The following is a 57,671-nucleotide window of genomic DNA, read 5'->3' as shown; positions in this document are numbered from 1 at the left end:
CGCTCAAGTGGCCAAGGGCGGCGCTGCGGAAACCACCCAGGCCATTGCAGCGGCCGAGCGTGCGCTTCCTGCATGGCGGAAACTCACGGCGAAAGAGCGCGGTGCCCGCGTCAGGCGATGGGGTGAGTTGATGCTCGAACACCGCGAGGCACTGGCCGAACTGCTGACGCTCGAGCAAGGCAAGCCGCTCGCGGAGGCGCGCGGCGAAGTTGGCTACGCCGCGAGTTTCTTCGAATGGTTCGCGGAGGAGGCAAAGCGCAGTTACGGCGACGTGATTCCGAGTCCGAATCCCAACGCGAAAATCATCGTGACGCGCGAACCCGTGGGCGTGGTCGCGGCGATTACGCCGTGGAATTTCCCGCTCGCCATGATTACGCGCAAGGCCGGACCGGCACTCGCGGCGGGCTGCACTATGGTGCTCAAACCGTCCGAGGAGACGCCGTTGTCGGCGTTCGCGCTGGCGGTGCTCGCTGAGAAGGCTGGGATTCCGGCCGGGGTGTTCAACATCGTGTCCGGCGATGCGATCGAAATCGGCGGCGTGCTGACGGCGTCCGAGGTGGTGCGCAAATTGTCGTTCACCGGTTCGACACGCGTCGGCAAACTGCTGGCGAAGCAATCGGCCGATACGCTGAAGAAGCTGTCGCTGGAGTTGGGTGGCAACGCGCCGTTCATCGTATTCGACGATGCTGACCTCGACGCGGCCGTGCAAGGCGCGATGGCATCGAAATTCCGGAATACCGGGCAAACCTGTGTCTGCGTGAATCGCTTTTACGTGCAAGACGGCATTTACGACGCATTCACGCAGGCGTTGACCGCGGCGGTGCGCAAGATGCGCGTCGGCAATGCGTTACAGGGCGATGTCGAGCAAGGTCCGCTGATCAATCAGGCGGCGCTGCGCAAGGTGGAAGCGCACGTTGCCGACGCGCTGCAGAAAGGCGCGACGGTGCTGACCGGCGGCAAGCCGCATGAGCTCGGCGGCACGTTCTACGAACCGACGGTATTGGCGGACGCATCCGGCTCGATGCTGATCGCGTCGGAAGAAACCTTTGGGCCGGTCGCGGCGTGTTTCCGTTTCCACACCGAAGAAGAGGCGATCGCGGCTGCGAACGACACGCCGTTCGGCCTCTCCGCCTATTTCTACACACGTGATCTGGCGCGTGCATGGCGGGTCGGCGAGGCGTTGGAAAGCGGCATGGTCGGCATCAACGAAGGCATCTTATCGACCGAAGTTGCGCCGTTCGGCGGCGTCAAGCAATCGGGCCTCGGGCGGGAAGGGTCGAAGTACGGTCTCGACGAATACACCGAACTGAAGTACATGATGATGGGCGGCCTGCGCGGCTAGCCCCGACTCAGGTGCTCATGTGTCCGCCGCGCGTGGCGCAGCCTGTGCGACGGACATGCGCGGCCATTGCGGGTGAATGATGCCATGTCGCCCGCGTAATGGCCGTCAACATAACGAAGGAGACACTGTGAGTAATCAGGATTCCCAGGTGGCCGCCATCGGTCTCGTTGCCACCCCGCCGCGCGCCGCGATGCTCTCGGCGCACGCAGCTATTCCTCTCGACGACGTTCCGTTGAACGCGTTCCATATCAAGATCGCGGGTTTGACCTTTGGCGCGCATTTCACCGAAGGCTTTGCGCTGGGGACGATCGGCTATGCGCTCGCGTCGCTGAACCGGCAGATGCCGCTCGACGCTTTCTGGATGGGCATGATCGGCAGTTCCGCGCTAATGGGCATTTTTCTCGGCAGCCTTGTGTTTGGCTGGCTGTCGGATCGTCTCGGACGACAGAAAATCTTTCTGCTGAGCTTCCTGATCATCACCTTGGCGGCTTTCGCGCAGTTTTACGTACGCTCGCCTCTGGAGTTGTGTTTGCTGCGTGTGTTGATCGGTTTCGGGATGGGCGGCGACTTTGCCGTTGGACACGCGATCCTCGCTGAATTTTCGCCACGCAAGCATCGCGGCACCCTGCTGGGGTCATTCAGCGTGGTGTGGACGATTGGCTACGTAGCGGCCAACGTGCTGGGCATGCATTACGCGGATGCCTCTCCGGACGCATGGCGCTGGCTGCTCGCGTCGGCTGGCTTCCCGGCGTTGCTGGTACTGATTCTGCGCATGGGCACCCCGGAGTCGCCGCGCTGGCTGCACGGCAAGGGACGCGTCGAGGAAGCCAAGGCGATCGTGTTGAAGCATTTCGGTGCGAATGTAACGCTCGACGGCGCGCACGACGACCACGCGCAAATGCCTGGCGGCTTTATGCGTCTGTTCAAAAAGGACCTGATTCGCCGGACGATTTTCAATTGCGCGTTCTTTGTCTGCCTTGTGATTCCGTATTTCGCGATCTACACGTTTCTGCCGACCATCCTCAAGGCAATTCATTTGAATAATGACTCGGGCGCGGATTTCCTGCTGAACGGCTTTCTCGTGCTGGGCGCACTGATCGGCATCTGGTTGACGATCAAGTTGCCGCGACGCGTGTTTCTGATCGGCTCATTCGCGGTGACGTGTTTGTCACTGATTGCGTTGAGTGTGCTGCCGGAATCGGCGACGCTTGGCGTGATCGTGGCGTTTGCGTTGTTCACGCTCACGATGTCTGCATTCTCTAATCTGGTGGGCGTGTTTCCGCCGGAGTGCTTTCCGACCGAAGTGCGCGCATGTGGGGTCGGGCTGGCCATTGCATGCAGTCGGCTCGGATCCGCGGTCGGCACGTTCCTGCTGCCGCTCGGTATCGTGCAGCTTGGTTTTCACGCCACCATGATGGCGCTGGCATTTGTTTTGTTCGTCGGGATGATGGTGTCGATTGCATGGGCGCCGGAGACCAAGCATTTGACTTTGAATGAGGCAGCGCGCGGATAGCGCGGCACTGCATTACCCCGGTTCCAGGAGAGCCCGAAGCGTCTGAATGACGCTTCGGGCTTTTTTCATTCGTGCCCAGCGAATTGCACTGCTTCGCGCCGTCTCATAAATAGGAACGTGTCAGATAAACCCGAAAAGTTCGGAAGAACAATCTTAAAAATTAAGAATGCTCTGAGATACACCTGTAAGGCAAAACCCTAACATTCAATTACGCCCTGAACATGATTTCAATGGCGCGCAACTGAAGGACAGCCATGACTGGCGGTGCCAAAAGACATTGAAACGGCGAAGGCGAGCGACGAATGAGTGATGAGCACAGATTCGTCGTCGAATTTGACCACGACCTTTTAACCAAGTGGAGCAGTAACAATGAAAAAGTCTTTCCTCCCTACGCTCGTCGTCGCAGGCAGCCTGTTGGGTCTCGCATCGATTGGCGCTCACGCAGCTGACGGCACGATCACGATTACCGGCACGGTGTCGGATAGCACCTGCTCGGTCAACGGCGCAGCGGCCGGTACGGCTGCCGACAAGGCCATCGTACTGCCGACGGTTTCGGCCAACTCGCTGGCTGCTGCAGGTGCTGTGGGCGGCACGTCGAGCCCGACCGACCTGGCCTTCAGCCTGAGCGGCTGTACGGGTACCGCGACCAAGGCGGTTGCACGTTTTGAAAACGGTCCGAACGTCGATCAAACCTCCGGCTATCTGAACAACCAGGCGGCAGGCGGTGCAACCAACGTGCAAGTGCGTTTGCTGAACGCGAACATGCTGCCGATCAATATCACCACGGGCGCGAACAACGACCTCACCAACAACGGTGCGACGATCGCCAGCGGTAGCGCGGCGCTGAAGTACTTCGCTCAGTACTACTCGAAGGGCGGCGCCACCGCAGGTGCCGTGAACACGTCGGTGCAGTACACGATGCAGTACCAGTAATACGGCGAACGGAGGCGTTCGCATATGCGAGCGCCTCTTTTTTGCGGCTCTATTTCGAGATTGATTAAAAAAGGTGAATGACATGAAAGTGCTCGGTCGAATGGCGATAGGACTCGGTTTTGCCTGTGCGTTGCTGGCAGGCAGCGCAGACGCAAGCGTGACGATCGGCGGAACGCGTGTGGTGTATCCGCTCGACCAGCGCGAAGTGACAGTCAAGCTGGATAACGACAGCCGCGAGCCGTCGCTGGTCCAGGTGTGGATGGACGAAGGCAATGCCGATGCAAAGCCGGGCGATATTCACGTGCCTTTTGTCATCACGCCGCCGATTTTCCGGATGGACCCGCGGAAGTCGCAAACACTTCGCGTGATGTACAGCGGAGAAGCATTGCCGACGGATCGCGAATCGGTGTTCTGGCTCAACGTGCTGGACATTCCGCCGAAGGCGGCCAACAGCGGCGAACAGAACGTGCTGCAACTGGCATTCCGCACCCGTATCAAGGTTTTCGTGCGCCCGTCGAAGCTGCCGGGCAAGCCGGAAGAGGCACCCGCACAGTTGAGCTGGAAGGTCGTGCCGTCCGCGGATGGCAAGGGACAGGCGGTCAGCGTTTCGAATCCGACGGCGTATCACGTGTCGTTTAGCGAGATCGACGTCGTCAGCAGCGGCCACACGTTCAAGAACGAAACGGGCGGCATGGTTGCTCCGCATGCCACCGAGGTATTTCCAATCGCGAAGATGAATGCGGTTGGTGCAGGCTCGACTGTTCACTTCACCGCGATTAGCGACTACGGCGGCGCGATGCCGGGCGAGGCGCAACTCGGTCAGTAAGACGAAGGCCTGACGCGAGGCGGCACCCAGCCGCCGCTTTTTCCCAACAGGTTTCACAGACAGCGCAAGTTGCTCCGGCAACTGGCAAGGGGCGACTCACGCCTGCTGTTTGCCAAATTGAAGTCAATCGAATCATGAAACTCTCACCTCACCATCAGTCACATGTTCGCGCCGGCTCCCAGCATGGCCCGTTTGGGCTGAACCCGGTCACGGCCGTCGTTTTGATGGCTTTCGGGGTGGTGGGAGCGTTTCAATCGGTAACTGCGAAGGCAGCCGAACCGGACCAACCCAGCACGGGTGTCATGTTCGACACGACGTTCCTGAGAACCGATGCGTCCCAACCCGTCGACGTCGCGCGCTTCGCGCATGGCAACAATGTATCGCCGGGCGTTTACATGGTCGACGTGTGGCTCAACGGCACGCGCGTGGCGCGCGAGGAAGTGCGCTTTGTAGCGCAGCCCAATGGCGATGGCGCGCGCGCGTGTCTCAGCCGCAAGCTGCTGCGCAACCTCGGCGTGGACTTCGCGAAGGTCGCGGCGGATACCGGTGCAAAGACTGGCGACGCCGCCGACGTTCATGAAGGCAAGAGCGACGGCGAATCAAAGCGCGAAGCCGACTCGACCGCTACCATCGGTTCAGACGCCGCCAGCGAAAATGAATGCGTCGATCTGACTGCCGTTGTGCCCGAATCGTCGCTCGACTTCGATTTCTCGGAGCAGAAGCTGACGCTCTCGGTGCCGCAAAAGTACATGAGCAATGCGGCGCGGGGCTATGTGCCGCCGGAAATGTGGCAGCAAGGCGTCAATGCCGGTTTTGTTAGCTACAACGCGAATACTTATCGTACGGATGGATCGGGCGCACATTCGACACAGAGCTATCTGGGCCTGAACGCGGGCGTGAATATCGGCACCTGGCATCTACGCCATCAGTCGTCGTTGTCCGCAGGAACGGGGCAGGGCACGCAATTTGACAACATCGCGACCTACCTGCAGCACGACGTGACGAAGCTGCGTTCGCAGGTCACGCTGGGTGACAGCAATACGACCGGCGACGTGTTCGACAGCGTCGCGTTCCGCGGCGCGCAGATTGCCACAGACGACCGTATGTTGCCCGAATCGCTGCGCGGCTATGCGCCGGTGGTGAGAGGCGTGGCGGAGTCGAACGCTCGTGTGACCGTGCGTCAGAATGGACAAGTGATCTACGAAACCAGCGTTTCGCCTGGTCCGTTCGAGATCAAGGATCTGTACGCGACCGGTTACGGCGGTAACCTCGACGTGACCGTGACCGAGGCGGACGGCCGTACCAAGAGTTTCAGCGTGCCGTACGCGTCGGTTGCACAGTCGCTGCGTGCGGGCACCACGCGTTTCTCGGTGACGGCCGGCCAGCTGCGCAATCAGTTTCTCGAGACGAAGCCGAACTTTGCGCAGTTCACGTTGCAACGTGGCCTCACGAACCTCGTTACCGTCTATGGCGGCGGTATCGCGGCGAACGGCTATATGGCGGGCAATGCGGGCGCGGCACTCAACACGAAGTTCGGCGCATTTTCGGCCGACATAACCGGCGCGCAGACTCAGGTGCCGCAGCAAGGTTCGCAGCAGGGTACGAGTCTGCGCATCGGTTACAGCAAGTTTATTGACCCGACCAACACCAACATTGCGGTCGCCGCGTACCGTTTTTCGACTTCCGGTTACCTGAACCTCGCTGACGCTGCGTCGGTGCGCGACCTGGCTTCGCATGGCGGCGATATCAACACGGTGTTTCGTGAACGCAATCGCCTGCAACTCACGGTCAACCAGAATTTCAAGGACAAGGGCACGGTGTTCCTGTCTGCGTCGTCGCGTCAATACTGGAACCGCAACGGCAACGACACGTTCTATCAAGCCGGCTATACGAACAGTTTCAAGTACGGCACGTACAGCATCACGGCGGGACGTACACGCTCGTCGAACGGCGCACTGTCGAACGAGTATTTCGTCAGCACGACGATTCCGCTGGGCCATAGCCAGCATGCGCCATTGCTGTCGACCAATCTGTCGAACAGCTCGGGTGGCAGCACCAACATGCAAGCGAACCTGAGCGGTTCGCTGGGCGACAACAACGAGTACTCGTACAACGCGTACGGCACGTATGGCCGTAGCGGTGGCAGCAACACCGGTAACGCCGGCGTGAGTGCCGTCTACCGTGCGCCGTATGCGCAGATCACGGGTTCTGCGAGCACCGGTTCGGGTTCGAGCCAGGTTTCGGCTGGCGTGAGCGGCACCGTGGTCGCGCATCCGGGCGGCGTGACCTTGTCGCAGACGGTGGGCGATACGTTCGGTATCGTGTCCGCACCGGGCGCGGCCGGCGCGGCTGTTTCGAGCGCAGCGGGCGTGAAGCTCGACAGCCGCGGCTATGCGGTCGTGCCGTACCTGACGCCGTATGCGGTAAATACCGTCGACATCGACCCGAAGGGCACCTCGACGGACGTCGAATTCGAATCGACCTCGGAGCAAGCCGTGCCGCGACTGGGTTCGGTGGTGATGCTGAAGTACAAGACCGTGAACGGCCGCGCGGCGCTGGTTCGTGCGCCGATGCTGGGCGGCAAGGCGTTGCCGTTTGGCGCTGACGTCACCGACGACGCCGGTCACACCGTGGGTGTGGTCGCACAGGACAGCCGGATTTTCGCGCGTGGTCTGCAGGATCAAGGAGCGTTGTTTGTGAAGTGGGGCGCAGCGGCGTCGGAGCAGTGCCGGATTGATTATGTGTTGCCGAAGTCGAGTGGTAAGGCGGGGGCGGCTTATATGTCGGTGGAAGGGCATTGTGTGGGTGGGACGGATGGAACCAAACATCTCGAAGCGGGAACGCAGCAAGTTGGCGTCGCCTACTAATAACTGGAAGATTCATCGAAAACCATGCATTTCAAACCTTGTCCGGATGTCGTACACCTGCTGCGTGCCGGGTTTTCACAGGCACGCACCTATTGGTCTAGATTGCTTCGATCGAAACGGACGCTCGGCCTGTTGACGGCATTACTGGTGATGCAATGCGCTGCTACTTGCGCACACGCAGTGACATGCGGCGCCTATAGCAGCAGTGGGAACGTGGTTAATGCGGGGCGTCTTTCGATCGCAGCGTCAGCCTCGCCAGGCACCACGGCGGCAACCATCAGTCCCTCGCCGCTCGCTTACGCTACCAACCAATGTACCGGTAGCGTTGGGGAAGGCTTTACAAGCTACGTTAACACCGCTGCACCACTTGTGCGAGGATACAACGACGTGTATGAGACGAACATATCGGGGCTGGGGGTTCGATACCGAATAAGTGCGCGATGTACTAGCGTCGCGGTTTGGTCGACGCTGGTAAACAACGCAGCGCAGCAGGCGTGCGCGCTATCCGGCGGTAATAACATCGGTGGATGGGACGTCCGGGCGATTCTGGTGGTGACCGGGCCGATTGCAGCCGGCGTGTCCACGCTAACGACGGTGCCAGCGCTAACGATTGGTTGGAGTCCGGTCGGTGGCGCGGAACAAGGCATGGTCAATTTTCTGAGTGGGGGCGCGACGGGCACCATTGTTGCGCCTTCCTGTACGGTGAATGCTTCGTCGGTCGCGGTTTCCATGCCCACTGCGATGGTCAGCGGATTTGCGGCGGGTGTCGGTGCTACGGCCGGTGGACAGGCTTTTTCGCTGAGCTTTAGTTGCGCACCGGGTGCCAAGGTCTATATGACGCTGACCGACAGTGTCAATGTTGCCAATCGGACCAACACCTTGACCCTCAGCAGCGACTCCTCCGCGCGTGGTGTAGGTATCCAGGTTCTGGACGCAACGGGCGCGCCAGTTACCTTTGGTGCGGACTCCGATGCGGCCGCCAACCCGGGACAATGGCTGATTGGCACTTCGCCTAGCGGTACGCTACAGGTGCCGCTGACTGCGCGTTACATTCGCACTGGCGCGGTTGTACCCGGTTCGGTAAAGGGCCTGGCCACGTTCACGATGTCGTATCAGTAGCCGTGGCCACAAAATTGTCGCGAGTCTCGCGCATACCCGTGAACGCTTTTTGTCAGGCCATTTGATTCGGCCCTAAAAGACCGTTTCCATACCTCTGGCGCCATGACGTGTATCATTCGCACCTTGCGCTGTTCTGCGCTGGCGACTCCCGTTTTGTCGAACGCTCGTTCATGACCTGTTTCTGACCCGGTCGAGTTACCTTGTGACGCGGGTCCCTGACCCAGTTCCCGCAGTTCGACGCCACCGCGCCAAGCGTGGCAGACCGGTAGCCCCAGGCTACCGGGAAGCGCCCGAACCCCTATCCGTGACCGCCAGACCCGATGTCAGTCTCCGAACTCAAACGCCGCCGCACGTTCGCGGTCATTTCCCACCCGGACGCGGGTAAAACCACGCTTACGGAAAAGCTGCTGCTTTTCTCGGGCGCGATTCAGATCGCCGGTACCGTGAAGGGCCGCAAGAGCAACCGCTACGCGACGTCCGACTGGATGGAGATCGAAAAGCAGCGCGGCATTTCCGTCGCCAGTTCGGTGATGCAGTTCGAGTACGGCGATGCCGTCATCAACCTGCTCGACACCCCGGGTCACGAAGACTTCTCCGAAGATACCTACCGCGTGCTGACGGCAGTTGACGCCGCCGTGATGGTGATCGACGGCGCCAACGGCGTCGAAGCGCAGACGCTGAAACTGCTCGAAGTCTGCCGTAGCCGCAAGACGCCGATCGTCACCTTCATCAATAAGCTCGATCGCGAAGTGCGCGAGCCGCTCGAACTGCTCGACGAGATCGAACAGCATCTGGGCGTCGCCGCCGTGCCGTTCACGTGGCCGATCGGTATGGGTAAAGACTTCCAGGGCGTCTACGACATCCAGCGCGACCAGGTGCGCCTGTTCCGCGCCGGGCAGGATAAAGCAGGCGGCGAAGTCGAAACGCTGCACGCGCTCAGCGACGAAGAAGGCGAACGGCGCTTCGGTCATGCCTGGGTGAAGGCCAAAGAAGAGATCGACCTGATTACCGGGGCGTCGCCTGATTTCGATCGCGAGCAGTTTCTATCGGGTCAGCAATCGCCGGTGCTGTTCGGCTCGGCAATCAATAACTTCGGCGTGAAGGAAATTCTCGACGCGCTGGTCGATCTGGCGCCGCCGCCATCGATGCGTATGACGGTGCAGCGTCCGGTGATGCCGGACGAGCCGAAGTTCACCGGCGTCGTCTTCAAGGTGCAGGCGAACATGGACCTGGCACACCGCGACCGCGTCGCGTTCATCCGCGTGTGTTCGGGGCATTTCGAACGCGGCATGGCGGTGAAGGTCACGCGCACGAACAAGACCTTCCGCGCCAACAACGTGGTGACGTTCCTGTCGCAGCGCCGTGAGACGGTGAGTGAGGCATATCCGGGCGACATCATCGGTATCCCGAATCACGGCACGCTGAGTCTCGGCGATACGCTGACTGAAGGTGAGCAACTGCAATTCGTTGGCTTGCCGTTTTTTGCGCCGGAAATTTTCCAGACTGTTGAAGTGGTCGATCCGATGCGCGCCAAGCAACTCGGCGAGGCGCTGAAGCAACTCGGTGAGGAAGGTGCTATTCAGGTGTTCCGGCCGGAAGTAGGCGGCTTGATGATTCTCGGTGCGGTTGGGCAGCTTCAGTTCGAAGTGGTGTCGCACCGGTTGTCGACGGAATACAAAGTCGACGTGCGGATGGCGCCTGCGCGTTACCGGATGTCGCGTTGGGTGACTTGCGACGATGCGGCGGAATTGCGCCGTTTCACCGATTCGTATGCCGCGCGGATTGCTTTGGATGCATCGGATGCGCCGACGTATCTGGCGTCGCATGTGTCGGAGATCGAGGTCGCACAGAAGGCGTGGCCGAAGATTGTGTTCAACGAATTGCGCGAACATTCGGGCGCGCCATTCAAGAAGGCGATGTAGGCAGGATATGTCCGCGCTTTCACGCGGACGCTGATAGATCATGCAAGGCCCCGTCGAGTGACGGGGCCTATTTCGTTTACGCCTGTTTCACTGATACGACATGGTGAATGTCGCCGTACCTTTAACAATGCCTGGAACCAATGTTCCCGGCGTCCGGATGTACTGGACGGTCAGTGGTACGTTCATGGCGCCGCCCGCAGCGGTACCGGCTGACCATTGATTGACGTTGGCCGCATTGGACGAGTCGGGCCCGTATGCAACTGGTGTCGATCCGTTCAGGATTTGCATGCCGACGCCAGTCGCCGATGAGCCTGGCGCAAGCCCCAGCGTGGTCGAACGGTTGGACACGTCTGATGCGTCAGTTAAGGTCACCTTGACATTGGTTCCTTGTGAGCAACTGAGACCGATTTTCATCGGCGTCGCTCCTGAGGTCGCACCTGTGGTGCTCAAGTCCTTGGCGAAGACTTTCGGTAAGGTTACGTCAACCGAGGAAGTGGTCACGGTACAGGAACGCACGGTGACGGTTCCGTTTACCGCAATACCTGAAAGCGACAATTGATTTATACCGTCCGTCATTGTGAACCAAGAGGCAGCGCTATAAGACAGGGCATTACCACTGCTGACGTTGATCGGACCGGTTGCCACCAGGTCGATGCGCATTTGGAGATAGCCCGTTCCGTATGCACCAGCGCTCGGAAGCGTATAACTCCATGACACCGGCGCCAGGGTAGCCGTAGTCGGTGTGTTGTAGTAGGTCGTACTGGACCATACGTAGACGCGCACGCCGATGCCGGGAATATTCGTTGGATATATGCCGGCATTTCCGCTCCCCGACATGACGATAGACGAGGTTTGCGTGCGGCTGATATCGCAGTTAGCAGCTTGGTGCGCAATGAGCGTGTCATACGGGGCCGTCTTCGTGGCAAGGACGGTGCCAACAGCCACATTTGCAGGCACGGCGATGCTGCCCATGGCAATGTTGGCTGACGCGTAGCTGCTGCCTTGGAAAGAACAGGCCGCGCTGGCTGAGAGGCTCGTACCGATGCCCAGCAGACATGTGGCCATTGCCACGATGTACCGTGCCCGTCGCCGAGGGTTCAAGCTTGTTTTCGCGGGAAAGATACTGAAAAGCGTATTCATAATGGAATCACTTTGGATTGAGTCTTGCTGAAAGGCAATGCGCTGGATGTCGTGTGTGTGAAGTGCCTTAGTTGCTTCTTTCGGCACATAACCGCTCTGCTCTTCAAGCAAATTGAGAACGGTGACTGGGATTAAAAATTCCCTGGCCCGATCAGGTAATTCCGATATTGAACCGGCGACATCTCAATAAACATCGGAATATTCTCAATTTGTAGGAATATTCCGATCCTATCGTCCCGAAACCCAAGACGCCTCACCCCGTCTTCAAAACCTCTTCCCGCATCCACGCCGCAAACGCCTGCACATACTCCAACCCGGCATGCTCTTGCGCCACGTCGAGCCAATACCCAAACGGCCCCGTCACCTCGATATCGGAAAACTGCGCGAGACTTCCATCGGCCAGTTCTTCGACGATCGTGTTGCGATCGACGATCGCCAGCCCCGCGCCTTTGCGCGCGGCGCGAATCGCCTGCTCCAGCGTTGAAAACTCGATGCCGTTATCCGCGTAACGCGCGGGCATGCCGGCCTTCGCGAGCCAGTTGGGCCACAACTCGAGTCGCGTATCGTTATGCAGGACATGAAGCGCCGGCATGTGTTCGAGCAGGATGTCGAGCGGTTGACCGAGCAAGCTTGGTGCACCGACCAGTACGTGGCGCTCGATCATCAACAGTTCGGAATGCGTATCGGGGAGCGCGTCGCGTCCGAAGCGGATGTTGCAATGGCAGTCCGAGGTGGGCGCGGTGCGTACAGAAAGTTCGACGTCAGGCATTTCGTCCGCCAGCGATCCAAGCCGCGGCGAGAACCACTGCGTCGCAAATGTGGGCGGGACCGCCAGCACGAGGCGGCGTTTGCCTTTCGCTGCGGTGATCTGACGGAAACCGCGCTCGATCGTATCGAAGGCGTCGGAAAGGCAGGGCAGCAGTTGCAGGCCCGTCGGCGTCAGACGAATACCTTTGTGATCGCGCTCAAACAGTTTTTCGCCCAGCGATTCCTCGAGCAGCTTGATCTGCCGGCTCACCGCGCCTTGTGTCACGCAAAGGGCAACCGCCGCGCGATTGAAACTCATGTGACGCGCCGTTTCTTCAAAGAAGCGCAACGCGATCAGCGATGGCAAGCGCCGCATAACTCACCTTCTATTTCTTGTGGTCATCCGCGCAAACGCCGTGGATTCAGAGGCAAATCTCAGACCCAGGCGTGGGCGGAATCAGGTTGTGCTGCATCGCCGGCGGCGCGTTGTCTCCGACGCGCTGCCTAGTTCACCGCGTCACGGTGAACCGGCGATTTTCAAGGCAAGCCGCTTTCATAGCGGCCTCAGAATTGTCGCATCGAAGGTCGCCGCTTTGCCTAATCGCGATAAAAAACTCCAATGTAGGTTGATGCTGGTCGGATAGAGGGGGCCGCGTCGTCAAGAAGCCTCCGCGCAAAGGTCCGACTTCGCCTATCCTGACGAAGACGCGCGCCGTCCCGTCGGCGCCCAATGCCAATCAGCGGAGCACCCGTGACTGTTCGCAATCTCGACGCCTTGTTCCGACCCAAATCCGTTGCCGTGATCGGTGCCTCCGAGCGGCCGGGCAGCACTGGCGCGATGGTGTGGTCGCGCGTGCTCGAAGGAGGCTTCGACGGCCCACTCTGGCCCGTCAATCCGAAGTACGAGATGCTCGGCGGTCATCGCGTGATTGACGACGTCGGCGATCTACCGGAGGCGCCCACCGTTGCGGTGATCTGCACGCCGCCGGATACGTGGCCTGGCATCGTTCATAAGCTCGGCGGGATGGGCACGCGCGCGGCGATCATCGTCGGCGAAGCGCGGGGTGACGGCGATCGCCTGCAGCTCCGGCATGCGCTCTCGGCGGCGCGGCCGCATCTGCTGCGGATCGTCGGGCCGGGCAGCCTCGGCGTGGTGTCGCCGGCGCTGCGCGCGCATCTCGGCGCGCCGTCGTGCACGGTGAAGGCGGGTGGGGTCGCGTGGGTCTCGCAGTCGAATGCGCTGACCAATGCTGTGCTCGGCTGGGCGCATGCGCGCGGCCTCGGGTTCTCGCACGCGGTGGCGCTGGGTGGCGAAGCCGACGTGGATGCCGGCGATGTCCTCGACTACCTCGCGAGCGATCCCGGCACGCGCGCCATCCTGCTCGAACTGGATACGGTGCGCGCGGCGCGCAAGTTCATGTCGGCTGCACGGGCGGCAGCGCGCAACAAGCCGGTGCTGGCGTTGCGCTCGGGCCGTGCCGATCCTGCCGACGGGCTCTACACCGCCGCCTTTCGCCGCGCGGGCATGGTGCGGGTGGACTCGCTCGACGATCTGCTCGACGAAATCGAAACGTTGGGCGTCGGCCGCGTCGCGGCGGGCGCCACGGCCACGCTGATCACCAGCGATAGCGGCCTTGCCACGCTCGCCTGCGACGCCTTTGCCGCAGCCGGCGATACGCTCGCACCGTGGCCCGCTGAAGCCGACGCGGCGTTAACCGAGGCGTTGCCATACGCGGTGGCGGGCAACCCGCTGCAACTCGGCGACGACGCCCGTCCGGAGCACTTCGGCACGGCGCTCAGACTGCTCGCCGAGCATCGCAGCAGCGGCACGGCATTCGTGGTGCACGCGTCGACGCATGGCGCACCGGTCGGCGAGGTTGCGCAGGCGTTGATCGAGAACCAGCGTTTCGCGTATCGCGGGCTGCTGGCGTGCTTTTTCGGCGGCGTAGATGCGGCGACGCGCGACGCGCTGCATGCACAGGGAATTCCGGTCCACACGACACCGCAACGGCTCGCTCGCGCCTTCGCGCGTCTGGTCGACTACCGGATGGGCCGCGAATTGCTGATGCAAACGCCGGAGGGTTTGCCGGCACAAATTCCCGAGGCGATCGACGCCGCTCAGGCGCAAGCACGCGCCGCACTCGCCGCGGGTGAGCACCAACTAACCGGCGAAGCGGCGGCGCGCCTTCTTGGGCGTTTTGGACTGCGGGTCGAGGCGCAGGCCGCCAAACCGGTCGTCGACATCGCCGTCGAGCTTCATGACGACGACAACTTCGGCCCGGTCTTCCGCTTCACCGCGCCATCGGTGGATGGTGTGTCGGAGCCGATGAGCGTCTACGGTCTGCCACCGTTCAATCCGATGCTGGCGCGCGATATGGTCACGCACTCCCGCTACGCGCGCCTGATCGATCCCGAGCCGGCACTGAGCGCCTTGACGGCGCTTTCGCAAGCGGTCTGCGACGTCAAGGAGATCGTCGGCCTCACGCTGACGCTGCGGGTCTTCAAGGACTACGTGGTGGTCGTCGAGCCGACCCTGAGTCTCGCGCCGAAGCGCAGCCGGCTCGCGATCGTGCCCTATCCGCGCCGCTTCGAAGAGACGCTCGATTGGCAAGGCATGCGGGTAACGGTGCGGCCGATCCGCCCGGAAGACGAAGCGGCGCATCGCGATTTCGTGGAAGCGATGACGCCCGAAGATTTACGCCTGCGGTTTTTCGGGGCGGTCGGCAGTTTCGACCATTCGCAACTCGCCCGCATGACGCAGATCGACTACGACCGCGAAATGGCGCTGATTGCCACAGTGACGAACGAAGACGGTTCGACGCGCACGCTTGGCGTCGTGCGTGCCGTAGCCGATCCCGACAACGAGACAGCGGAATTCGCCGTTGCGGTGCGCTCCGACCAAAAGGGGCGGCACCTCGGGCAATTGCTGATGGATCGGATCATCAAATACGCGCGGGCGCGCGGCACGCATTGGCTGGTCGGCGAGGCGTTGCGGGAGAATACGCCGATGATCGCGCTGGCCAGAGCGTGTGGCTTCACCATCACGCCGACAGAGGATCCGGGCGTGGTCGGCTTCAGGATGGCGCTGGATGAACCCGCGCAGGGCTGAACGGCGGCTCGGTGCCGCGTTCAGCCCCCGTGGGTAACGAACTTCAAGCCGGCAGCTTCGCCGCGGCTTCGTCCACCTGCGTGCGGGTTACCGACAACTCTTCGAGCAACGCGTCGGCGTAAACCGCGCCGGTTTCGCGTTCCAGACGCGCGATCGTCGCCGCGCAACGGTTCGTGTCCTTCAGCGTCGCGATGAACGACTTCACCGACTCGCCCGCCTTGAAGGCGTCGAACAGCGGAATGCGAATGTCGTCCGGCAGCGGACGCGCGGTCCATTGATAAGGCTTGCCGTTATAGGTAAACGACGGCGGCAGCACGCGCTCTTTCTTTGCAGCCGGAATCAGGCCGAAAGTACGCGCGGCTTCGCCGATCTGTTCGGCCGAAAACAGCTCGTCCGGGCTGATGTCGAATTGCTGGATGAAAGTCTCGATGCTTTGCATCGCCGCGGCACGATCGTCGCGGCGTTTTTGCGCGTGAGCGACGATGTCGCGCAGTTCGTCGGCTTCTTCAGGCGTGATCGTGAAGCTCGACTGCTTCTGCTGAAGTTCGGAAAAACGCTGGAATTCGGAATCGGTCAGAAGTTTCGCCATTGCTTGATCGAGGGCGCGCATGAGGGGACCCATGCGGCGTCATTTTTGAGAGGGTCGCCATTCTAAACCATGTGCGCAAGCGGACGATTTTGCGGCGGCTCGCTAGAGTGCTTCTTCCCGAAACATCGATAACGCCTGCACGGTCTCGCGCAGCAAGGCCGTGGCCGCTTCCAGTGTGGGTGCGACGTATTCGTCGATGCGCCGCAAGTACGGACAGGTCAGCGCCGCGATGGCCTGGCCGGACGGCCCCTGGACCGGAAATGTGACGTCGGTCACGCCGAACGTCTGCTGGCTGTCCTTCTGCGAAAAACCCGCCGCGCGAATCCGCTCGCAGGCCAGTTCCAGCGCATCGCGATCGATCGTGACTTCGCCCTTCACCTTGGTGTGCTCGGCCAGCATCTGCGCGCGCTGCTCAATGCTTTGAAACGCAAGCATCACGCGGCCCGAGCCTGTGTCGATCAGGCCGACCCGCGAACCGAGCCGCACCGACATGCCCCACGTGCCCGGTCCGTCCACCTGCGCGATCACCAGCAGATTGCCGCGGTCGTAGACCGCCAGATGACAGGATTGCTCGGCGGCATCGGCAAAGCGCTGCATCAGCGGCAGCGCTTCGGAAATTAGCCGATTCATCGGCGGATGACGATGCGCGAGCGCATACAGCTTCAGGCTCAACGAATAACGGTCGCCGCCCGCCGAGCGCACCACGTATTGCCGCGCGACCAGCCGCTCGAGCATCCGGTACATCTCGCTCGCGTTGCGTCCCAGCAGCTTGGTGATTTCGGCGCGCGTCAGTCCCTCTTTCTGCTCGGCGAGCAGTTCGAGAATGTCGAGACCCTTGTCCAGCGCGGGGGCGCGGTAACGCTCGGCATCGTCTTTGTCTTCTGCGTCCATGGTGGGCGAGGTTCCGTGAGGTGCTCTCATTATCTGGCGCGTGAGTGTAAGTGCGTGGCGAATCTGAAGCGAGATGGCGACGGTCCAGGGAAAACACGGACGCTTGGTGCAGTGCACATCGCTTGACTTCGAAAAGTCCGTATATGAATAATACGTTCATTGGTGAATTTTCATCAATACCGATAAGACGATAAGAAAGCGCAGGACGCAGTGCCCGTCATCCGCGTGACCGGGTCACTCAGTTCAACAACGCATTTACCTTGCATGGGCCGGAGTCAGCGTCAAGGCAACTCCGGACCGACACAGGAGACAACCATGTCGTTCGCAAAGGGGTCGTTCACGGCTCGCCGCTGGTTTCGCAGTTCGCTATTTGCCGCCGCCGCGGCAGTGTGTGTCGGCGGCGTTGCCGTCAGCAGTGCCGCGCAAGCTGCCGAAACCGGCAAGGTCGGTCTCGGTCTGCCGCTTCTCACGTCGCCGTTCTGGCAGTCGTACAACAACTATCTGCCCAAGTACGCGAAAGACATGGGCATCGATATCCTCGCGCCGGTCAATTCGAACGGCGATCCCGCCCAGCAGATCACCGACATGAACAACCTGCTGAACCTCGGCGCAAAGGGCATCGTGGTCGGTCCGCTGGACTCGGCGGCGATCAGCCGCGCGCTCGATGCAGCGGCGGCGAAGAACGTCCCGGTGGTCGCCGTCGACGTCGCGCCGACGCAAGGCAAGGTCGCGATGGTGGTGCGCGCCGACAATCACGCTTACGGCGAAAAGGCGTGCAAGTACATCGGCGAGCATGTGAAGTCGGGCAAGGTGGTGCAGATCATGGGCGACCTGGCCTCGGTGAACGGGCGCGACCGGTCCGAAGCGTTCCGCTCGTGTCTGAAGGGCTTTCCGGGCTTGACGCTGCTGGAGATTCCGGCAGCCTGGAAGGGCGATGTGGCGGCCACCGCACTCGACAGCCTGCTCACCGCGAATCCTGACGTGAAGGCGATCTATATGCAGGCGGGTGGCGTTTATCTGTCGCCGACGCTGCAAACCCTGCGCCGCAAGCAGATGCTGTTTCCGGCCGGTAATGCGAAGCACGTCGTGATCGTCAGTAACGACGGCATTCCTCAGGAGTTCGACGCAATCCGCCGCGGCGATATCGACGCAACCATTTCGCAGCCCGCCGATTCCTACGCGAAATACGGTCTCTTCTATATCAAGGCGGCGTTGGCTGGTCAGACCTTCAAGCCGGGCCCGACGGATCACGGCAGCAACATCATCCAGCTGGCGCCGGGCGTTCTCGAAGATCAGCTGCCTGCGCCGCTCGTCACGAAGTCGAATGTCGACGACAAAGCCTTGTGGGGCAATACCGTTAAATGAGCGAGCCGACGCCCTCCGTGCCGGTGGTCGAAGCGTTTGACGTCACTAAACGCTTCGGCTCCACGGCTGCGCTGAAAGACGTGAGCATCCGCGTGATGCCAGGCGAGTCGCATGCGCTCGTCGGGCGTAACGGGGCCGGCAAATCGACGCTGGTGTCGATCCTTACCGGCCTGCGCAAGCCCGACACCGGCGAGGTGCGTTTTAGCGGCGCGGCCGCGCCGTCCATCGCGGATCGCGATGCGTGGCGCGAGCGGGTCGCCTGCGTTTATCAGCATTCGACGATCATCCGCGATTTGAGCGTTGCGGAGAATCTGTTCATCAACCGCCAGCCGGTGCGCGGCGGTGTGATCGATTGGCACGCGATGCGCCGCGACGCGCGCGAGTTGCTCGATCACTGGAAGATCGATGTGCGCGAAGACGCGCGTGCCGGCGATCTGAGCGTGGAAGCGCGGCAACTGGTGGAGATCGCGCGGGCGTTGTCGTATGGGGCGCGCTTCATCATCCTCGACGAGCCTACCGCGCAACTCGACGGCGACGAGATCAAGCGACTGTTTCGCCGCATCAGCGAATTGCAGCGCGAAGGCGTGACGTTCCTGTTCATCTCGCACCATTTGCAAGAGGTCTACGAAATCTGCCAGGCGGTGACGGTGCTGCGCGATGCGCGGCATATCGTCAGCGCGCCGGTTTCCGCGTTGCCGCGCGAGCAGTTGATCGAAGCGATGACCGGTGAGCGTGGCGGCCTCGCTGTCGCCGACGCGGCAGCGCGTGCTGCACTGCCTGCGGACACGGCCGTTGCGTTGGAAGTGAAGGATCTGGCCGGTGCCGACTACGAAGGCGTGTCGTTCACGGTGAAACGTGGCGAAGTAGTTGGGCTGACCGGCGCAACGAGCAGCGGCCGCACGAGCGTGGCCGAAGCGATTGCGGGTCTGCGCGCGGCGAAACACGGCTCGATCAGCGTCGATGGCGCCACGTTGCCGCCTGGCGACGTACCCGCGGCACTGGCGCACGGCATTGGCTGCGTGCCGAAGGATCGCCATCACGAAGGCCTGGTGCTGACGCAATCGGTGGCCGAAAACGCATCGATGACGATCACCCGCCTGCTTGGCAAATTCGGCATTGCGCCCCCGGCGAAGAAAAATGCTTTCGGTCAGAAGATGATCGATGCGCTCGGCATCGTCGCGCAAGGCCCCGAGCATGTGGTGTCCGGACTCTCGGGCGGCAATCAGCAGAAGGTGGTGATGGCGCGCGCGCTGGCCACCGATCCGAATGTACTCGTACTCATCGACCCTACCGCAGGCGTCGATGTGAAATCGAAAGAAGCGTTGCTGTCAGTCGTGGATCGCGTGCGCGAAGACGGTAAAGCCGTGCTGGTCGTGTCGGGCGAACTCGACGATCTGCGCACCTGTGACCGCGTGCTGGTCATGTTCCGCGGCCGTGTCGCGGCCGAATTTCCCGCGGGTTGGCAGGATCACGACCTGATCGCATCCGTTGAAGGAGTCAGTCTCCATGAAGAATAGTGTGCCCAGCCCTGCCTTCGGCACCGCGCAAGGTCCGGCGCAGCAGCCCGTCGCCCAGGCGACGCGCGGCAAACGCGCTCGCAGTGAACTCGCCCGGCTGCGCGAACTGGCGTTGCTGCCCGCGCTGGCGTTGCTGCTCGTAATCGGTGCGTTCGTCAGCCCAAGTTTCTTGACGAAGGCGAATCTGATCAGCGTGTTGGGTGCGTCCGCCGCCTTGGCCTTGGTCGTGCTCGCCGAATCGCTGATCGTGTTGACCGGCAAGTTCGATCTGTCGCTCGAATCAACGGTGGGCATTGCGCCCGCCGTCGGCGCAATGCTGGTGATGCCGGTGGCGTCCGCGGGCTTCGGAACGGAGTGGCCAGCTGCCGCCGGCCTGTTGGCTATCCTGGTGGTCGGCGCAGTGATCGGCTTCGTCAACGGCTTCCTGGTGGTGCGTTTGCGGCTGAATGCATTCATCGTCACGCTGGCGATGCTGATTGTGTTGCGCGGCATGCTGGTCGGTGCGACCAAGGGCGGCACGCTGTTCGACATGCCACCGTCGTTCTTCTCACTTGCCACCACGATTGTGCTTGGCCTGCCGTTGTCCGTATGGCTTGCGGCGGCCGCATTCGCGATAGCCGCATTCGTGCTGCGCTATCACCGGGTGGGCCGCGCGCTCTACGCGATTGGCGGCAATCCGGAAGCGGCGCGCGCGGCGGGGATTCGCGTCGAGCGCATTACGTGGGGCGTATTCGTGCTTGGCAGCATGCTGGCTTCGGTGGGCGGTTTGATCGTCACGGGCTATGTCGGCGCGATCAATGCGAATCAGGGCAACGGCATGATTTTCACGGTGTTCGCTGCGGCGGTGATCGGTGGCATTTCGCTCGACGGCGGCAAGGGCACGATGTTCGGCGCGCTCACCGGCGTGCTGCTGCTCGGCGTCGTGCAGAACCTGCTCACGCTTGCCCAGGTGCCGTCGTTCTGGATTCAGGCGATCTATGGCGCGATCATCCTCGGCTCGCTGATGGTCGCGCGGCTCGCCAGCGGCGAAGGCCAGAATTAATGCGTGCGCATCACGGAGAACTCACTTGACCAGCCGCCCGTTGGAAACACCGCAAGTGTCCCAGACCTCGCAAACTTCGCAAACCGACCCACGCCTGATCCTGCTCAGTCCGGCGGATAACTGCCTGATCGCGGCGGCGCGTCTCGATGCGGGCACGCAGGTCGAGATCGAAGGCGAGCGCGTGACGCTGACCAAAACGATCGACTTGGGCCACAAAGTCGCGCGCCGCGAGCTCGCCAAAGACGACAAGGTATTGCGTTACGGCGCGGTGATCGGCCACGTGACCGAGGCGGTGGCGCGCGGTGCGCATCTGCATACGCACAACCTCGAAAGCGATTATCTGCCCACTTACACGCATGACGCGGGTCACGAGTTCGTTCATCACTGATTTGAGCACTATGAAGTGGCCTCGCGCCGCGCTGGAAAGATCATGACTGACACTTCCGTAGCATCCGCCGCCTTGCAACGGCCCTCGCTGCAAGGCTATTTGCGCAGCGATGGCCGTAAAGGCATCCGCAATGTCGTCGCAGTGGCGTATCTGGTCGAGTGCGCGCATCACGTCGCGCGCGAGATCGTCACGCAGTTTCGCGAACCGCTCGATGCTTTCGACGATCCCTCCGCCGGGCGCGAGCCGCCGGTGCATCTGATCGGCTTTCCCGGCTGCTATCCGAACGGATACGCCGAAAAGATGCTCGAGCGCCTCACCACGCATCCGAACGTCGGCGCGGTGCTGTTCGTATCGCTCGGGTGCGAGAGCATGAACAAGCACTACCTCGTCGACGTCGTGCGCGCAAGCGGCCGTCCTGTCGAAGTCCTGACGATTCAGGAAAAAGGCGGCACGCGCAGCACGATTCAATACGGCGTGGACTGGGTTCGCGGCGCGCGCAAGCAACTTGCCGCGCAGCAGAAGGTACCGATGGCGCTGAACGAACTGGTCGTCGGCACGATCTGCGGCGGCTCGGACGGCACCAGCGGCATCACCGCGAATCCGGCCGTGGGCCGCGCGTTCGATCATCTGATCGACGCCGGCGCGACTTGCATTTTCGAGGAAACCGGCGAGCTGGTGGGCTGCGAGTTCCATATGAAAACGCGTGCTGCACGGCCAGACCTCGGAGACGAAATTGTCGCGTGCGTAGCGAAGGCGGCGCGCTACTACTCGATCCTCGGACATGGCAGTTTTGCAGTCGGCAACGCGGACGGCGGCCTCACCACGCAAGAGGAAAAATCGCTGGGCGCGTATGCAAAAAGCGGCGCGTCGCCGATCGTCGGCATCATCAAACCCGGCGATATTCCGCCGACCGGCGGCCTCTATCTTCTCGACGTCGTGCCCGACGGCGAGCCGCGCTTCGGCTTTCCGAACATCAGCGACAACGCGGAAATCGGTGAGCTGATCGCGTGCGGAGCGCATGTGATTCTGTTCACGACCGGACGTGGGTCGGTGGTTGGCTCGGCGATTTCGCCGGTCATCAAGGTCTGCGCGAATCCCGCGACATACCGCAATCTCGCCGGCGATATGGACGTTGATGCAGGCCGCATTCTCGAAGGCCGCGGCACGCTCGATGAAGTCGGCCTCGAAGTGTTCGAGCAAACGGTGGCGGTGTCGCTCGGCGCGGCGTCGAAATCGGAAATGCTCGGACACCAGGAATTCATCCTGACGTACAAGACTTTCGAACCGGTCGGGCCGGCTTGCCTGCCGTCGAGCGCTGCGCCGCTGCATCAGGTCGTTGCGATCGCGCGGCATTGAGCGGATTCGACTATTGGCATCGCCTATCGACCGCCACGCCGCGATCGATTCGGCGGCCATCAAGGCGGTGGGCAAAGACCGTCCGCACGTGTTAAAACATCACAAACAGGAGACGCGGTCCATGACGGCAACGATCGGTTCGAAGATCGAACAGCGGCGCGGCATTGGCCGCCGTGCTTTACGAGTGAGCGGATTGGGGCTCGGCACGGCGCCCTTGGGCGGCCTCTATCGCGATCTGTCCGACGAAGAAGCACACGCGACCATTGCCGCCGCGTGGGACGCCGGCGTGCGGTTTTTCGACACCGCCCCGCACTACGGCCACACGAAAGCCGAGCACCGTTTAGGTGACGCGCTGCGCGGCTATCCGCGCAGCGAATACGTGCTCTCCACCAAAGTCGGGCGCCGCTTCGTGCCGCGCACCACACCCTACGACGGCAGCGAGGGCTGGCAAGACCCGCTGCCGTTCCAGGCCATCTACGACTACACGCACGACGGCATTCTGCGTTCGTTCGAAGACAGCCAGCAGCGCCTCGGCATTGTCGATATCGACATTCTGCTGGTGCACGATATCGGCGTTGTCACGCATGGCGACAAGAATTCCCACTACTGGCGGCAACTGACCGAAGGCGGCGGCTTTCGCGCGCTCGACGATTTGCGCGCCTCGGGTGCGGTCAAAGCGGTTGGACTCGGCGTCAATGAAGGCGCGGCCATACTCGACGCGATGGCGGAATTCGACATCGATTGCGCGTTGCTCGCGGGCCGTTATACGCTGCTCGAACAGGCCACGCTCGACGACCTTTTGCCGGAATGTGAAAAGCACGGCGTCAGCATCCTGTTAGGCGGCGCGTTTAATTCGGGCATTCTGGCGCGTGGTGTCAGCGGCGACCTGAAATTCAATTATGGCGATGCGCCGAGCGAAATCATCGAGCGCGTCGCGCGGCTCGAAACCGTGTGCCGCGTGCATGGCGTGCCGCTCGCTGCCGCGGCCTTGCAGTTTCCGTATGCGCATCCGGCGGTCGCGACTGTATTGACCGGCGCGCGCAGCGCCGACGAATTACGTGAGAACGTCGCGTCGTTCGAGTTGCCGATCCCCGCAGAGTTGTGGTCCGCGTTGCGCGACAAGGGCTTGCTCGACAGCCGCGCGCCCGCACCAGAGGATTGATTTGACAATGCCTATCGACGCACACCAGCACTATTGGGACCCCGCTCGCGGCGACTACGAGTGGCTCACGCCGGAACTGAAGATCCTGTACCGGCCGTTCGGTCCTGCCGATCTCAAGCCGCTGCGCGAAACTGCGGGCATCGAACGGACGGTGGTAGTGCAGGCGGCGCCGACGATCGACGAAACACGTTACCTGCTGGACATCGCGCGCAACGAAGCTTCGATTGCGGGCGTGGTCGGCTGGGTGCCCTTGCTGTTGCCCAACGCGCCGACTGTGATCGAAGCGCTGTCGCATGAGCCGAAGTTCAAGGGTGTGCGGCCGATGCTGCAGGATTTACCTGACGACTCGTGGATCGCGAACCCGGACCTGGCGCCCGCCATCGACGCGCTGATCGCGCATGACCTCGCGTTCGACGCGTTGATTTACGCGCGCCACGTCGAGTATTTCGAAACTTTCGCGGCGCGTTTTCCCGCGCTGCGCATCGTCGTGGACCACGGTGCCAAGCCGCCGATCCGCTACGGGCGCGCCGGCTGGCCGAGTTGGGCCGAGGCGATTACCCGGCTCGCTCAACTGCCGCACGTGCATTGCAAGCTCTCGGGGCTCGTCACGGAAGCGTCGCCAGGCTGGAGCGAAGAAACGCTGCATCCGTACGTCGACCATCTGCTGAAGTCCTTCGGTCCCGCGCGTTTGATGTGGGGCAGCGACTGGCCGGTGCTCGATCTGAACGGCGACTATCTGCTCTGGCACTCGGTGGCGAACACCTTGCTCGCGTCCTTGAGCGACGCGGAGCGTGAAGCGGTTTTTGGCGGCAACGCCGCTGCGTTTTATCGACTTTGATGTGACACGCGTCGTGACGAAAGCAAGTCACGAAGACAACAGAAAGCCCATTGAACTGGAGTCGTAGATGACACAAAGACTGGCCGGCAAGACGGCCCTGATCACCGCGGCAGGACAAGGCATTGGTCTGGCCACCGCGGAACTGTTCGCGCGCGAAGGCGCGCGCGTGATCGCCACCGATATCCGCATCGACGGACTCGCCGGCAAACCGGTCGAAGCGCGCAAGCTCGACGTGCGCGATGGCGCGGCAATCAAGGCGTTGGCAGCCGAACTCGGCGCGATCGACGTGCTGTTCAATTGTGCGGGCTTCGTGCACGCCGGCTCGATCCTCGAATGCAGCGAGGAAGATTGGGACTTTGCCTTCGACCTGAACGCGAAGGCGATGTACCGCATGATCCGCGCGTTTTTGCCCGCCATGCTGGAGAAGGGCGGCGGCTCGATCATCAATATGTCGTCGGCGGCGTCGAGTGTGAAGGGTGTGCCGAACCGCTTCGCTTACAGCGCGTCGAAAGCCGCGGTGATCGGGCTGACCAAGTCGGTCGCTGCGGACTTCATTACGCGTGGTGTACGCTGTAACGCGATCTGCCCGGGCACGGTTGCTTCGCCGTCGCTCGAACAGCGGATCGTCGAGCAGGCCAAGGCGCAAAACGCGACACTCGAAGCCGTGCAGGCGGCTTTTGTCGCGCGTCAGCCGATGGGCCGGATCGGCAAGCCGGAAGAGATCGCCGCGCTGGCGCTGTATCTCGCGTCAGACGAATCGTCGTTTACCACCGGTCATGCGCATGTGATCGACGGCGGCTGGTCGAATTGACTCGGCGCACACGGGCGGCGACGCGCGCCCGCTGACCCACGAACCGAAACACGAACCGAATATCACTGAAAGGAAGTGCCAGGATGAAACTGCTTCGCTATGGGCCGAAAGGCCAGGAAAAGCCGGGCCTGCTCGACGCCCAAGGCAAGATTCGCGATCTGTCGAAGGTGGTGGGCGACATCGACGGCGCCGCGCTGACCGACGAGGGCCTCGCCAAACTGCGCGCGCTCGATCCGGCTTCGCTGCCGGTTGTGGAAGGCAACCCACGCATGGGCCCGTGCGTCGGCAAGATCGGTAAGTTCATCTGTATCGGGCTGAACTATGCGGACCACGCGGCCGAATCGAATCTGCCGGTGCCGTCGGAACCGGTGATTTTCAACAAGTGGACGAGCGCGATCTGCGGCCCGAACGACGACGTCGAAATTCCGCGCGGCTCGAAGAAGACCGACTGGGAAGTCGAACTCGGGGTGGTGATCGGCAAGCCGGCGAAATATGTCGACGAAGCCAACGCGCTTGATTATGTCGCTGGCTACTGCGTGATCAACGACGTGTCGGAACGCGAATGGCAGATTGAACGCGGCGGCACATGGGACAAGGGCAAGGGCTTCGACACGTTCGGCCCGATCGGTCCGTGGGTCGTGACGCGCGATGAAGTGGCCGATCCGCAGAATCTGAGCTTGTGGCTCGAAGTAGACGGCCACCGCTATCAGAACGGCAGCACGAAGACGATGGTGTTCGGCGTGGCGAAGCTGGTGTCGTATGTGTCGCAGTGCATGAGCCTGCAACCGGGCGACGTGATTTCGACCGGCACGCCGCCGGGCGTCGGCATGGGCGTGAAACCGAATCCGGTGTTCCTGAAACCGGGCCAGACGATCCGTCTCGGTATCGAAGGTCTTGGCGAGCAGACGCAAAAGACTTACGCGGCCGAGTGATTTGGCTGTCCGTCGAAAAGCGTTGTTGATGCAGAAAATGAAAGACCGTTCCCGCGCGAGGCGGGAACGGTCTTTTGCTTCTTTGGCGCGTCTCTTTGACCCGCTTCTTTCGCTCGTTTAGCTCGCCTGCTCGTGCTCGCCGTTCTCGCTGATGCGATTGATCGTGCCCTGCGCGACAGCGACGAGCTTCTCGCGGCCACCATCCATCACATACACGTTGCACTGGCAGGTGGCCTGCAGCCGGCCCGCGTAGACCACCCTCGCCCGCGCGATCAGCGTGCCGTTCACCACCGGCCGCAGATAGTTGATCTTGTACTCGCCGGTCACGACCTTCGGACCTAGCGACAGCGCCCCGGCGAACGTCAGCGCATTGTCCGCGAGATAACTGATGACGCCGCCATGCACGAAGCCATGCTGTTGCCGCAACTCGTCGCGGATGGGCAGGCAGAGCGTCAGTTCGTTGCTGTCCGTGTGCATCAGCTCCGCGCCTAGCAGCATGCTGAACGGCTGGGCATGCAGTGCGCCGCGCGCCCGGTCGAGGATGTCGGTCATCGTGATTCCTTCGGGCGTGGCCCGTAGTGGCATCTGCACCGGCGTGCGTTGTGCAGTCCCTACCCACTCTAGGAAGCGCCGACGCACCGCGTCAAGGTGAATCCGAAATATCTGCGCAGCATTGTTGCGCAAATTGACGAGAATTGCGGAGTTGGCCGAGGAAAAGGGGATGTAAGGCGATCTTTCGCGAAATTGATCTTCAGCAAAGTTCAGGCTTGCCGTTAACCCTGACGTAGTTCCCGCCATTCTTTGCTTTAGGTGTTCACGATGTTCAGCAAGATCAAGGTCGCATCCGGCCTGTTGTGTGTTCTGGCCGCGTTCTGCGTTTTTCAGCTCGTCACGGTGGGGCTGGGGTTCTGGTCGCTCACGCGCACGCACGACGACGTGGGCGATCTGTCGAACATCGCGTTGAAGCAGGTGGATGCGGTCAATGAAACCACCCAGCACCTGATGGATGCGCGCATCAACCTGTCGCGCGCCGGTACGCGCATGGTGCGCGGCGGCGCCGAGCCGACCGACATCGTGCTGCATGCTCGCGAGCAGCTGAGCGCCGCCGAACAATCCTTCAACGCGTTCGTGAGCGCGCACAAGACCAGCGACGAAAACACGGCACGTGCCACCGCACTGGCCGAGAAATACAAGAAGCTGCACGACGCGCTGACGGAGTTGGCGCAATTCCTCGATTCGAACAATATTCAGGCCTTTCTGGACCAGCCGACGCAGGGCTTCCAGGACGCCTATCTCGGCGAGTCGCGTAATTTCGTGCAATTCGGCACGACCGCGAGCCGGGCGTCGATCGATTCGATCGACAGCCGCATGGCGATGTTCCGTGCCGTCAGCATCGCGATTCTGGTGCTCCTGGTGGCAGGCACGGTCGGCGTGTACGCCGCGCTCCGCAAGGGCGTGGTAGCGCCGCTGGAAGAAGCCGGCCGTCACTTCGACCGGATCGCGCAAGGACGCCTCGACCAGCCGATCGCTTCGCGGGGCACCAATGAGATCGGCCGCCTGTTCTCGGGCCTCGCGAAAATGCAGGCCAGCGTGGCGCGCACCGTGCAAACCGTGCGCGAATCCGCCGATTCGATTCACCTCGGTGCCGATGAAATCGCCACCGGCAACGCCGATCTGTCGGCTCGCACGGAAAATCAGGCGGCCTCGCTCGAAGAAACCGCGTCGAGCATGGAGGAATTGACCGCCACGGTGCGTCAGAACGCCGATCACGCCCGTGAAGCCAATGCGCTTGCCGAGACCGCGCTCGAGGCCACCTCGCGCGGCAGCGAAGTGGTCAACGAGGTGGTCGAGAAGATGCGCGGCATCGCGCAAAGCTCGGACAAGATCGCCGAGATCATTTCGGTGATCGACGGCATTGCGTTCCAGACCAATATCCTCGCGCTGAACGCGGCCGTGGAAGCGGCCCGTGCGGGCGAGCAGGGGCGCGGCTTTGCCGTGGTGGCGGGCGAGGTGCGTGGGCTGGCTCAGCGCAGCGCGCAGTCGGCGAAGGAAATCAAGACCCTGATCAGCGAATCGGTTGCGGAGATTCAGGGCGGTTCGGCGCTGGTCGAGCATGCAGGCGAAGCGATGAGCAACGTTTCAGCATCGATTTCGCGCGTCACGCAGATGATGGCGGAAATCAGCGCGTCGTCGCTCGAGCAGAGCACGGGTATCGAGCAGGTCAACCAGGCGGTGGTGCAGATGGACGAGATGACGCAGCAGAACGCGGCGCTTGTCGAAGAAGCCGCCGCGGCGGCAGCTTCACTGCATCAACAGACACAGCAATTGAAAGAAGCGGTCTCTGTGTTCGAAATTTCGGAAACTGTGTTGCGGACGCAACAAATCGACGACTTGCACGGGCAAACGGTGGCGTTTGGGCTGTCGGGAATGCGGGCAATCTGAATCGTACAGACGCTGTACAGGCTGGGCAGCGGTGCCCCAAAAGAGGGCATCTGCCATAGAAAATGGCCCGCGAAAGCGGGCCATTTTGCATTAGACGCGAACGCCTAAGGGTGCTTCAAGTACCGGAAGGTACTTAGGCCGGCTGGATGTTCGCAGCCTGCTTGCCCTTCGGGCCTTGCTTGACTTCGAACGTCACTTTCTGGTTTTCCTGCAGGGACTTGAAGCCGCTGCCTTGAACTTCCGAAAAGTGCGCGAAGAGATCTTCACCGCCGTCGTCCGGCGTGATGAAGCCAAAGCCCTTTGCATCGTTAAACCACTTCACAGTACCTGTTGCCATTTTTGATCCAATAAATGTTGTGTGTTGCATTCGCGACCGCTATTTCTCAACGTGAGATCGAGCGCGAAGTGAGAGTTGTATCACGTCTTTATGATGGACGCCAATCAACCAGTATTCGGGTATTCCCCCGATCAGGCCTTTTTGAGGCCTGGAAAGCATTTGCAGGAATGCCTCGGCCGGTAGGGTAAACTGCTTGTATTACTTTTCCAGGAAAAACATTGACACATTATTTGCAAGAAGAACTTACCTCGTTCTGGAGTCGTTTGACACCTTATCTCGCGATATTGGAGTCGAAATTACCTCAGGAAGGCGCCCTGGATCCGGTCGGCCGCATCACGATCGACACCGAAAATCACCAGGCTTTCGCCCTTCACACCACCGATAAAAAGCCGCACGGCGACACATCGGATACCCCCACCGGACAAAGCGCGACCTACACGCGATTTAAAACTGCCGACGCCGATTGGGGCCCCTGGCAACGCGAAGCCTATTGATCGACCGGCCGGTCGGCTTTTAACGCCGACGGCAGGCAGAGGACGGCCGGTGTTTAGGCCGGCAATGCGCCATAAGCGGTCGCAAGGTGATAGGGCGTGGTCGACGGCATGTCGGCCCGGGCCACTTCATCGGCGGCCGTTTTGCATTCGAACCAGCCTTGCGGACGCAGGAAGCGTTGCCGGAAGAGCTCGATTTGCCGCGGCAGCGCGGCGAGCGCGGCGGCGTCGCCATGGCTTGCGAGGGCACGCAAATACTCCGTCTGGGCCCAGATCCGCTGGGTGGCGTCCTTGATCTCCCCGGTTTCGTCGAGCGAGGCGCACACACCGCCCGTTTGCGGGTCCACGCCATACTGCTGCGCGAAGCTGAACGCGCGCGTCAGAGATTCGTCGAGACCGGAGCCTTCGAACAACGCGCCCGCCTGCTTGACCAGCCAGAACCATTCGAACTGGTGGCCCGGCTCCAGACGGTTGTCTTCGGAGCCAATCGGCAACTCGGCAATGCAGCCGGTCGGCGCATGGACGAAGTGACGGGCGACCGCGCTGGCCAGACGGCGCAACGGGGCGTCGAAGGCGCTGTCGCGCGTGGCGTGGCGGGCGGACAGCCAGGCTTCGGTCAGATGCATCAGCGGATTCTGGATCGGCGTGCCGGTCACGCCGGCGAAATCCGCCGTGAGCGCGGCGTTCAACAGGTCGTCATCCGCCGCGAAATGCGATTGGATCAGTGCCGACGTGCGATGCACGACGTCCAGTGCGTCCCGGTTGCCTGAATGGCCGGCATATTCCGCGCAGGCGAATACGATGAACGCATGGGTGTACAGGTCTTTGGTGCTGTCGAGCGGTGCACCCTGCGCATCCACGCTATAGAACCATCCGCCATGGCGCGTGTCCTGAAAGGTGTGGACCAGCGAGTCGAATAGCACCTCGGCATGAGCCGCATCGCCCGCTTGCGAGAACACGAACAACTGCCGCGCACACGCCATCGCCCGGTAGCGTTGCGCGGGCAACGGTTCGGGACCCTCGGCGCTGACTGCTTCGTACGGCAGCTTCAATGCGGTATTGAAACCAGGCCCGCGCCACAGTGGCAGCACCACACGAGTGAAGTGATCACGCAGTGTGGCGGCGAGGGCGATTGTGGAAGCGGGATGGGTCATGCTTTGCATAGTTCGGTTGGTCAATTGCGGTCATTCGAGGCGCCTGCGGACCCGGCTTGTCGCTTTCTGAGCACGTGCGTTCGGGCAAGCATAAAGCAAAAACCGCCGCTGCTGACACTCCGCCACAGGCGCGCAATACGCGTCAAATAGTCTTGAATAAGGAGAAAACAATGGGGAACCTTGAACTCATTTCCCGTCTGGTATTGGCCGCCGCACTCGGCAGTGTGATCGGCTTCGAGCGCGAGCGGCTCTCATGGGCAGCGGGATTGCGCACGCATATGCTGGTCTGCGTGGGTTCGACACTCATCATGATCGTCTCGGCCTACGGCTTTACCGAGGTGCTGTCGGCTGATCACATTGTGCTCGATCCGTCGTGAATGGCCGCTCAGGTGGTCTCGGGCATAGGCTTTCTCGGTGCGGGGTCGATCTTGCTGCGCGGCGAGATCGTGCGCGGGCTGACGACGGCGGCAAGCCTCTGGTCGGTCGCGGCAATCGGGCTGGCGGTCGGCGGGGGATTGTATACGGCGTCGATTGCCGCGACCATCATCATTCTGATCATCCTTGCCGGGATCAAGCCGCTCGAGCGCCGCTTCATCACGATGAAGCAGCGGCGTCAGTTGACGATGCTCGTTGAGCGCGGCACCTTGACCTTCCATTCGCTGCACGACGAACTCGGCGCCGCGAGCCCACGCGTCAAGCAATTCGTGATGCAGCAAAGCGACGATGCACCGGAATGCGACGAAGTGACAATCACGTTGCATCGCGTGTCGAATACGGAATATGAAGCGATCTGCGCACGCTTGCGTCAGCTGCACGGTGTCAGGCAGTTCCGGCAGGACGAGACGTCGTCTTAAAAACGGAAAAAACGTCGGCGAATGGCTTCGGCTGGGGCGGGCGGCCATGCGACAATGCGGTCTCGAAAAATTCCAATGGTATTGACGAGCGGTGCCCGGCGCCCGCTTTCCGGCGACGACCGCTTTTTTCTCTATGGCAGATTCCGCAGCATCCACGCAGTCCCGGCCTCAGCGCACCGCTTCGAAGAAGCGGCGTCAGGCCACCGTCTCGACCGAAACTGAAAACAAACTCGCGCGCGCCGCGCGCTCGGCCCAACGTCTCGCGCAACTGAGCGATGCCTCGCGCGACGACAGCACGCTCGATCTGTTCCCCGACGATCCCACCCGCGCCACGCTGGAAGCGATGAACATCGACGTCCGGCAAGGCACGCTGCACGGCTTCGAATTACCCGATGTGGTGCTGGCCGCTGTTGGAGCGATCGATGCCGACGGCTTGTCGCTGGACGCAAAGGCCGCGCGTCGCGCGCCGCGCACCACGAAATCCGAAGAACCGGCGCCGGTGTATGCGCAATTGAGCGGCCTCGAGCCGGAGGCGGTCGAGGCGCCGACATTGTTGGTTGGCGGAGTGGCTTTCGACGACGCCAAGGCGGCCACCGAGGCTTCAGCCGAAGAGAAGCCGGCAACATCGGCACGCGACGCGGCCGCGCCGCTCACATCGGCGATGGCAGCGGCTACTGTCGCGCGAAGTGTGACCGCGCTGCGCCAGGCGGCTGAATCGGGCGCCACGACGGGGGATGCAACGACTGCATCGACCTCGGGCGCAGCGAAACCGGCCATGCCGCCGCAGCGCTTCGCCGCGACTTTTACCAAGGCGACGACGGCCTCGCGGGAAGCCGCCGGCGCCGACGCCGCGAATGCCGGGCCTGCGAAAGCTGGAGCGGAGCGCGCGCCGTCTTCGACGGAAGCCGAGGCCGGAGCAGCGCGGGTGTTCTCTTCGCCTGAAACTGGCGCCGGCGTGGTGGCTGCTGGATCGAAGCTGGGTACAACGCCCACGTCCACGCCGGGTAATGCTTCCGCATCGGCGCCTGCGCCTGCGGCAGCCGCAAGCGCTGCTTTTGCTGCACCCTCTTTCCGGGAAGCCCAGCGCGCCGAAGCCGCCGCGGCAGCGCTGCGTGCCGCGCCTGAACTCGACCGCGCGCGGGCGACGGCTTTCGCCGATACCGTCGACGCGTTATATGGCGTGATTGCCGATCAGCGCCTCGCCGCCACCGACCATTCACGCCGCATGAAATGGATGCTGTCGATCGTGGTGGGCGCGTTGCTGATGACGGTCGCGATCGGCATCACGCAGACCGTGCTTCTGATGCGCCTGACGCGTGAAACCACGTCCCAGCAGCACCGCCTCGAACAGATGATGCAGAACCAGCAGGCCGCCATGGCCAGCCTGCTCGATACCCACCTGGCGATGGCTACCGCAGCGGCGGCCACTGCCGCATCTGGCGCAGCCGCACCCGCGGCACTCCAGCCAGCCGCAGCCGCGCCGACTCATGGCAAACGCAGCGCGCGAGCACAGCACGCGCACAAGCCGAAAGCAGCCAACTCCCACTGACTTTTCGCGACCGCCGCGCCGGCAAAAGCTGGCTGCGGCGGTCGCCGTCAATGCCGCTCTGTTCGGCCCCCGTAAAGCATGACAAGCTCGGAACCCGCACGCAGCGGGCGCCAGCGGGGATTGCGTTTCAGTAGGCGGACGGTTTGATCTGAAATTTGAAAAAGGGGACGTTGTCATGATGCGACGCACCATGCACAAAAACCCTGTGGCAACACATCGCACCCAAGAAATTGCTGCATTGCACTAGCTTTTGCCTAGGGAAAACCCTATAATGTTTCTTAAGGGAAAACCCTAACAAATGCAGTAACCAACCGGGAGTCGCCATGAGCTACATTTTTGCACTGTTCCAAAAGGTCAGCGACCTCTTTGCGTCGCCCCATCTGCCGCTGGATTCGGACTACTCGTATGCAGCGCGTAGCCGCGAAGCAGAGCGCATGCGCAAAGCGCAAGCCACGTTGTTCGGCATTAAGCTGAGCGACTAAGAAGAAAGCTGTACGGCCTGAGCGCGGACCACCGCGTCCGGGCGCGCACCTCGAGTGCGCCCGCTTTATTGAAGCCACCGCCCGCGAAATGCGTGCCGTGGCTTTTGTTTTTGAATGTCCCCATCCCACTCCGCACTTTTCCGAATATTTCCTGGCCGAAATGAGTGTAACGGTGGCTGACACGACGCCGCGCTGCCATTTGATTGATCTATCGCGCATCCGCTTCAGACGAGCGCCGAGCGCCCAAAAGGCCCGTCTTCATCCGTCCCTTTCTACGAAACGTGTGCTTACAAGTGCTCACGTTTTCATGCGGTTTGCACCGTTAAAGTTGATTTCAAGCGTACGGCGTCCGGTCCGAACCCAAAATCGCGGTTCGACGCAGGCCGAACACGGACGCCGGCTTGATATAAAACTTTGCATGGGAGGTCACGATGAAAACCTTTAACAAGACGTCGCGTTCGATTGTTGCAACCTTGCTGGCAGGTGGCGCGTTGCTCGCGGCCGGCAGCGCTTTTGCTCAGGAACGAGTGGTTGTCGAGAATGGTCCGGGACCGGCGGTGTACGGTCAGCCGCACATGATGCCGGTGGGCGTGTCGATCAACATCGGCTGGCATGGCGATCGTTACTACGACGGCCACCGCTACTGGGCTCACGACGACTGGATGCGTCATCATCCGCACGACTACGATCCGCATCATCACGACGACCGTCGCCCGCCGCCCCCGCGTTACTAATGCGCGCATGACGGCGCCGCGTGACGCGGCGTGAAGTCCACAAAGCCGGTCCTTCCTCGCGGAAGACCGGCTTTGTCGCGTTCGGGCTTGAAATACGGCGCGCTGCGCTATGCTTGAAAGCTTTCATCGATGGCAGCAGGAGAGCGGCGTGGATAAGGCAGTCATAGGCGTAGTGGGCACGGGATTGATGGGCGTCGGTATTGCGACGCAAAGCGCGCTGCATGGGCATCGGACGATCGTTCACGACGTCGACCCGGCGCGCCTCGCTAGCGTGGCGCCCAAGGCGGAAGCGGTGCTTGACGAACTGATCGACTGCGGACGCATCGACCATGGTGCCAAACACGCGGCGCTCGCGCGCATCGAGACGCATGCGCAACTCGACGTTATGGCGTCGGCGCAATTCGTGATCGAGGCGATTCCCGAAGTGTTGGAGTTGAAGCATCGCCTGTATGCATCGTTAACCGGGCTGATGGCAGACGACGCGATTCTTGCAAGCAACACCAGCGGCTTTCCGCCCGATCAACTGGTTGCTCCGTTGCGCGCGAAAGAGCGTTTTCTGATCGCGCATTTCTGGAATCCGCCGCACATGATCCCGCTTGTCGAAGTCGTGCCGGGCACCGCGACCGCGCCGGAAGTCACCGAACGTACCGCTGCTTTGATGAGCGCGATCGGTATGGAGCCGGTGGTGCTGGCGAAGGCGATTCCGGGTTTTGTCGGCAACCGGTTGCAGTTCGCCGTGCTGCGCGAGGCGCTGAACATCGTGCGCTCGGGGGCAGCGACGCCTGACGTGGTCGATCGGGTCATGAAGGCGTCGCTTGGGCGCCGGTGGGGAATTGTCGGGCCGTTTGAGGGCGCGGACATGGGCGGCCTCGATACCTTCCTCGATATCTCCACGCATTTGATGCCGGAACTCGCCAAGGCCGAAGACGTCCTCGATCTGCTACGTGCACAGGTGAACGCGGGGCGGGTGGGCGTACGCAGCGGTGCTGGTTTCTATGAATGGGACGACGCGCATCTGGCGCGCGTCAAGGCAGGCCGCAAGCAGGTGATTAGTCGCGGTTAATGACGTTTCACGCACGCAGCGTGAATCGGATTATGCAGCCGGAATAATCAGGCATTTGAAATGAATAATATCGAATTAAAATAATTTCAAATGCCTTTCTTATATAATGAAAATGTAATATTAGGATAATAAAAAACTCCCGAATAACTCTAAAGAACTCTCGATCGTCGCCGTTATTGATCATACGAAAGACGCGGTTCCCTGAAACCGCGCGAGAAAGACCAACCGATCAAGAGAGTCCGCAACGAAAAGTTGCGTGAAAACAAGAATGTTCCGGAGTGCACGGGGTAGGAATGTGGGCCGCGGGAAGCCGCGTCCGCATCATCAAACAATCAGGCTGATCGTTGTATTGCTGGCCGCCGCCCCTTCAGGCGCGAGTGCGGCGGGCATTGCTATTGACGGCGGAACTGCGACAACAGTTTCAACCGCAGCGAATGGCCACCAGACGGTCAATATCGCGCCGACAGTAGCCGGGGTTTCAAATAACACCTATAGCAGTTTCAACGTAGACGCAGCCGGCGCGTCACTAAATAACGTCGGTATTAATGCCCGAACGATTGTCAATCAGGTAACAAGTACCAATCCCAGCATTATTAGCGGGCGAATTGACGTGCTCGGCTCGCGTGCGAACGTGATATTGGCCAATCCGAACGGCATTACGGTTAATGGCGGTTCATTCGTCAATACGGGCCGTGTCGCATTGACCACTGGGCACGTCAGTTTCAAGGACACCGTTCCGGTAGCGGGAATTCCGGAACGCGACATCGTGCTCGACACCAGCACGGGGACGATCGTCGTCGGGCCGCAAGGATTGGCGAGCGCGTTGATCGGCCTCGATCTGATCGCGAAGAATGTGCAGATCAACGGGCCGCTCACCAACGGCTTCACGTCGCAGACCGCCTACGTGCGCGCGGTGGCCGGCAACAGTAATGTCACGCTGAACACGGCGGTTTCGCCGAACGACAACAGCAACGACTGGCTCACGCTGAGCCCATCCACCAGCGCGGCCACGGCTAATTCATTCGCTATCGACATCACCGCCGCCGGCAGCCTGACGAGCGGCCGTGTGCAACTGATCGTCACCGATAGAGGCCCGGGCGTGCGCAGCGCTGGGCCGATGAACGCATCGCTCGGCGATTTCACGTTGTCGTCGAACGGCTCCGTGCAGTTCGCCAATACGACGCTGACGGCGCAGAACAATCTCGATCTGCAAGTGCAGGACAGCGTGACGTTATCGGATACGAAGCTGAAGGCGAACAGTGGTTCGGCGACGTTGAGCGCGAGCGGCGCAGTCAGCCTGACGGGAAGCAGCCTGCTTGCCAATGCCGGTATCGACATGAGCGGTGGGGGCATCGCGCTGGCGCAGGACGCCACGGCGCAATCCGTGGTCGCTTCGACCACCAGCGGCGTGGTGCTGACCAGCACCGGCGATATCGCCAACGTAGGTTCGCTGATACAAGGCCAGCAGAAGAACACGCTCGATTCGGCGTCGCTCGGCGCGGTCACGCTAAATGCCACCGGCAACATACTGAATCAGTCGACACCGACAGGCCTGCTTGGCGTCGTGTACGGTGCGGCGGGCGATGTGTCCGTGACGGCCGGTGGCTCCCTGACGAATCAGAACGCACGCATCCTGTCGAATCAGAATCTGACGATCACGGCGGGCGGCGATGTCGACAACGTCGTCGATCATTCGAGCGGTGTGAATGGCGGCGCGCCGGTCAGCTATTCAGACCGTAGCTGGCGCCTGATTTTCGTCGAACATCGTGACGACGGTTTCAATGTGGACTACGGCGCGCTCGCCGATCCGGACAAACTCTCCTACCTGAGCGCCAACGTCGGCAACGTGACGATTGCCGCGCAGAACGTTCATAACATCGGCGGCACGATTCTCGCGCAAATCGACCCGAAAAGCCCGACCGTCGGCGGTTCGATTTCGATCACCGCGCGCGACCAGTTATTGACGCAGGCCATCTTTACCGGCCAGGCGTCGTTTCATCGAACGTGTTTCTTCTTCTGCAGTTCGAGTTCGTCGAGCAACGTGCAGGGTTACGGCGGCGTGATCCAGGCGAACAATGACATCACGCTGAAGGCCGGCACGCAGATCACCAACACGGGCGGCCTCGTGTCGGCGGAAGGCACGCTCAAACTCGACGCGCCAAGGACCCTCGCACAAGCCGTACTCGGCTACACCGCGATCAACCGTACGCACGATCTCAAAGCGTGGTTCGGCAACGCGTGGTCGGCGATTTTCGCGGCCGACACGGGCGGCTTGTTCATTGGCGGCAGCGGGCAGGTCGAGCTGACTGGCGAGGCGGATATTGAAGGCGGCGCGTTCAACGCGCCTGGCGGCATCAAAGCCGCGGGCGGCGTGAACACGATTAGCGCGCCGTATCGCGCGCCGGTCACGATCGGCAATCACAACCACCTCGGCCTCGTGTCGTGGTTCGGCCTATGAGGTCGGCCATGGAGCACGCCATCAACCGGACCACGCAGCGCCGCGTGCCCCGGCTCGCACGCTGCACGCTGGCGATACTCGCCGGCGCCGCAGCGGTGCGCGGGTTCGCGCAAACGCCGCCGGGCTTGCCGAATGCGGGGGCGCCAGGCGGCGTGCCCTTCGGTGCACCCGTGCGCGCCGAACAGGACCCGGCGCAACGTCTCCTGCAAGAGCAACGCGATCGCCGGCGGCGCGACGAAATCCAGCAGCCGCCTCCACAGATCGAAGTGCCGCAGCCGACAGTGGTCAATCTCCCCGAAGGTGCGGATGTCGAGACCCTGCCGGACGTCGCGCCGCTCTTCAGAATTGACCACATTGAGTTCACCGGCGACAAGGTCCTTGGCGCGAGTGCGCTCAATGAGATCGCCGCCCCGTTCATCGGCAGGCAGCTCGGCCGCAACCGTATCAACCTGCTGCTGCGCCGCGTGACCGAAGCGTTCATCGCACGCGGCTACATCACGACGCGTGCATATCTCGGCGCGCAGAATCTCGCCTCGGGTACGCTGAAAATCAGCATCGTCGACGGCAAGGTATCGGCCTTCACGCTGAACGGCAAACCGCTGCGTCCGCGCGATCCTGAAGAGCCGTGGTACACGACGCACGGCGGCGGCCTGCTGACCGACGCGGGCACCGCGTGGGCCTTCGGCGACAGCACTGGTGACGTGCTGCGCTTGCCTGACCTCGAACAGGGCGTGGACCAGATCAACCGGCTTCGTCGCAATCAGGCTGAAATCCAGATCATGCCGGGCGAGACACCGGGCGACTCGGCGGTGGCAATCACCAACCACTACGGCGACCGTGTTTTCTACGACCTCGGCATCGACAACTACGGCAGCTCGCAAACCGGCACGCTGCGCTATCGCGCTGGCGTCGAAGCGGACAACCTGATCGGTTTGCAGGAGTCGTTGTCGTTCAACTACGTCGGCACGCAGGACAGCAACGCGGTGGTGTTTTCCGCAGCGGCGCCGTATGGCTATCAGACCTTCAGCTACACGACTTCGCTGTCCGAATACCAGCAGACCATCAGCGATGTCGCGCTACTGCAAGGACGCACTTTCAGTCAGATCCTCGGCTGGAACGATGTGCTGACGCGCTCTCGCACCGGTCGCACAAGCGTTGACATCACGCTGACCAAAATGCGCACGGAACGCAACCTGAACGGCATCGACCTGGCGCCGCAGGACCTCACGGTGTTGCGCGTTGGCCTGAATGGTTTGCGCCGTTTCGTTGCGCAAGATCAGGCCGCGGCCGCGACGTGGGACGTCGGCGTGTCGCAAGGCTTACCGTGGCTCTCCGCTAGTCATGACGCCCCCGATATCGACGAAGTCGATGCGCACAGCCAGTTCACGAAAGTCGACGCCACTGCCACGCTGCAGATCGCACTCGGCACGCTGGCCGGCACGCAATGGACCTATCGCGGCACGTTGCGCGGCCAGTACAGCCATGTCGCGATGTTCGGCAACGAGCAGATCTTCCTCGGCGGCATGGATTCCGTGCGTGGCTTCACTGAAGGCGGGATTGCCGGCGACAGCGGCTTCTATCTGCGCAACGAGGCCGCGTGGCAGAACGTGCCGGTCTGGCACGACGCGCATCTCGAACCCTACGTCTTTCTCGACGGCGGCAAATCGCATCTGGTCGCACAGGGCGGCTGGCCGACGCTCATGGGCACCGGCATCGGCGCACGCGCGCAATGGCGCTACAAAACACAAACCGTCACTAGCGAGGTGCTGCTTGGTCAGGCCTTGCTGCAACCCGCCGCACTGGGGAAAAAAGCCACCGTGCTGCTTGCCACACTCAACTGGTCACTCTGAAGAGGTTCACATGAAACATCGTCCGATCGCCGCCACGATTCGCAACGCCACGTTGATCGCCACGCTCGGTCTTGCCGCCGGTTTTCTGCCCGCAGCGCACGCGACCAACAAGCCGACCGCAAAACCTTCAGCCGACAAGGCAGCGGATGCCGTCGGCGGTCCGCTGCCCGCCAACGGCGTGGCGCGTGTCAACAACGTTGTGATTACGCAGGACCAACTCGACCAGGCCGTGCGTGCGCTGAACGTGCCGGATACACCTGCATTGCGCGCATCGGTGAAGAACCAGCTGATCGCGCGTGAACTGTTCCGCCAGGCTGCCGAGAAGCAGCATTACGAATCGCGTCCGCAAGTCGTGGCCGCCGTCGAACAGGCCAGGACGGCCGCGATGACCGCCGCGTATCTGCGCGATCAGGTGAAGCCCACCCCAGTCACCGATGCCGACGTAAAGGCGAAATACGACGCGATCGTCGCGACCCTCGGTGAGAACGAATACAAGCCGAGCGCAATCGCCGTGAAAGATGCCGACACCGCTCAAACGGTGCTCACGCAACTGAAGAAGGGCACCGACTTCGCGCAACTCGCGAAACAGTACAGCCAGGGCCCGGGCGCGGCTCAAGGCGGCGCGATGAACTGGATTTCGTTCAAGACGCCGATCCAGCCGGGTAACACACAGAACTGGCCGCAGCCGCTCGCCGAAGCGCTCGTCAAGTTGCCGCAAGGCGGCGTGTCGAGCACGCCGGTGCAAATCGGCGACGCCTACTGGATTCTGCGTGTCGACGAAAAGCGTCCGACGCAGATTCCGCAATACGACCAGATCAAGGACGCGCTGCGCAAGCAGCTTGAACAGGTCGCGCTGGAGAAGGCCACCGCACAGGTCGTGGTCGATCTGATGAAGAACGCGCGGATTCAGCAGCAGTAAAGAGCCTCGTTTTCGCCGAGGCGCAGCGGACGGGATGAAACCGCTGCAACGCCGTTTCGGGTCGGTCGTCCGGAACGGCGCGGAAGAAGTGCCGGAAGTACAAGAAGAACCAAAAAAAGACGAGAGCACCATGAACGCGTCCACACGCAACGCTTTACGACAACTCGAGCAAAACCGTCAGGCACATGACGAGCGGCACGATCGCGGCATGCAGTCCGCGCGGCAGCGCTGGTCGGTGTCTATGCCTGCTCGTCCGTACCGCATGTGGCAGCGCGCGGTGTCGGCGCTGGTCGCGTTGACGCTGTTCGCCGGACCGCTCTCGATCACGTTCGAGCAAAGCCGCGACGCCGCGGGGGTTCTGGCTGCCGGCAGCCATCGTCTGGACGACGAGGCATGGCAACGCATCATTGACCTGAGCGCCGTGCGTATCCGCTTTGCGATGCAAATGGCGCAGGCCGCGCCGATTGTCGATCCGACAGCGCCGATCACGTTTCAACCGAAGATCACGCAGACCACCGGCGCAGGCGGCGGCGTGCCAGTCGTGAACATCACCGCGCCGAACGCAGCAGGGATTTCTCTCAACAAGTATCAGAGTTTCAACATCGATCCGGTCGGGCTGATCCTGAATAACAGCCTCATGGCCGGTACGTCGCTCACCGGCGGCGATCTGCAGGCGAATCCGAATCTCGTGGGCCGTACGGCGAGCGTGATCGTCAATCAGGTGACGTCAACGGGCGCCGCGTATGCAAGCTTGCTCAACGGGCCGCTCGAAGTGTTCGGCGCGCCTGCCACCGTCATCATCGCGAACCCCAACGGCATCACGACCAACGGTACGGGATTCACGAATACGATCGGCGTCACTTTGTCGACCGGTACGCCCCAATTTCTGAGTGATCTCAAGGGCACGGTTACCGACTTCGACAACGCGCAGGCGGTCGGTTATAGCGTGACCGGTGGCCATATCCAGATCGAAGGCAACGCGGGCGTGAATGGCCCCGGCGCCGGCATTGAAGGCACGGTCGGCACGATCGACCTGATCGGTGAAACCATCGGCATCAACGCGCCTTTGTATGCAGGCTCACGGATCAACGCGATTGCCGGGCGACAGTTCGTGCTGCCGTCGGCGGTGAGCAGTAACGGCACCACGTATGCGATGTCCGCGAACGGTGCGGATAACTCCGCCAACGCGATCAATAGCGCCAACGGCCACGCCAATAACGGTCTCGCCATCGACGCCACCGCGTTCGGCGCGATGACCGCCGGCCAGATCCAGGTGATCGGCACGGCAGCCGGCATGGGCGTGCGCACCGATGCGCAAATGGCGGCGAATACCGGTGATCTGCTGCTGTCGTCGAATGGCGATCTGACGGTGAACGGCTCGGCCGCGCAACAACAAGCCACGCTGCAGGCGAGCGGCAATCTGTCGATGACCGGCGCCCACGTCGGCATCAGCGGCTACACGATCAATGCGAACGGCGACGTCACATCGACTGGCACGATTCAGACCGGCGGCAAGCTCGCCGTCACGGCGGGCGGCAACGTCAACGTGGCGAATGCGCAATCGAACGGCAACACGGCGGTCACGGGTGGCGCGAATGTCACACTTGGCGACGTGCAAACCGGCGGCGCGCTCGCCGTGACGGCGCAAGGCAACGACGGCACAGGCGACATCAACCTGAACGGCACCGCCGTGATGAGCGGCGCAACGAGCTTGCAGGCCGCGCGCGACATCAACGTGAACGGGCAGACCAACGGCAGTACGTTGCAGGCGACCGCGCAGCGCAACGTCAACGTGAACGGCGCGCTGCAGACGTCGAGCGATCTCGGCCTGAACGCGACGCAAGGCAACGTGACGAACAACGGAACTGTCAGGAGCGGCAGTAGCCTCGCGCTGACGTCCGGTCAGAACACGAACGTGGTCGGGCAGGCCACCGCGCAGAAAGCCGTCACGGTGACGACAGGCCAGGACTTATCGGTGAGCGGATCGCTTGCAAGCGGCACGACGCTCGCAGCCGATGTCGCGCGAGATATCTCGGTAGCGGGTTCGCTGCTCGTTGGCACCGATGCGCAAGTGAGCGCGGGGCGCAACCTCGACGTTCCGGGTGTAGTCATCGTGCAGCAGGATGGCGTGTTCAATGCTCAGAATAATCTCACCGGCAGTGGATCGGTGGCGTTCGGCCAGAACGGCACGTTGACGACGGGACAGGACGTCGCCTTCATCGGCAAGCTGCTCGCCAATGGTCTGCAAGTGACGGCGGGCAATAACGCGAGCCTCGCCGATGTGCAGGCGGGTGGTGCATTCAACGTTGCGGCGAACGGCATCACCAGCAATCCCTCCGGAGGCGGTGACGTGACGTTCAACGGCAACGCGGCTTCGGTTGGAGCGGCGAACGTGCAGGCGGCACGCGATGTGATCGTCAACGGTACGCTGGCGGGTGGCTCGCAGGTCACGCTGACGGCGCAGCGCGACGTTGCGGTGGCAGCAGTGGGCACCGTGCAGGCGGTCGGCGACCTGTCGGTCGCAGCGGTGAATGGCAGTGTGAATTCGAGCGGCACGTTGAACGGCGCGGCGAACCTTGTGGTCAATGGCGCGCAGGATGTCGCGTTGACGGGCGCGACGAGCGTGACCGGCGATACCACGCTGACGGCGGGGCATGACCTGACCATCGGCGGCACGCTGGCGGGGCAGGGGGCAGCGACGCTCAGCGCGGGACATAACGTGATCGCAGGCGGCAGCAGCGGCTTCGTCAAGGATGCGAACGTTACCGCCGCGAACGATTTGTCGGTGACCGGTGCGTTGCAAGGCGCCGGCGTCTCGTTGACTGCAGGTCATTCCGTCGCGTTGAACAACGTGCAGGCGAACTCGGCGCTCCAGGTTGCGGCGAATGGCGGCACGCTGGCGGTCAACGGCCTGGTTGCTTCGTTGTCGACGGCGTCGCTGACTTCGAGCGGCGACACGTCGATCAATGGCGCGTTGCAGAGTGCGAACGCGCTGAGCGTGACGAGCGGCGGCAACACGTCGATCGCAGGCAGCGTCGCGTCGAATGGCAACGTCGCACTGACGAACGCGGCGGGATCGCTGACGAGTACCGGCAACATTCAGTCCGGCGACAACCTGCTGGTCGATGCAGCGCAATCGGTCGACCTCGGTACGCAGGGTACTTCCGCGCTCGGCGACCTGACTGTCAACGCCGGCCAGAATCTGACGATGAACGGTTCGGTGGTTGCGCAAGGCAATGGCACGCTGACGGCCGGCGGCTCGATTGGGGGCGCGGCGACCAGCGCGTTCGGCCTCGTGGCGAACGTCAGTTCCGGTGGCGACACGAATCTGACCGGTTCGCTGCGCGGCGGCACCGTGCAGACGAATGCGGGCGGTTCAGCGACGGTGCATGACGTGCAGGCGGCATCGAGCCTCGCGCTTGCGGCGACTCAGGATCTGAACATCACCGGTGCGGTCACCGGCGGTGCGGGGGTGACGGTGAACGCCGGTCAGAACATCGGCTTTAGCGGATCGATTCAATCGGCTAATGACACCACGCTGACCGCGCAGAACGGCAATGTCGGTTCGACGGGCACGATCGCGAGCAACGGCGCGTTCAACGTGCAGGCCGGTTCCGACATCAATCTTGGCGGAACGACCACGGCTGCACTCGATACGACGCTCAACGCAGCGCGCGACGTCAACGTGACCGGCATGCTTGCCGGGCAGGGGCAAGGCATCGTCACGGCGGGTCGTGACATCGGCGGCGCGGGCACGATGACATTCACGCAGGCGGCCACGCTAAATGCGGGCCGGGATGTGGCGCAAGGCGGGTTGATTCAGGGCCAGGCGGTTCAGGTGACCGCGGCGGGGAACATCGGCGTGAACAACGTCGAATCCGCCAGCACCGTCACGTTGAACGCGAACGGCACGAATACGGCTAATGGCCCCGGCAATCTCACGGTCAACGGTTCCGTTGCCGCAGCGGGTGCTGTGACGGCGACGGCGCAGAACGATGTGACCGTAGCGACGACGGGCAAGATCGCGAGCGGCACGACCGTCGGCATTGACGCACAACACGATATCAACGCCGCAGGCGCGGTCGAGTCGGTCGGCGACGCGGTGCTCAATGCGCGGCAAGGCAGTTTGAACGCGACGGGCGGTATCAACAGCGGCGGCAAACTGACCATCACGACGGGTCTCGACCTGTCGCTCGGCGCGAGCACGAGTGCGGTTGGCGACGCAACGTTGAGTGCGGGCCGCGATGCGCTGTTGAACGGTTTGCTGATCGGCCAGGCGAACGGCTTTGTGACGGCGGGCCGCGATATCGGTGGTGCCGGCACGCAGGCGTTTACGCAGGCGGCGAACTACACGGCGCAACGCGACGTCGCGCTGACCGGGAGCGTGCAGGCGAACGTTATCAGTGCGCTCGGTGGCAACAGCGCCACGCTGCACGACGTCAATTCGGCTACGACCTTGACGCTTACTGCTAACGGCAATGCAGGCGGCGGCGATGCGGCAATCACGGGTGCGGCAACGGCGCCCGGTCTGGTCACGTTAAGCGGGGCGCGCGACGTGCTGGTCAGCGGTTCGTTGACGACCGGCGATTCGTTGACGCTTGCTGCACAACGCAACGTGACGGTGAGCGGTACGGTACAAACCACTGCGGGCGATCTCACTGCTACGGCTGCAGCCGGCAGCATTGCGCTAACCGGCACCACGACCACGTCTGGCGCGCTGAATCTCACGTCCGCGCTCGATACGCAGCTCGGTGGCACGATCAACGCGGCGAGAGACGTGACCGTGCAGGCGGGCCGCGACATCATGCTGACCGGTGCGCTCGCGGGTCAACTTGGCGGCACGTTGACGGCATCGCACGATATCAACGGCGCGGGCACGGCGGCGTTTGCTCAGGCGGCGACGCTGAATGCTTCGCACGACCTCGCATTGACCGGTGCGCTGCAAGGCGCGAGCGTCACGGTGACGGGTGGCAACAGCGCGGGCCTGGGCAGCGTGCAGGCGGTGACCGGCAATCTTGCCGTGACCGCGAATGGTAACGCTGGCGGCGGTGACGTGACGCTCGGCGGCACGGCTGCGGCGCTCGGCACGCTGGTGCTGCAGGCGGCACGCGATGTCGGCGTGGGAGGTGCGAATAACGCAGGCGGCGCGACGACGATCGATGCCGCGCGCAATATCACGCTCGCCGACATTAACTCGGCAGGCGATCTGACGCTGACGGCGACCAGCGGTAACGCGAGTGCGGCGAATGTCACGACGCAAGGCAATCTGAATGCGAACGTGGGGCAGGCGCTCACGTTCTCCGGCGCGACGACGGTGGGCGGCAATGCGCAACTCACGTCGGGCGGCGACATGACGCTGTCGGGCGGCATCGGCGCGCAGAACGTGGGTACGTTGACGGCGGGCGGTTCGATTAACGCGGGTTCTGTAGCTTTTGGCCAGCAGGCGACGTTGAACGCGGGCGGCAGCATCGGCGTGACCGGGGGTGTCTTAACGAACGGCGCATTGAATGCGACGGCGGGCAATGACGTCTCGATGGGTTCCGCGCAAGCCGGCGGCGCGATTGCGTTGCAGGCGCAAGGACACAACGGTGCAGGCGACGTGAATGTGGGCGGCACGCTCGCGTCCGGCTCGGCGATCAGCGTGACGGCTGCGCGCGATGCGACGGTCGTCGGTAACGCTTCGGCGACTGACAAGCTCAACGTGACGGCGGGTCGCAACTTGACGACAAGCGGTACTGTCGGCGCGAATTCCGATGTCACGCTGACTGCGACGGGCGGCAATCTCAATGTCGGCGGCGCGGTGACCAGTCAGGGAAATTTGAAGGCCACTTCGGGCGGCACGCTGGCGCTGAATGGCGAACTCGTCAACGGCGACACGACGCTGACCGCCGGCGGCACCGCGACGTTGACCGGCTCGTTCCTCGGCCTCGGCCTCGCGACGATCAACGCGGGCGGTTCGGTGAACGGTGGCGGCGCGCTGACGTTCGGTAAGGACATCACGATCGGCGCGGGTGCAGGCATCACGCTTGGCGGGATTCAGGGTGCGGGGCTGTTTACCGCGACGTCGGTCGGCGATATGTCGCTCGGCGCGACGACGGCGGTGGGTAATGTCACGGCCACATCTACGGGTGGCAGTGTGAGTTTTGGTGGTGACCTGCAGTCCGGTGGCAACGTGGCGATTCAGGCTGCGCGAGATGCGAAGGTGACGGGCGCGGTGTCGTCGATGGGCACGGTGAATGTCACGGGGACGCAGGGCAACGTGACCGTGGCCGGCGTGTCGTCGAACGGCGATACGACGATGAGTGCCGGGCAGAAGCTCACGTTGAGCGGCAGCAGCACGGTGGCGGGGCAGTTTAAGTTGAGCGGCGGCAACGTCACGTTGAGTGGCTCGCAAGGTGGGTCGAAGAACGTTTCGGTGACCGCGCAGGGGACGCTCGATGCGAGTCAGGCGTCGATGGTGTCCACGGGGAATATGCAGTTCAGCGGTACGAATGTGACGCTGGGGACGGCGATTGTCGGCGGGGCGTTGACGGCGGCGGCCTCGAATCAGCTCTCGCTGGTTGGGTCGGCGGTGGATGTGGTTGGGGCCGCGACGCTGACTTCTGGGAATGGGTTCTATAACGCGAGCCAGGTGCTTTCAGGTGGGGCGCTGTATGTGTCCGCGCCGAATGTGACCAATGCGGCGAATGCATCGCTGGCGTCGACGAATACCACGACGGTCAACGCCACGAACTTCACCAACGCGGGTCTGGTGAACGGTTCGACAACCAATGTGACGGTGGCGGGCGGGCTGAACAACAGCGGCGGATCGTTGATGGCGGTGAACAGCCTGAACATCAACACCGGATCGCTGAACAATCAGAACGGGCTTATTTTTGCGGGCAATCCCAATGCGCCCGGTGGACCGACGACCGGCGACGTCTCATTGACGATCAATGGCGGCAACGGCTCCTTTTATAACCCGGGCGGTCAGTTGCTCGCGCAACGCAATATGGGCATCACTGCCACGAATATGGCGTTCGACCCGTCGCAGGGGACGATTAGCCAGGGCGGTCAGCTTTCGATTACCGCGGGGTCGATCAGCAACACTGGCACGTGGAATTACGGTGGCCAGAGTGTGACGCTGACTGGGCTGAACGGCATCAATAACTACGGCACGATGACGGGGACTGCGCCGCTGACGCTTGCGACCAATGGCACGTTCACGAACTTCGGGCAGGTCACCGGCAATGACGTGACGTTCAACGGCACCTTGAACAACGTGGCCGGCGCTGTAATGCATGCGGATGACACGCTGACGCTCAACGGCAACGCGACAAATCGTGGCACCGTGGAAGCGGGCAACCTGCTTTCGATCAACGGCGGTAACTACGACAACCAGGGTGCGACGACCCAGTCCAACGGCAACATGCAGTTCTCGCTGGGCGGCACGCTGCAGAATACGACGGGCACGATCTCGGCCGCGGGCAACATCACCATCAATGCGGGCACGGTCGTCAACAATGGTGTTCAGGGCGGTTTGACATCGTCTACGCAAGTGGTTTCGGCGGCCGATGACCCGTCACTGTATGGCTCGATAGTGGTCGGCACGCAGACGGTTTATGGGTTCACGGGCGGAAACGGCGGGTCGTATTACGACGCAACTTATACCTACAACGCGACCTTGTCCGACCTAGGCCCCGACCTGGCGAATGGCGTGCTCGACGTGGCGCACAACGCCGCCTTGACCGGCATGTATGGCGCACAACTCACAGAGCCGACGCAGGTCGGCAGCAATTTGCAGCAAGCCGGCGTTTCATATCAGACGATCGCTCTGCCGGGTATCGATCGCACTGTCACGGCGCCAGGCGCCGGCACGCCGGGCACCATCATGGCGGGGGGCAACATCACCCTGACCGCAGGCTCGCTGTCGAACGCCGACGGCATCATTTCTGCGGGCGGGAACGTCAACTTCAACCTGCAATCGCTGAATAACGGTTCGCTTGGAAACGTGACGGCCACGGTTGTGGACACGGTCGACCAAGCCCAGCTCACCGCCTTCATGGCTCAACTGAAAGCGCTTGGGACAGTCGGCCTTTATAACGCGCCGATCCCTTATGAACTCGGTGGATACGTGGGCGGTGAAACCACGGCTACGTTCAATTCAAACGCGCCGGTCCCTGCGAGCATCACAACCACGACCACTACGTTTGGTCAGCAAGGGCTGATCGTCGCTGGCCAGGACGTGAACCTGTCGGGCGGCAATCTCGTTAATAGCGGCAACATCTATGCGGGCCGCAACTTCAATGCGAGTGGAGCCCAGTCGTTCAGCAACCAGGGCGAGCGCATTACGTCGACGAGCAGTTCGCCAGGCTGCGCGACGGGCGTGTCGGCCAGCGAGTGCGCCGCTGGAATGGGTTATCGGGGAGATAATCCGACGACAACGAGTTTCAGCTACGCGCAGCAGAGCGCGACGATTTACGCCGGCAACGACCTCGTGATTGCCGCCGGCCAGGTCAGCAATACGTATGGCAACCTGCTCGCGGGTCACGACATCGTGATCGGCGGTGTCGGTACGACCGCGAGTTCGACAACTCCCGCGCAAGGACTGACCAACAAGTCAGGCAACATCGTGGCGGGCAATAACATCACGCTCAACGTGTCGGGCGCTATAACGAACACGCTGCCACCGCCGGTGCCTGTGCATCAGGATTACGGTTCGAAGGAACAGTATTCAGGTTGTATGACGGCGGGTGGCTACAGGGAGAGCTACTGCGAGGGTTATGTCGACCAGCAGTCAGGCAGTTCCTCGGTGATCAGCGCGGGCAATAACCTGCAGATCAATGCGGGCAGCCTAACCAACATCGGCAGTCTGATTACTGCCGGAACTGCGGCGACTATCGCGGTGGCGGGGCCGGTGGTGAATGAGGCACAGACGCTCAATGCTTACTGGCACTCGCACTGGGTGCAGCAAACCGGCATGTTCAGTTCGGACAAGCGTCACGACGTCTGGGCTTGCGGATCGCCGGCCGAATGCACGGCGCTCTACGGCAGTGCTTATACGAGCACGGGCGGTACGATCGATCCGCCACAACCGGTCGGCAACATCGCGGCCACGATTCAGGCGCCGAATCTGACGATTACGTCCGGCGGACAGATTCAGAATGTCGGCAATGTGATTGGCACGTCGGTGACGCTGACCGGCCAGAAGCTGATCAATGGCATCACGACGGCCAACACCTATACGCCGCGTGTTAATGGGCCGTCACAGGTTATTTCGCTCAGCCCGGTGAATATGCCAGGCATCAGCATCACGCTGCAGCATCAGGTGGGCGGCGCAATCCCGACTGCGGTGGCGGGAACGGCTTCGTATGTCGATAGTTCGCTCGGCACGTCGACGCTTGGCAACCTGGGTCCGCAGAATTTGCTCAATGCGCTTCCGTCCAATCTTCAGCCGAGTTCCACGCTGTTCTATTACAACCCGCAGGAAGAAGACCTGATGCTGCAGCAGGCAGCATTGCAGCAAACCGGCAAGGCCAGCTTTATAGACGGGCTGACGTACGACAGCAAGACCGGCACATCCGTGACGGAACAGGAGAAGCAGTACCTGTACCAGAACGCACTCGACTATGCGACGACGAACAATCTGCAACTTGGCGATGCGCTGACGCAGACGCAGATCAACGCGCTCGACAAGCCGATGCTCTGGTACGTCGAGCAGACTGTGCCGGACCCGACGTGTACGGCGACGGGGCCAGCGCTGAATACGTGTCCGACCATCACGGCACTGATGCCGCAGGTCTATCTGCCGAGCAATACGAGTGCGATGTCGGCTGGCGGCAATATCTCAGGCCAGAACGTCACGCTCAATTTCGACAAGGGTAGCGGCGGCAGCATTCTGAATACCGGAAGCATTACTGCTTCGGACACGCTGACGGTCAATACCGACACATTGACCAACCAGGCGAACCAGGTCGACGTCGGGCAGATCTGGGCCAAGGTCAAGGGCGGTTACGTCGATACCACGGGTACGACGGTTCAGCCGGGCGGCTTCATGAGCGCGGCGAACATGGATCTCAACGTGCAGACGTTGGATCAGATCGGCGGTGCACTGCAGAAGCTCAACGCGGACGGCACGGTCGATCAGGCTGGTACGCAGCAGGTGCTGGCTGCGCTTCAGCAACAGCTCGGTACGAACTTCACGCAGACAGCGGTTAGCGACAACCTGCACACGGACTTTGTGAAGGACGGTGGCGGGCTACCGACGTTCATGGTGGCGGCTATTGCGATTGCGGCGTCGATTGTGACGGCGGGGGCAGCAGCGGCCGCAATGGGCGTCGAATTGGCGGCCATGTCACTTCCGATGGCGATGACGGTGGGCGCGCTTAGCGCAATGGCAGGAAGTGCCGCTGGGCAACTTGCATCTGGCCAGGGGTTCAATTTCGGGCAAATGCTTGAAGCCGGGGCGACGGGAGCGTTGACTGCTGGTGCATTCTCTGCGCTCGGTGCTGGAACGCAGGGCCTTCAACAGATCGGTAGCAATATTGCGAACGGCACTGCATCTGCGACCGAAGTCGGGCAGGCGTTGGGGACAATTGCTGAGCGAGGGTTGGTGACAGCTGGTATCGACACTGCTGTGTATGGAGGCAGCTTCGGTCGGGCCTTTGAGAACAGCGTAATTGCGGATGCAGGCGTCGTGGGTGCAAGCGCGATCGGTACCGAATTCAATGGTCAAAATGGCAATCCAGACCCCTCCAGTCCGTTGTATGTCGCGAGCCATGCAGCTTTGGGATGCGCCCTGTCGTCGGCAAGCGGGACTGGATGTGTCGGCGGTGCAATTGGCGGGGCGGCTAGTGCGATCGTTGCCCCGGATGTGATCAAGGCGATTGATCCGACCGGTGTTGATCTGACAACGGGACAGACGGCGCTGGTGACGGCAATCTCGACGCTGGTTGGTGGGGGCATAGCGTCGGCGGCGGGGCAGAATGTTCAAGGAGCCGTGAGCGCAGCACAGAACGAGGCACTGAACAACTCGACTCAGGACCCGCAAGCAGCGGCAAAAAGTGGAGGGCTGGCCAAAGCCCTCATTGCCGCAGCATATACGCTCATGCCGTGGTTGCCGGGTAATCCAGCGGGGCAGGCAGTTACCTCGGTGGTCCTTTCGAATGCGAAAGACCTGGTCGGACAAATTCCGTCGCCCAATGGGCCTAATCCGCCCTCAACCGGTGCAGCACCCGTGACGGTCTGTGATCCGCCGTTCTGCTATGTATCCGTGTCCCCGGGATGGGCCGGCGGCCCGTCCAGCCCGCTTCTTTCGAAAGGCGGCGATAATGGTGAGGGTGAACTGGAGGGCAGTACTGGAAGCTCTGCCACCGGTCAGGCACCTGCCACAAACAGCACGGCTGCGGGTCCGTTCTCGACGTACGATACGTCTATTACGAACGCAGGAAGCGAGTATCTGAACGTAAAGACCAACGTTACCGCAGACCAGTTTGAGTCAAATTTGATCTCGAACGGGTATAGCGTTACTAACCAAGGTACCAACAAGAATGGTTCCTTCACCGTCCTGAATAACGGTACCTCGACGTATACCATTTATACGCGCACGACAACGGGGCAAGCCGGAGGGCAATACTTCGGGCCGGGCGGTGTGTCGGCAAAGTTCTCTCTTAATCCGAAGTAGCCGGGAGATATTGATATGAAGAAGATAAGTGCTGGTGCCCGATTGGCAGCATTTGAAAACGTAACGGAATCGGTAAGCTTTGATACTTTGCTACCTTCCTTGGTGTTCACCGGAGCATGGGGAAAGTTCCTCTTTTGTGAGTCTGATCGCATCTTTGGTGCACACTTTGTCGGTGCTGTGACGGAGTTGATGCGCTTGGAAGGCGGCACGGTAGCGTGCCTTGTTAACCTCGATCTAACTTCTGTTTTGGAGTTCGAGCGTGTCGCAGCAATTTACGTAGATCGAGCCATGACCACCGAACAATACATCGACGCTCTACAGTCAGGTGGTCCGGAGAGTGGTTGGCTTTACAGGGTAGATAGGTATGCCTGTGCCTCCGACGCGGGCTCATGGTGCATTTACTGCGAGAAGAGTAACGATGTCGCGGTAATCGCGTTACGTGATAGTTCAGATGTCGACCGGTTCCGTGGCGCGCTTGCGCAGCTATGGGCTAAACCCATAGAGGAATTGGTTGACGGAGGCACCTCTCCGCTCTTTCCGTTTGATAAGTTGGTGCCGGATTGGCGAAAGGGGCTAATCGACGCCTATGGAAATGGCCCATAGCGCGATGGTTTGCGACGGGTAGTGCACGGCGTAGTGTCGCTCGCTCGCGCTTGTGATTTGTTGCCACAAACACGTCTGGCGACGCCGCGCGGCTCTAGAGGGCAGTACTGGAAGCTCTGCCACCGGTCAAGCACCTGCCACAAACAGCACACCGGACGCACCCGTTTACAATACTCAAGGTGCGGCGAGAGCGACGGCGAACAGCGGCAACTGGTCAAGCGGCTCGTTGAGCGAAACCGTACAGAACATTGTGGGATCAAATCCACAAGTGACGTACACGGAATCTGGGAAAACGATCTATACGAATCCGACCACAGGCATGTCTGTGGTGTACGACAACGCTGGAAATTACTATCGCGTGCAGAACGCTGCCGGTCAGTATCTTGATCAGAGCGGCAATGTGATCCCGAACAACGTTCCACTGATTGGTCCGAATAAGACGACGCAAACAGGCGTTCCGTCGGGTGTGCGGAATGGCTTAACGCACTTCAACAATACCGATCCGGTCAAGTAAGGGGTTATGCCATGCGGATGCAGGAATCTCTGGTGTCGATGGACGAAGGGGCGGCGCAGCTACGCTTGTCAGGCCCACTATCGGAGTGGTTGTTCTCGTCGAAATTCTGGTCTGACTTCAACGCCAAACACGGCACTATGTTCGATCAGTTTGAAGAGGACGAGGCTGACGTGACGGTGGTGAATGCAGTTGTTGAGGCTTTAGACGGGAGAATTCGTGCTTTGCGGGAACTGGATGCATGTAATGTTGAATTCGTATATCGTTGGGCATCCGAACACGAGCCCCTGACAACGAGTGTACCGAGAGAGTTGTTGCTGTCAGAGCTCGCACGGTTTCGCGACTTCCTTGTTGACGCGGTAGCGAAGAATCGCTGTGTGACCTTCTCACTTTGAGCATTCTGCGCACGGACAGCGAAGGATAGGCACTCGGGTTATTGCCCGGACAGCAGCAGTGAGACGAACCCCGGCCAAGCGCCGGGTTCGTGCTTTATGGCGTCGGCGAGCATCGCGGCGCTGTCGTCCGGTTTGTGCAATTCATGGTGGTCGTGTGTGCGGTAACGGAGGGCTAGAAAAGCCTCTTTGCGACTTCCCTGCGGAAGTCCTCGTTGCAGTGCATTTGCTTCGAAGTCTGCATCGCGCTCTGTATCCACTCGGTGGCTGAATCCCGCATTGTGTCCTGCTGCGTGACGGGCGGCGGTGCCGTGGAAATACCCGAATTGCCGCGCGGTGCCGAGCCGTCGCCGGCCGGGTTAATTGCGGATTGTTCGTTACGGTTCAACATCAAAACCTCCCCTGTTTAAGCTACACACATGACGCACGCTGCCGTGCGAGATCAAAACCATCGGTAAGCCAATGATTGTGCGCCGGAAAATGCGTCAGACAAAGTTTTTTTGCGATGTGGGCCATGCGACCTCGAATTAGCCGAAACCCCTGCGGGTAAAGGAGTCTGGCGTGTCTGCCATTGTCTGACACGGGTGCGAAAAAGGCCCGGTGAGGTGCGGGGCTCGCGATGAATGCTATCGCGTTCGCCATGGCAACCGGGGCAGTGGAAATGGGCGAGAAGCGGAGGCACGCCGGGTACGTTTACAAATCGCACCGCGATTCGAAACGTAGTCCTATGGTGCGCTTGCAGAGCCGAACGAACTGTGTCATCAAGAAAGACTCTTACAGAGCTGGGTTGATTCGGATCTCGCACTTGTCCCCGTCCAAGCGCTCGAGCGAGAGCGGAACGCCAAAATAGCCGTCGGTGTCTGCCGTTCAGGTTTCTACAAAAAAAGAGGCTCTGTGAGTTCCGGAGCCTCACGCGCTGACAAGGCGTCAGCGCCGTTTTCACATCGCCATCTGGCGTTGGTCAGCGATCCTCTCGCCAACCGTTGTCCGTTTTGACCATCGAGAGTTTGCCGGTAAAGTTCTCCTCGATACTGTCCGCGTACTGCTCGACGGCTTCGTTACCGTTAAACAAGTTATCGAGCAGTGATGAGTCGACGTTGGGGCAGGTTTGCCGCATAGCACGCTCCATCGCAGCCTTTGCAGTCCGCGGTGCGCCTGTACGAGAAGATCGCCCTCCTGCGCCAGCAGATGCGTGAACTCAAGCAGATCCGCGAGCAATTGAAGAGGCAACCGGACAAACAGCTATCCCTTACAGATCCCGATTCCCGTTCCATGAACAGCGGCGGCAAAAGAGCCGGAACAGTAGGCTACAACGTACAGGCCGCCGTGGACATGAAGCACCACCTGATCGTCGAACACGAGGTGACCAATGTCGGAGGCGATCATGGACAGCAGTACGGCGTGTCACTGCCCGAGCGACATCCCGCCCGGAGTAAGGCGCAAGGCCGACTGCGCTCGATCTTACTGAGAGGCGCATATTCCCTGCGCATCCATTTAAATGGAGGTCGCCACGGGCTCCCGCTACCGCCTCTGAGGGTCCGCTTCCGGGAAGTGTGACTTACCGGGACGGACCGGCTACGGAAGTTCGGCCACGACGTGCGGGCGACGATCGCCTGCGTTGGCCAGAGGACCGGGTTCGGCCAGGAAGCGCCAGTCGCTAGAAGCATCGGGCAGACATTCCGGTGGCCATCGCGTTCCGAAAGCGGCCATTTGACCGGTCCGCTCAAATTTCACACTCAACCCGTGTACGAGTCGGCTGTCCACGTCGCGTTGATTACACGTCGCCCCGCATCTGGGCCGCATTCGTACCACTCATGTCCGGCACATACAGGCCGGCGCGGGCCAACTGCGAGGCTTTGCGCGGGGTGCATCCTCTTACGGGATGGGTGTAATCTTGCGGATTTCGTTATTGTCATAATCCGAAAACAGCCGGGCATTCAGGTAGCTAACTGTGTGACGAAGCGTCCCGCTCGCCTCTGCGCAAAACAGCTGCAGTCTTCTTGGCTAACCAGTATCGCCATTCTTTCGTCCTTGCCCATATCACTCAGCGATCGTATTCGTGTACAAGTTGAGTAGATCTGGTTGCTATGCAGGATGTCACCAGTCCCGACCGACGATTCTTTCGAAGATATCGTCGGCTTCTCGACGCAATCTTGCCGCGTTGCTTCCCATGGCAGTGGCGAACTGAAGTTGTACTTCAAGATACTGTCTTGCATCAACGTCTATCGGTGCTCTTTCCTTCTGCTAGGCAACCGTTATGGGTTATTCGACGCCTGCCCTAGTTCAAATGGCTGTGAGTATGCTGCGGCGCGTGCGGTGCTGCCCGGGTTTTGTGCGGATTCTTGCTAGGCCGCCGACGCGGCAGATTTGGATGCTGTCTAACGCCGACCAGCATCGACGAACCAGGCTCCTTAAGCTACCACTTCGTTGGCGTCAGCAGACCGTCGTGAAATCTCGACAGCGGGAATACAGTCAACATCCGTACGTCAGTGGAATGTCATGCTCGATTCAAGTCCGTCGCGATTTGTGCCGTTATTGCCAGTGTCGAATGAGCGAGACTCCATCCAATAGTGGGAAATGTAACGTTGAAAAAAACCATATGCGCGGTCGCGCTGCTCGCGTTTGCAGGATGCGCGTCCCGACCACCGATAGCATTCGAGCCACCGGCGCCAGCAGATTGCTGCGGCTCCTGGCGACAGGTCCATTTCGAACAAATGAACTCGACCCAGGTGAGCGGCATTTCAATCAGTACCGGACGCAGTCCTACATTCGATTTTCCCGAAGGGCGCTCAACATTTGTCGCTTACAAGTTGCCTGATGTCAAGGTTAAGTCGATGACGGTTGAAACGTACGTGAGTTCGGGTTGGCTACCGATGGCCACGGTGTTTCGTCCGAGGGCCTTGTTCCTCGACGCGGGGTTTCAAGAGGCAGGAACCAGTAAGCTTGAACCAATGAAACGGGCAGCAAAGTACCTGCAAGGGGAGTATTACCAAGCAACAGCAGATGTTCCAGCGAACGCAACCTACGTTGTCATTTTCGGCGCATCTTCCGCAAATACTGACCGACTCGTGGCGTATTCCGAGAATGGCTCAATGTACGGACTTCCCAACGCCTACGAAGGCAAGATATCCATCCTGTTGAAATGAACCTACAAAAAACGTCTGCCGTTTTCCGGCTCGTCTTGTCGAACATTATCGTGGCATCGCTGCTGACGGCCTGTGTACCACATTTGCTGACGACTGATATCAACCTCCAGCCGGGCGACACTACCGCGCGACTCAGAATCCGCTTCGCGGGAGACGGAGCGTTAAGCGTCGTCCAGTTTGCTCCTTCAAAATGTTATGCGTACTCAGACCGGGCAGTCAGGTCGCTTACAACTATCAACAAAGGCGAGCACACTTTGATTGACCTCAGTCTCATTTCCACGTCGAAATTGGGCATGCCGAATGACCTGGACGGTGTTCCAAAGAACTCGTACGAGGAGATTCTGGTGAAGGCTGGAAAGCCTCTCGATTTTGGGGTTAGCTGGTTTGGCGGCGACCAATTCGTGACCTACCGTGGAAACGGAATCGGAGAGTTCGTGCCTGAGACAGGCAAAGACTATGAACTAAAGGTCGTGGTTGCCCCCGGGATGCCAATGCACCTTCTGGTCGAGGAACTGCAAGTATCCGACGGCAACATCGTGCGGGTGCCGGTGACGATGAACAAGGTACACCTGTGTGGCACCTGAGCAGCGGGATATCCGCACGGTAGTGGTGACG

The 57,671-nt window shown here is 61.4% G+C and carries 40 protein-coding genes and 2 pseudogenes (1 of these 42 cut by a window edge); 34 read left to right on the top strand and 8 right to left on the bottom strand.

The window, feature by feature from the left end:
* The 7 genes from HWX91_RS01180 to HWX91_RS01150 form a co-directional block, all read left to right on the top strand.
* On the top strand, nt 1-1,342 hold the 3' portion of the coding sequence (locus tag HWX91_RS01180) for an NAD-dependent succinate-semialdehyde dehydrogenase (protein WP_028196050.1). The gene continues 98 nt to the left of window position 1, outside the view; the window shows 1,342 of its 1,440 coding nt (coding positions 99-1,440); the start codon falls outside the window, past its left edge; its stop codon occupies nt 1,340-1,342.
* A gap of 127 nt (nt 1,343-1,469) precedes the next feature.
* Nucleotides 1,470-2,855, top strand: a complete 1,386-nt coding sequence (locus tag HWX91_RS01175) for an MFS transporter (RefSeq protein ID WP_028196051.1) — start codon at nt 1,470-1,472, stop codon at nt 2,853-2,855.
* Between the two features lie 369 nt (nt 2,856-3,224).
* Nucleotides 3,225-3,788, top strand: a complete 564-nt coding sequence (locus tag HWX91_RS01170) for a fimbrial protein (protein ID WP_028196052.1) — start codon at nt 3,225-3,227, stop codon at nt 3,786-3,788.
* A gap of 82 nt (nt 3,789-3,870) precedes the next feature.
* On the top strand, nt 3,871-4,614 hold the full coding sequence (locus tag HWX91_RS01165) for a fimbrial biogenesis chaperone (protein WP_025496029.1): 744 nt from the start codon (nt 3,871-3,873) through the stop codon (nt 4,612-4,614).
* A 134-nt stretch (nt 4,615-4,748) separates the two neighbouring features.
* Nucleotides 4,749-7,481: a fimbria/pilus outer membrane usher protein gene (locus tag HWX91_RS01160; RefSeq protein ID WP_042274751.1), complete on the top strand. Its 2,733-nt coding sequence runs from the start codon at nt 4,749-4,751 to the stop codon at nt 7,479-7,481.
* Between the two features lie 576 nt (nt 7,482-8,057).
* Nucleotides 8,058-8,600 carry a fimbrial protein gene (locus HWX91_RS01155; protein ID WP_162181288.1) on the top strand — a complete coding sequence of 181 codons (543 nt, stop codon included), beginning with the start codon at nt 8,058-8,060 and terminating at the stop codon, nt 8,598-8,600.
* 320 nt (nt 8,601-8,920) lie between these two features.
* Nucleotides 8,921-10,522 carry a peptide chain release factor 3 gene (locus tag HWX91_RS01150; protein WP_025496032.1) on the top strand — a complete coding sequence of 534 codons (1,602 nt, stop codon included), beginning with the start codon at nt 8,921-8,923 and terminating at the stop codon, nt 10,520-10,522.
* Nucleotides 10,523-10,609: 87 nt separating this feature from the next.
* Here the strand turns inward: HWX91_RS01150 and HWX91_RS01145 are convergent, their stop codons facing one another.
* Together HWX91_RS01145 and HWX91_RS01140 are read right to left on the bottom strand one after the other, a co-directional pair.
* Nucleotides 10,610-11,773: a fimbrial protein gene (locus HWX91_RS01145; protein ID WP_081833026.1), complete on the bottom strand. Its 1,164-nt coding sequence runs from the start codon at nt 11,771-11,773 to the stop codon at nt 10,610-10,612.
* Between the two features lie 142 nt (nt 11,774-11,915).
* Nucleotides 11,916-12,785 (bottom strand): LysR family transcriptional regulator, encoded by an 870-nt coding sequence (locus tag HWX91_RS01140; protein WP_028196053.1) that lies wholly within the window; start codon nt 12,783-12,785, stop codon nt 11,916-11,918.
* A gap of 375 nt (nt 12,786-13,160) precedes the next feature.
* Here HWX91_RS01140 and HWX91_RS01135 point away from each other — a divergent pair, with 375 nt between their 5' ends.
* The gene (locus HWX91_RS01135) at nt 13,161-15,518 is read left to right on the top strand and encodes a bifunctional acetate--CoA ligase family protein/GNAT family N-acetyltransferase (RefSeq protein WP_028196054.1); all 2,358 of its coding nucleotides are present in this window, start codon (nt 13,161-13,163) and stop codon (nt 15,516-15,518) included.
* A 43-nt stretch (nt 15,519-15,561) separates the two neighbouring features.
* Here HWX91_RS01135 and HWX91_RS01130 read toward each other — a convergent pair whose 3' ends face one another.
* Both HWX91_RS01130 and HWX91_RS01125 read right to left on the bottom strand, forming a co-directional pair.
* Nucleotides 15,562-16,107, bottom strand: a complete 546-nt coding sequence (locus tag HWX91_RS01130) for a hypothetical protein (protein ID WP_025496037.1) — start codon at nt 16,105-16,107, stop codon at nt 15,562-15,564.
* 102 nt (nt 16,108-16,209) lie between these two features.
* Nucleotides 16,210-16,998 carry an IclR family transcriptional regulator gene (locus HWX91_RS01125; RefSeq protein WP_028196055.1) on the bottom strand — a complete coding sequence of 263 codons (789 nt, stop codon included), beginning with the start codon at nt 16,996-16,998 and terminating at the stop codon, nt 16,210-16,212.
* A gap of 315 nt (nt 16,999-17,313) precedes the next feature.
* On the opposite strand from HWX91_RS01125, the gene HWX91_RS01120 reads away from it, so the two are divergent.
* The 9 genes from HWX91_RS01120 (at nt 17,314) to HWX91_RS01080 (ending at nt 26,409) form a co-directional block, all read left to right on the top strand.
* Nucleotides 17,314-18,363: a sugar ABC transporter substrate-binding protein gene (locus HWX91_RS01120; RefSeq protein ID WP_028196056.1), complete on the top strand. Its 1,050-nt coding sequence runs from the start codon at nt 17,314-17,316 to the stop codon at nt 18,361-18,363.
* Nucleotides 18,360-19,880, top strand: a complete 1,521-nt coding sequence (locus tag HWX91_RS01115) for a sugar ABC transporter ATP-binding protein (protein WP_028196057.1) — start codon at nt 18,360-18,362, stop codon at nt 19,878-19,880. Before HWX91_RS01120 ends, HWX91_RS01115 begins: the two co-directional genes overlap by 4 nt.
* Nucleotides 19,870-20,922 carry an ABC transporter permease gene (locus HWX91_RS01110; RefSeq protein WP_025496041.1) on the top strand — a complete coding sequence of 351 codons (1,053 nt, stop codon included), beginning with the start codon at nt 19,870-19,872 and terminating at the stop codon, nt 20,920-20,922. Before HWX91_RS01115 ends, HWX91_RS01110 begins: the two co-directional genes overlap by 11 nt.
* Before the next feature lie 25 nt (nt 20,923-20,947).
* Nucleotides 20,948-21,310: a UxaA family hydrolase gene (locus tag HWX91_RS01105; protein WP_025496040.1), complete on the top strand. Its 363-nt coding sequence runs from the start codon at nt 20,948-20,950 to the stop codon at nt 21,308-21,310.
* Between the two features lie 42 nt (nt 21,311-21,352).
* Nucleotides 21,353-22,666: a UxaA family hydrolase gene (locus HWX91_RS01100; RefSeq protein ID WP_025496039.1), complete on the top strand. Its 1,314-nt coding sequence runs from the start codon at nt 21,353-21,355 to the stop codon at nt 22,664-22,666.
* A 121-nt stretch (nt 22,667-22,787) separates the two neighbouring features.
* On the top strand, nt 22,788-23,828 hold the full coding sequence (locus HWX91_RS01095) for an aldo/keto reductase (RefSeq protein WP_028196059.1): 1,041 nt from the start codon (nt 22,788-22,790) through the stop codon (nt 23,826-23,828).
* 7 nt (nt 23,829-23,835) lie between these two features.
* Nucleotides 23,836-24,666: an amidohydrolase family protein gene (locus HWX91_RS01090; RefSeq protein ID WP_028196060.1), complete on the top strand. Its 831-nt coding sequence runs from the start codon at nt 23,836-23,838 to the stop codon at nt 24,664-24,666.
* 67 nt (nt 24,667-24,733) lie between these two features.
* Entirely contained in the window at nt 24,734-25,477 is a 744-nt protein-coding gene (locus tag HWX91_RS01085; RefSeq protein ID WP_028196061.1) for an SDR family oxidoreductase, read from the top strand.
* Nucleotides 25,478-25,560: 83 nt separating this feature from the next.
* On the top strand, nt 25,561-26,409 hold the full coding sequence (locus HWX91_RS01080) for an ureidoglycolate lyase (protein ID WP_028196062.1): 849 nt from the start codon (nt 25,561-25,563) through the stop codon (nt 26,407-26,409).
* Between the two features lie 117 nt (nt 26,410-26,526).
* Here HWX91_RS01080 and HWX91_RS01075 read toward each other — a convergent pair whose 3' ends face one another.
* On the bottom strand, nt 26,527-26,961 hold the full coding sequence (locus HWX91_RS01075) for a PaaI family thioesterase (protein WP_028196063.1): 435 nt from the start codon (nt 26,959-26,961) through the stop codon (nt 26,527-26,529).
* Nucleotides 26,962-27,228: 267 nt separating this feature from the next.
* Between HWX91_RS01075 and HWX91_RS01070 the strand changes: the two genes are divergently transcribed.
* Nucleotides 27,229-28,851 carry a methyl-accepting chemotaxis protein gene (locus tag HWX91_RS01070; protein WP_028196064.1) on the top strand — a complete coding sequence of 541 codons (1,623 nt, stop codon included), beginning with the start codon at nt 27,229-27,231 and terminating at the stop codon, nt 28,849-28,851.
* Nucleotides 28,852-28,984: 133 nt separating this feature from the next.
* Here HWX91_RS01070 and HWX91_RS01065 read toward each other — a convergent pair whose 3' ends face one another.
* On the bottom strand, nt 28,985-29,188 hold the full coding sequence (locus HWX91_RS01065; protein WP_007178724.1) for a cold-shock protein: 204 nt from the start codon (nt 29,186-29,188) through the stop codon (nt 28,985-28,987).
* 218 nt (nt 29,189-29,406) lie between these two features.
* Here HWX91_RS01065 and HWX91_RS01060 point away from each other — a divergent pair, with 218 nt between their 5' ends.
* Nucleotides 29,407-29,682 carry a hypothetical protein gene (locus HWX91_RS01060; protein ID WP_028196065.1) on the top strand — a complete coding sequence of 92 codons (276 nt, stop codon included), beginning with the start codon at nt 29,407-29,409 and terminating at the stop codon, nt 29,680-29,682.
* Between the two features lie 53 nt (nt 29,683-29,735).
* Here the strand turns inward: HWX91_RS01060 and HWX91_RS01055 are convergent, their stop codons facing one another.
* Nucleotides 29,736-30,842: an AGE family epimerase/isomerase gene (locus HWX91_RS01055; RefSeq protein ID WP_028196066.1), complete on the bottom strand. Its 1,107-nt coding sequence runs from the start codon at nt 30,840-30,842 to the stop codon at nt 29,736-29,738.
* Nucleotides 30,843-31,003: 161 nt separating this feature from the next.
* Between HWX91_RS01055 and HWX91_RS01050 the strand changes: the two are divergent.
* From HWX91_RS01050 to HWX91_RS00995, 12 genes and pseudogenes are all read left to right on the top strand, one after another.
* Nucleotides 31,004-31,687, top strand: a pseudogene (locus tag HWX91_RS01050) (MgtC/SapB family protein).
* Between the two features lie 133 nt (nt 31,688-31,820).
* Nucleotides 31,821-33,236, top strand: coding sequence for a hypothetical protein (locus tag HWX91_RS01045; protein WP_028196067.1), 1,416 nt, complete (start codon nt 31,821-31,823; stop codon nt 33,234-33,236).
* A 323-nt stretch (nt 33,237-33,559) separates the two neighbouring features.
* Nucleotides 33,560-33,718, top strand: coding sequence for a hypothetical protein (locus tag HWX91_RS01040; RefSeq protein ID WP_167346801.1), 159 nt, complete (start codon nt 33,560-33,562; stop codon nt 33,716-33,718).
* A 431-nt stretch (nt 33,719-34,149) separates the two neighbouring features.
* Nucleotides 34,150-34,452 carry a hypothetical protein gene (locus tag HWX91_RS01035; protein ID WP_028196068.1) on the top strand — a complete coding sequence of 101 codons (303 nt, stop codon included), beginning with the start codon at nt 34,150-34,152 and terminating at the stop codon, nt 34,450-34,452.
* Nucleotides 34,453-34,639: 187 nt separating this feature from the next.
* Entirely contained in the window at nt 34,640-35,515 is an 876-nt protein-coding gene (locus HWX91_RS01030) for a 3-hydroxyacyl-CoA dehydrogenase family protein (protein ID WP_244144004.1), read from the top strand.
* A 268-nt stretch (nt 35,516-35,783) separates the two neighbouring features.
* The gene (locus tag HWX91_RS01025) at nt 35,784-37,973 is read left to right on the top strand and encodes a two-partner secretion domain-containing protein (RefSeq protein WP_081833027.1); all 2,190 of its coding nucleotides are present in this window, start codon (nt 35,784-35,786) and stop codon (nt 37,971-37,973) included.
* Between the two features lie 8 nt (nt 37,974-37,981).
* Nucleotides 37,982-39,823: a ShlB/FhaC/HecB family hemolysin secretion/activation protein gene (locus HWX91_RS01020; protein WP_081833028.1), complete on the top strand. Its 1,842-nt coding sequence runs from the start codon at nt 37,982-37,984 to the stop codon at nt 39,821-39,823.
* 10 nt (nt 39,824-39,833) lie between these two features.
* Entirely contained in the window at nt 39,834-40,742 is a 909-nt protein-coding gene (locus tag HWX91_RS01015; protein WP_028196072.1) for a peptidylprolyl isomerase, read from the top strand.
* A 130-nt stretch (nt 40,743-40,872) separates the two neighbouring features.
* Nucleotides 40,873-52,404, top strand: coding sequence for a two-partner secretion domain-containing protein (locus HWX91_RS01010; protein WP_081833042.1), 11,532 nt, complete (start codon nt 40,873-40,875; stop codon nt 52,402-52,404).
* Nucleotides 52,405-52,419: 15 nt separating this feature from the next.
* Nucleotides 52,420-53,007 (top strand): hypothetical protein, encoded by a 588-nt coding sequence (locus HWX91_RS01005; protein ID WP_028196073.1) that lies wholly within the window; start codon nt 52,420-52,422, stop codon nt 53,005-53,007.
* A gap of 226 nt (nt 53,008-53,233) precedes the next feature.
* Nucleotides 53,234-53,521 carry a hypothetical protein gene (locus HWX91_RS01000; RefSeq protein WP_127837977.1) on the top strand — a complete coding sequence of 96 codons (288 nt, stop codon included), beginning with the start codon at nt 53,234-53,236 and terminating at the stop codon, nt 53,519-53,521.
* Between the two features lie 11 nt (nt 53,522-53,532).
* On the top strand, nt 53,533-53,913 hold the full coding sequence (locus HWX91_RS00995) for a hypothetical protein (RefSeq protein ID WP_046572033.1): 381 nt from the start codon (nt 53,533-53,535) through the stop codon (nt 53,911-53,913).
* 958 nt (nt 53,914-54,871) lie between these two features.
* On the opposite strand, the gene HWX91_RS00990 is transcribed toward HWX91_RS00995, so the two are convergent.
* Nucleotides 54,872-55,027: a hypothetical protein gene (locus tag HWX91_RS00990; RefSeq protein WP_235430115.1), complete on the bottom strand. Its 156-nt coding sequence runs from the start codon at nt 55,025-55,027 to the stop codon at nt 54,872-54,874.
* A gap of 32 nt (nt 55,028-55,059) precedes the next feature.
* On the opposite strand from HWX91_RS00990, the pseudogene HWX91_RS00985 reads away from it, so the two are divergent.
* The 3 genes and pseudogenes from HWX91_RS00985 to HWX91_RS00975 all read left to right on the top strand — a co-directional run.
* A pseudogene (locus HWX91_RS00985) lies at nt 55,060-55,302 on the top strand (IS5/IS1182 family transposase); the annotation flags it as partial.
* A 1,322-nt stretch (nt 55,303-56,624) separates the two neighbouring features.
* A complete protein-coding gene (locus HWX91_RS00980) occupies nt 56,625-57,056 on the top strand; it encodes a MalM family protein (RefSeq protein ID WP_028196077.1) in 432 nt (143 codons plus the stop codon).
* Nucleotides 57,053-57,640 carry a hypothetical protein gene (locus HWX91_RS00975; RefSeq protein ID WP_028196078.1) on the top strand — a complete coding sequence of 196 codons (588 nt, stop codon included), beginning with the start codon at nt 57,053-57,055 and terminating at the stop codon, nt 57,638-57,640. The genes HWX91_RS00980 and HWX91_RS00975 overlap by 4 nt, the downstream gene beginning before the upstream one ends.
* The last annotated feature ends 31 nt before the right edge of the window (nt 57,641-57,671 follow it).

The sequence above is a fragment of the Paraburkholderia fungorum genome (assembly GCF_902833645.1).
In the GTDB taxonomy this organism is placed as follows: Bacteria; Pseudomonadota; Gammaproteobacteria; order Burkholderiales; family Burkholderiaceae; genus Paraburkholderia; species Paraburkholderia fungorum.
Note: the sequence above shows the minus strand (reverse complement) of the source record. Positions and strands in the feature narration are given on the sequence as shown.

What these genes read in the sequence shown, in the direction of transcription:
- HWX91_RS01045 (WP_028196067.1), top strand. Translation starts at nt 31,821, where the DNA reads ATGGCAGATTCCGCAGCATCCACGCAGTCCCGGCCTCAGCGCACCGCT.
- HWX91_RS01035 (WP_028196068.1), top strand. Translation starts at nt 34,150, where the DNA reads ATGAAAACCTTTAACAAGACGTCGCGTTCGATTGTTGCAACCTTGCTG.
- HWX91_RS01115 (WP_028196057.1), top strand. Translation starts at nt 18,360, where the DNA reads ATGAGCGAGCCGACGCCCTCCGTGCCGGTGGTCGAAGCGTTTGACGTC.
- HWX91_RS01075 (WP_028196063.1), bottom strand. Translation starts at nt 26,961, where the DNA reads ATGACCGACATCCTCGACCGGGCGCGCGGCGCACTGCATGCCCAGCCG.
- HWX91_RS01170 (WP_028196052.1), top strand. Translation starts at nt 3,225, where the DNA reads ATGAAAAAGTCTTTCCTCCCTACGCTCGTCGTCGCAGGCAGCCTGTTG.
- HWX91_RS01010 (WP_081833042.1), top strand. Translation starts at nt 40,873, where the DNA reads ATGAACGCGTCCACACGCAACGCTTTACGACAACTCGAGCAAAACCGT.
- HWX91_RS01080 (WP_028196062.1), top strand. Translation starts at nt 25,561, where the DNA reads ATGAAACTGCTTCGCTATGGGCCGAAAGGCCAGGAAAAGCCGGGCCTG.
- HWX91_RS01120 (WP_028196056.1), top strand. Translation starts at nt 17,314, where the DNA reads ATGTCGTTCGCAAAGGGGTCGTTCACGGCTCGCCGCTGGTTTCGCAGT.
- HWX91_RS01160 (WP_042274751.1), top strand. Translation starts at nt 4,749, where the DNA reads ATGAAACTCTCACCTCACCATCAGTCACATGTTCGCGCCGGCTCCCAG.
- HWX91_RS01065 (WP_007178724.1), bottom strand. Translation starts at nt 29,188, where the DNA reads ATGGCAACAGGTACTGTGAAGTGGTTTAACGATGCAAAGGGCTTTGGC.
- HWX91_RS01110 (WP_025496041.1), top strand. Translation starts at nt 19,870, where the DNA reads ATGAAGAATAGTGTGCCCAGCCCTGCCTTCGGCACCGCGCAAGGTCCG.
- HWX91_RS00980 (WP_028196077.1), top strand. Translation starts at nt 56,625, where the DNA reads ATGAACTCGACCCAGGTGAGCGGCATTTCAATCAGTACCGGACGCAGT.
- HWX91_RS01020 (WP_081833028.1), top strand. Translation starts at nt 37,982, where the DNA reads ATGGAGCACGCCATCAACCGGACCACGCAGCGCCGCGTGCCCCGGCTC.
- HWX91_RS00995 (WP_046572033.1), top strand. Translation starts at nt 53,533, where the DNA reads ATGCGGATGCAGGAATCTCTGGTGTCGATGGACGAAGGGGCGGCGCAG.
- HWX91_RS00990 (WP_235430115.1), bottom strand. Translation starts at nt 55,027, where the DNA reads ATGCGGCAAACCTGCCCCAACGTCGACTCATCACTGCTCGATAACTTG.
- HWX91_RS00975 (WP_028196078.1), top strand. Translation starts at nt 57,053, where the DNA reads ATGAACCTACAAAAAACGTCTGCCGTTTTCCGGCTCGTCTTGTCGAAC.
- HWX91_RS01165 (WP_025496029.1), top strand. Translation starts at nt 3,871, where the DNA reads ATGAAAGTGCTCGGTCGAATGGCGATAGGACTCGGTTTTGCCTGTGCG.
- HWX91_RS01100 (WP_025496039.1), top strand. Translation starts at nt 21,353, where the DNA reads ATGACTGACACTTCCGTAGCATCCGCCGCCTTGCAACGGCCCTCGCTG.
- HWX91_RS01015 (WP_028196072.1), top strand. Translation starts at nt 39,834, where the DNA reads ATGAAACATCGTCCGATCGCCGCCACGATTCGCAACGCCACGTTGATC.
- HWX91_RS01070 (WP_028196064.1), top strand. Translation starts at nt 27,229, where the DNA reads ATGTTCAGCAAGATCAAGGTCGCATCCGGCCTGTTGTGTGTTCTGGCC.
- HWX91_RS01140 (WP_028196053.1), bottom strand. Translation starts at nt 12,785, where the DNA reads ATGCGGCGCTTGCCATCGCTGATCGCGTTGCGCTTCTTTGAAGAAACG.
- HWX91_RS01055 (WP_028196066.1), bottom strand. Translation starts at nt 30,842, where the DNA reads ATGCAAAGCATGACCCATCCCGCTTCCACAATCGCCCTCGCCGCCACA.
- HWX91_RS01025 (WP_081833027.1), top strand. Translation starts at nt 35,784, where the DNA reads ATGTTCCGGAGTGCACGGGGTAGGAATGTGGGCCGCGGGAAGCCGCGT.
- HWX91_RS01125 (WP_028196055.1), bottom strand. Translation starts at nt 16,998, where the DNA reads ATGGACGCAGAAGACAAAGACGATGCCGAGCGTTACCGCGCCCCCGCG.
- HWX91_RS01095 (WP_028196059.1), top strand. Translation starts at nt 22,788, where the DNA reads ATGACGGCAACGATCGGTTCGAAGATCGAACAGCGGCGCGGCATTGGC.
- HWX91_RS01130 (WP_025496037.1), bottom strand. Translation starts at nt 16,107, where the DNA reads ATGGCGAAACTTCTGACCGATTCCGAATTCCAGCGTTTTTCCGAACTT.
- HWX91_RS01150 (WP_025496032.1), top strand. Translation starts at nt 8,921, where the DNA reads ATGTCAGTCTCCGAACTCAAACGCCGCCGCACGTTCGCGGTCATTTCC.
- HWX91_RS01085 (WP_028196061.1), top strand. Translation starts at nt 24,734, where the DNA reads ATGACACAAAGACTGGCCGGCAAGACGGCCCTGATCACCGCGGCAGGA.
- HWX91_RS01040 (WP_167346801.1), top strand. Translation starts at nt 33,560, where the DNA reads ATGAGCTACATTTTTGCACTGTTCCAAAAGGTCAGCGACCTCTTTGCG.
- HWX91_RS01005 (WP_028196073.1), top strand. Translation starts at nt 52,420, where the DNA reads ATGAAGAAGATAAGTGCTGGTGCCCGATTGGCAGCATTTGAAAACGTA.
- HWX91_RS01090 (WP_028196060.1), top strand. Translation starts at nt 23,836, where the DNA reads ATGCCTATCGACGCACACCAGCACTATTGGGACCCCGCTCGCGGCGAC.
- HWX91_RS01030 (WP_244144004.1), top strand. Translation starts at nt 34,640, where the DNA reads ATGGGCGTCGGTATTGCGACGCAAAGCGCGCTGCATGGGCATCGGACG.